Origin of the sequence: Bacillus cereus group sp. MYBK220-1 (assembly GCF_051916445.1) — a bacterium.
Classification (GTDB): domain Bacteria; phylum Bacillota; class Bacilli; order Bacillales; family Bacillaceae_G; genus Bacillus_A; species Bacillus_A cereus.
This window is the reverse complement of the sequence record NZ_JBQAGQ010000003.1, coordinates 1-57,671: the sequence shown is the minus strand read 5'-3', so window position 1 is coordinate 57,671 and position 57,671 is coordinate 1. Positions and strand designations below refer to the sequence as shown.

Below are 57,671 nucleotides of genomic sequence, written 5' to 3'. Positions count from 1 at the left end.
ACGACCAGCTTCACCGAACTCATATTTATCCATGTTACGTGTTACGCTTTCGATTGTTTCGTTTAAGCGAGTTAAGATCCACTTATCCGCAACTGATTTTTCACCAGTTAAATCGATTTCTTCATACTTCATATCATCCATGTTCATTAATACGAAACGTGATGCGTTCCAAATTTTATTAATGAAGTTCCAAGTAGATTCTACTTTTTCCATGCTGAAACGTAAATCTTGACCTGGTGCACTTCCTGTTGATAAGAAGAAACGCATTGCATCTGCACCGTACTTCTCGATAACATCCATTGGGTCAATACCGTTACCAAGAGATTTACTCATTTTACGACCTTGCTCGTCACGAACTAAACCGTGAATTAATACATCTTTAAATGGACGCTCGCCTGTAAACTCTAAACCTTGGAAAATCATACGAGATACCCAGAAGAAGATGATATCATAACCCGTTACTAGTGCATCTGTTGAATAGTAACGTTTGAAGTCTGCTGAATCTTCATTTGGCCAACCAAGTGTTGAGAATGGCCATAACGCTGAACTGAACCATGTATCAAGTACATCGTTATCTTGATTCCAGTTTTCAATATCTGCTGGTGCTTCTGTACCTACGTATACTTCACCAGTTTCTTTATGGTACCAAGCTGGAATACGGTGTCCCCACCATAATTGACGAGAAATACACCAGTCATGAATATTTTCCATCCAACGTAAATATGTGTTTTCAAAACGCTCTGGTACGAACGTTACTTTTTCTTCTTCTTTTTGTTGAAGCGCTACTGCTTTTTCAGCAAGTGGAGCCATTTTTACGAACCACTGTGTTGATAAATAAGGCTCAACAACTGCACCGCTACGCTCACTATGACCTACTGAATGCATATGTGGCTCGATTTCTACTAATACGCCAGCTTCTTGTAAGTCTTTTACTAATTCTTTACGGCATTCGAAACGATCCATACCGTTATACTTACCAGCTTTTTCGTTCATTGTTCCATCTTCGTTCATTACTAAAATGCGTGGTAAGTCATGACGGTTACCTACTTCAAAGTCATTCGGGTCATGAGCTGGTGTAATTTTTACAACGCCCGTTCCGAAATCTTTTTCTACGTACTCATCAGCAATAATCGGAATCTCACGGCCTACGATTGGAAGTGTAACTGTTTTTCCGATTAAATGTTTGTAACGATCGTCTTCTGGATGAACTGCTACTGCTGTATCACCAAGCATCGTTTCTGGACGAGTTGTCGCAAGACGAATATGACCAGAACCATCTGTTAACGGATAGTTCATATGGTAGAATGCACCTTGAACTTCTTTATGAATTACTTCAATATCAGAAAGAGCTGTACGTGTAGCTGGATCCCAGTTGATGATATATTCACCACGGTAAATTAAGCCTTTTTCGTATAATTGAACGAATACTTTATTAACCGCATCTGATAAACCTTTGTCTAATGTGAAACGTTCACGAGAATAGTCTAGTCCTAAACCAACTTTCCCCCATTGTTGACGAATGTGAGAAGCGTACTCTTCTTTCCACTCCCAAGCTTTTTCAAGGAATTTTTCACGACCAAGATCGTAACGTGAAATACCTTCTTCACGAAGTTTTCCTTCTACTTTCGCTTGTGTTGCGATACCAGCATGGTCCATTCCTGGAAGCCATAGTACATCGTATCCTTGCATACGCTTCGTACGAGTTAAAATATCTTGAAGAGTTGTATCCCAAGCATGACCTAAGTGTAACTTACCAGTTACGTTCGGAGGTGGAATTACAATTGTATACGGTTGTTTCTTCTCGTCTCCTGTTGCTTCAAAATATTTGCCTTCAAGCCACCATTGATAAAGGCCTTCTTCAACGGACATATGATCATATTTAGTTGGTAAATTCTTTTCCGTGTTTGACATTATTTTCCCTCCTTAAAATAAAAAATGTCCCTCATCCAAAAAGGACGAGGGACATCGCGGTACCACCTTTATTTACAAACAAATTCATAATTTGCTTATACTCTTAATTTGATAACGGACAAATCCGTCTTTTCCTAATAAGAACTATTCTGTTCAGAAAAGATGCTCCAGGGCTACCTTCTAACATAACTATCTAGAGAATCTCCCAGCTAATGATTCTCCTCTCTGAAGACGTTTCATGTTATACTCTTCCCCTTCAAGGCATTTATATGATTGTTAATTATTATATACAATAGTGTAAAAAACGAAACCTTATTCGTCAAGATAAATTTAAAACTACAGCTTTTCGTGCCAAAAAGAAGATAAGTAGAATCCTCTACTTATCTTCTTTACCACGCTATTTGTGGGCAGTAAGACCTCCACCTCAAAACTCAGCTGAAGCAAAGAAGTTAGATGGGAGCCCTGCTGCCCGTAAACGCCCAATTGGTGAAGGCTAATCATCAGCGGGGAATGTTTACTTTATCCGTTCCCTTGCTGGGCAGCTTGTAATTGTGACAGGAAATATTCTATATTGCTAACGAGCCAATGCGATTGTTGCAAACTCTTTACTCCGCGCAGTTCATTTTCCTCGTTGCGATTATCTCTTCTTTTCTTATAGGACTGGATTTGCCGAATAAATTGCGATGGATACGTCATATACGCAAACATAAGTAGTTGCTCTTCTTTCGTAAAAGGGAAATTTTTTTGATACATTTGAAACCATTCAAACCGATCACTTCTTGCGATTGGATATGTGTTTAAAGACCGTGAATAAAAACCTACTATATCTTGCACAGGCGTTGCAAACTTCGATTTTTCTAAACTAATAAAATAGCCATTCCGCTCATAGTCAAATAAAAAATGATTCAGTGACACATTACCATGCACAAAAGTAATACGCGTTTTCTCTTTTTCTTTCATCGCATCGTTCCACTCATTTAATTGCTTCGTTGCAAATTCACGCGCTCTCATTACATGATGATAGTACGTACAATATTGCAATTCAAACGGGGACATATACCATTTTGATTCAGATTCTACGAGAAACTCTTCTAACATCTCACCATCATTTTCCCAACGATCGGATATACTTGTATAATGTTTTTCTAAATCTTCTTCCGTATACGTTTCTTCCTTCACAGTTTTTTGATGCAACGTTCCAAGTGTCTGAAACATTTTATGGTATTGATCATTGTCCTCACCGTTTCCTTCTGCACGTTCTAACCAAGGCATTAAATAATAATTATACGTCCCGTCACTTAAAATATAACTTCCATCCGTCGCATGATATATAGGTACATAATTTGAAAAACCTTTCTCCTTCAAATATTGAATATGATGCAGAAAGTTATTCCGCTCTAACTTTCTGCCTTCTATTTTCTTGAGTGCATATGGACCTTGATTCGTATAAATTTTCATTACATTTCCGTGCTCTTCCATATGCTGCGTATCCAATCTATATTGCCTCACGATAGGTTCATAGTGATTTCGCAACTCAATATCCATACGAATAACCCTTTCTATTCAAAACATAGCCTCTAAGAAAGGAAGTGAGTGAAAACACTCACTTCCTTATTTCGCCTTTACCCTTGAAACGGGAATATAAATAATTTGCCCCGTATTTAAAAATATATCTTCTGTTTGATTGACACGGTATAAATTTTGTACAGACGTTTCATAACGGTCTGCAATAGATTCAATTGTATCCCCTTCTTGCACGAAATACATTCTTAACTTTGTAAATTCTTCTTCCGGTTCTTTCGTAAATAGTTTTGTTAAATAAAGCGCATTTTCATCTCGCTGTGAGTACTCTTCTTCTTGTTCTTCCTGCTTTTTCGCTTTTTCTTTCTTGAAATCTTTTCGTCCGAACAGTTCAAATTGCGGCGTTGTTTCTTGCTCCTCTTCACGTTCCACAAATTCATGTTCTTCTATTTTCTCTTCTTCTAATTCCTGCTCTTTTCTTTCCTCTAATTGGAACGGTTCAAACGCGTAATCTTCCCACTCATCTGATTCCTTATATGCTGGTTCTTCTACATGCGGCGCCGGTCTATTTTCATCCTCTTGCGCTGAATCTTCTTCTAACTCAGCATACACCGTTTCTTCCTCTTCCTCTTCAACTTCATCCTCGCTTCTCTCTTCATCACACAAACCGGTAATAGATATATCCGCTAATAATTGTAAGCAACCATTTTCCTTTAATTCATAATCAAATTCCTCGATTGATACATATAGCTCTTCAATTACTTTCACTCGATTTCTCGGAATTGATATTTCAAGTGGAAAGGAATGAACAAGTTCATTAACCCCATCTTCTCTTGTTTCTACATAATCAATTGACTTTGCTGGCGATAGTTCTCTTAATGAATACGCGGAATCATCTTTTCGTGCAACATACTCTCCCGTTAAATCTAATTGTCCTCTCACGATTACTTCATGATCAAGCTCTTCTATCTCAACGTCTGGATCTAACGAAATTGACAAAAGTTCTTCGACTTCCTGTCCTTTTTGGAACCACACAGATTCTTTTAATGAAAATCGTAATGAATGATCTGTAGCCACTTCTTTTCCCCCTCCCAAACTATATGTCATTACAGATTTATGTGCGGAAAGCTTACTTTATGAATAAAAAAAATCGCTCCCCTTACGGAGAGCGATTTTCTCTAATACATTACGCTTTTAATTTTGACATTGCAATTTCAGCTGCTGCAATCGTCGCTTCAATATCTGCATCACTATGTGCTGTCGATAAGAATAAACCTTCGAATTGAGATGGTGGTAAGAATACACCTTGTTCTACCATTTCACGATAGTAAGCCGCAAAGAATTCTAAGTTTGAAGATTTTGCTGCATCGTAATTAATAACGGGTTCATCTGTAAAGAAAATACCAATCATAGAGCCTGCACGGTTAATATGATGCGGAATGCCATGTTTTTCAGCTGCTTTACGTAATCCAGCTTCTAACATTTCAGCTTTACGCTCAAATTCTACATATGATTCTGGCGTTAACTGTACTAACGTTTCATAACCTGCCGCCATTGCAAGTGGGTTACCTGATAAAGTACCAGCTTGGTAAATCGGTCCGCTTGGCGCAACTTGGCGCATAATTTCCGCTTTACCACCGTATGCTCCTACCGGTAAACCACCACCGATTACTTTACCTAGGCATGTTAAATCAGGCGTTACGCCATAATAACCTTGGCCACAATTATAAGCTACTCGGAACCCTGTCATTACTTCATCAAAAATAAGCAATGCACCGTTTTCTTCTGTTACTTCACGAAGACCTTCTAAAAATCCAGGCTGCGGAGGAACAACCCCCATATTTCCTGCTACTGGTTCTACAATTACACAAGCAATATCATCACCGAATTGTTCAAACGCGTATTTTACGCTTTCTAAATCGTTATAAGCTACTGTAATCGTATTTTTCGCTACACCTTCTGGTACACCAGGACTATCTGGTAAACCTAAAGTCGCCACACCAGAACCAGCTTTAATTAATAACGAATCACCATGACCGTGGTAACAACCGATAAATTTCAAGATTTTATTACGACCTGTATAACCACGAGCTAAACGTAGTGCACTCATTGTTGCTTCCGTTCCAGAGTTAACCATACGCACAATCTCAATTGATGGCACGCGCTCAATAACAAGTTTTGCTAATTTATTTTCAATTTCTGTTGGTGCACCGAAGCTTGTACCTCTTTCAGCAACAGATTTTAACGCTTCTACAACACGATCATTTGCATGACCATGAATTAAAGGACCCCATGATAATACGTAGTCGATGTATTCATTCCCATCGATATCATATACTTTAGAGCCTTTTCCACGCTCCATAAACAACGGATTCATCCCAACAGACTTAAAGGCACGAACCGGGCTATTTACGCCACCAGGCATTAAGTCTTGCGCCTCTTCAAACGCTGCAATTGACTTATCAAACTTTTTCATTATTTAGCGCCTCCTTCTTGTAACCATCTTGCTGCATCTTTTGCATGATACGTAATAATTAAATCTGCCCCTGCACGTTTCATACTAATTAATTTTTCAAGAACAACTTCTTTTTCATTAATCCAACCATTTTGCGCTGCCGCTTTAATCATCGAATATTCACCACTTACATTATAAGCGACAACTGGTAAATTAAAGTTATTTTTCACATCACGAACGATATCTAAGTAAGAAAGAGCTGGTTTTACGATTAAGAAATCTGCACCTTCCATTACATCTGATTCTGCTTCACGGAATGCTTCCATACGGTTTGCCGGATCCATTTGATATGTTTTACGGTCACCAAATTGCGGTGCACCGTGCGCAGCATCACGGAATGGTCCATAAAATGCTGATGAATATTTCACAGCGTACGACATAACTGGCACGTGTCCAAAACCATTTTCGTCTAATGCATGACGAATTGCTGTTACGAAGCCGTCCATCATGTTTGATGGCGCAATAATATCCGCTCCTGCTTTCGCTTGACTTACAGCTGTTTTCGCAAGAACTGCAAGAGACTCGTCATTTAAAATAATCCCATCTTCAATTACACCGCAATGACCATGGCTTGTAAATTGACATAAACATGTGTCTGCAACTACTACTAGCTCAGGGAAATCACCTTTAATTTGCTGAATAGCACGTTGTACAATTCCATGATCACAATATGCTGATGATCCAACTTCATCCTTTTCAGCAGGTAAACCAAATACAATAACAGAACGAATACCTAAATCAACAACTTCTTGCATTTCAGCTTGCAATAAATCTAAAGACATTTGATATACGCCCGGCATAGAAGGAACTTCATTACGAACATTTTCACCTTCTAATACAAAAATAGGGTAAATAAAATCTTCCGTATGTAAAAACGTTTCACGCACAAGTGCACGCATGCCCCCGCTTTGTCTTAAACGACGATGACGATTAAATTGTAAAGAGTTCATAGATTTCTATCCCCATTCTTTCATTTTATAGATTCACAAACATATTGTAGTAATGCTTCTACAGTGTACTCTTTCGGCACAATAACAGACGGAAAATAAAGACTTGCCTCTTTTTCCGTAATAGGTCCTATACAAGCAATTGTACATTTTTTTGTCCATTCTCTCCAGTTTGTACCCTCAAGTAAACGAACAAAACTAGTAACAGTTGAAGGGCTCGTAAATGTAATAATGTCTACTTTCCCTAACTTCAATGCTGCTATAAGTTCTTGCTTTTTTTCTATATTCACTTTCGTACCGTATACGATTAGCTCATCTAGAGAAATACCAATTTCCCGAAGTGCAACCGGAATTACCTCTCTTGCTAAATTCCCTTTCGGAAATAAAATACGTTCGTTTCCACTTAATTCTTTTAGAAACTCTTCTGCAAATGCTTCTGCAACAAATGAAGTCGGAACAAAATGAACTTGATAGCCCCTTTTTTCTAACTCTAATTTTGTTTTCACACCTACCGCAGCGATTTTAATGGTTAGCGGTAGTTTCTTTTTTAAACTATCTAGAAAAAAAGCTACACCATTTCTGCTCGTAAAAATAACCCAGTCGTATGAATGTAGCTGCTCTTCAATATGTTGAATTTGCCTATGAGACATACCTTCCATACGCAAAAGCGGAATTTCCAATGGAATTCCGCTCTTTTCTTTCACTGCCACACTCATTTGTTTCGCTTGATGCTGGGCACGTGTAATCAATACCGTTTTTCCAGCGAGAGCGTTCATATTTATTGTTGCTCCTTATTTGCAGCAAGAATGAGTTCTTTGGCGCCTTGTTTAATTAAACGGTCCGCGGCCTCTAACCCTACTTCCTCAGGATTAGTACCCACTACTGTCTCTTTTAATAAAACAGAGCCATCCATAGAGCCGACAAGAGCTGTTAATTCGATTGCATCGTTTTCTGTAAGGGTTGCATATCCAGCAATTGGAACTTGGCATCCACCTTCAAGTTTATGAAGAAATACTCGCTCCGCTGCCACTGTTCTTTCTGTTATCGTATCATTAATATGCGCTAACAACTGCAATAAATCCTTATCATCCTCACGACACTCAATCGCTAATGCACCTTGTCCTACAGCAGGTACACATAACGTATCATCTAAATGTTCTGTAATAACATCATTATCCCAGCCCATTCTTTGTAATCCAGCTGTCGCTAAAATAATCGCATCGTAATCTTCTTCTTTTAATTTACGTAAACGTGTATCGATATTCCCGCGAATCCATTTCACTTGTAAATCTGGTCTCGCAGCGAGTAGCTGTGCACTACGTCTTAAACTACTCGTACCTAAAATAGCACCTTCCGCTAACTCTTTAAACGATGCTCCATTTTTTGAGATAAAAGCATCACGAGGGTCAACACGCTTTGGTGTACAGCCAATCATTAAACCTTCTGGAAGTACAGCTGGCATATCTTTCATACTATGTACAGCCATATCGATTTCTTTCGTAAGTAACGCATGCTCAATTTCTTTAACGAACAAGCCTTTTCCGCCTACTTTTGAAAGAGTAACATCTAAAATAACATCACCTTTTGTGACAATTTCTTTCACTTCAAATTCATATGGTAGACCTAGGGCTTTTAACTGATCAATAAACCAGTTTGTTTGCGTTAATGCTAGTTTACTCTTTCGTGATCCTACAATAATTTTGCGCATAATTCTCTCTCCTCATTATAAATACCAAAAGTGGAAATTGGACAAACTGCTTAATAGAAAAATGTTTACTAGCATTACGAGAAACGATCCGATATTCCACTGTACAATTTTCTTACCTTGCAACACATCTGCCGCTCGTAAATATAAACCTGTGCAATACACAAATAGAACGACAAAAGATCCGATTACTTTCGTATCATACCAATGGAAATTATCCAATTTTGTATATCCCCATATACATCCTAATAAAATTGCTAGTAAGAAAAATGGAACAGAAAATAAATTTAATCCGTAAGACATAGATTCTAGCTTCGGTAAATTCCCTAACCTTCTTAATCTCGCATTCCATTTTTTCTTTTTTAATAGGCGATATTGCAATAAATACATAATAGAAAAAATGAACGATACAGTAAACGTTGCGTAAGAAATAATTGCCATACCGACATGCACGTATACAAGTTCTGAAACTAATTGTTCCGCAAGTACTGGCGACATCTTTCCGAGCGGTGTAAAAATAGAAAAAGCGCTTACGCCAAATGCTACAACATTTGTAAAAAAGACTAAAAAGTCAATTCTCATAAATCGATTAATAACTAACGACATCGTAATCAATAACCAAACATAAAAATAAATCCCTGATAATAAAGTTAAAATAGGATTCGTTTCTGAATCTGTAGCTCTAAGCAACATAAAAATAGACTGCAGGACCCATACAATCGCAAGTAACCAAAAAGCAAATCGGTTCGCCTTTCGGTTACTTTGGAAATAATCTATAAAATATAAACTAATGCTACAAGCATATAAAATAATTGCAATATGATAAATAATACTGTTATTTAAAAAACTCATCCGATCATCCTTCCAAATTATAAAGATGGAACGGATGGTGTCCACACTCTTTTATGTTCTACTTCTTCCGCACGACTCTCTACTTCTTCCGTTTCTAAATCAAAAATCTTTGCAAATAACGCTAATTTTTCGCTCGCTCCCTCTTCAGCAGCTATTTCTTTCGCTACTAAAATTGGGTCTTTTAATAATTGATTAATAATACTTTTCGTATGCTTACTAATAACTTTTTTCTCACGATCACTAAGGTTTGGTATTTTTCGCTCTAGGCTTACCATCGTTTCACTTTGGATTGCAAGTGCCTTATCACGAAGAGCTGATATTAATGGAACAACACCAAGTGTACTTAACCACGTTTTAAATAGAACAATTTCCTCTTCAATCATAAATTGAATTTTCTCTGCCTCTTTCAAACGCTCAGCACGGTTTGCCTCCACTACTCCTTGTAAATCATCAATATCATACAAGAAAGAACCTTCTAGCTCATCAATCGCTGGATCAATATCACGCGGCACTGCAATGTCAACCATAAATAATGGACGACCAGAGCGCATTTTCTCCACCTTTGTCATCATCTCTTTCGTAATGACATACTCAGATGCACCAGTTGAACTAATTAAAATATCTGCTTCTAATAATGCACATTGTAATTCGCTTAACGATTTTGCATGTCCCATATATTTCTCAGCCATTACTTCTGCTTTCGAAAGCGTCCTATTCATAACTGTTACTTTACGAGCACCACTTCCATATAAGTTTTGTAGTGCAAGTTCGCCCATTTTACCAGCACCAAGAATAAGCACATGACAATCTGTTAACTCGCCAAATATTTTCTTTCCAAGCTCAACAGCAGCATAACTAACAGACATCGCACTTTCACCAATTGTTGTTTCTGAGTGGGCACGTTTTGCTAATGTAATGACTTGCTTAAACAATTCATTAAAAATTGTGCCTGTTGCTTTAACTTGTTGCGCTTCTAAAAAGCTATCTTTTATTTGACCTAAAATCTGCGTTTCTCCGACTACCATTGAATCTAAACCGCACGTTACGCGGAATAAATGATCTATTGCGCCATCTTGTTCAAAAATAGTTAAATATGGCGCGACTTCTTCTATTTCAAGCTGAAACCAATCAGCTAAAAACTTCTTAATATAATACCGTCCCGTGTGTAATTGATCGACAACAGCATAAATCTCAGTGCGATTACAAGTTGATACAATGACATTCTCTAACACGCTCTTTTGATTTTGTAATGTAGTCATCGCTCGCTCTAGTTCTGCTGCCTGAAATGTGAGTTTCTCACGAAATTCTACAGGGGCTGTTCGATAATTTACACTAACAACAAGAATATGCACGCAGCATGTCCCCCTTCACCCGTTTTATCACTTTATCTACTATCATAATACAACTTTCCTCTTATGAATCTGACAATCGTGTGAACAACCGATTATTTTTTAATTATTCTCCGTATGTAATAAAGGAGATTCAGTAACACTAATAAAAAAATTTCTACTTTATAATGATTATAAATTAATAACTCTATTTGTACGTTACCAAAAAAAGCCCTCATAATCAAGTGATGGAAACTATTCCATATAAATTATAACATCATCTTCCCTATCTTCTTTCATCATGAAGGAAAATATGTATGATTGTTCCAAAATGTAACAAAGACTTTCTCAATACAATGTATTTGACATTGTGTTTCTTTTTCGTTATATTGGTTTTACAAAATTAAATTGTGCACAACTTAATTAGAAGGGAGTTATTTATGACAGAAGACTCTTTGCATCTAGATAACCAACTTTGTTTTTCTATTTACGCCTGTTCTAGAGAGGTTACTCGTTTTTATCGACCTTATTTAGAAGAAATGGGTATTACGTATCCCCAGTACATTACTTTACTCGTACTATGGGAGCAAGATGGACTAACAGTAAAAGAAATTGGAGAACGTCTATTTTTAGATTCTGGTACGTTAACACCTATGTTAAAACGTATGGAATCATTAAAACTTGTAAAACGTGTTCGTTCCAAAGAAGACGAGCGAAAAGTTTGTATTGAATTAACAGAACAGGGCAAAGATTTAAAGGAAAAGGCTTGTTCATTACCGACAACGATGGCTACAAACTTAGGAATTACAGAGCAAGAATATCGCTCTTTATTAATTCAACTAAATAAACTGATTGACACAATGAAAACAATTAATGATGGAAAAGGGGAATAAATATGGATAAATTATATACTGCTTCAGTAACAGCAACAGGTGGAAGAAATGGGAAAGTAGTTTCAGATGATGGCATATTAAATCTTGATGTAAAAATGCCGAAAGCACTAGGTGGTGCAGGCGGAGAAGCAACAAATCCAGAACAACTATTTGCAGCTGGTTATGCAGCTTGTTTCGATAGTGCATTACAACTTGTCATTCGTACAAAACGTGTGAAAGTAGAAAGTACAGAAGTAACTGCTCACGTTTCTATCGGAAAAGATACAGATGGTGGTTTCGGCCTATCTGCTGTACTTGATGTACATGTGGCTGGCGTTTCACATAGCGAAGCACAAGAACTTGTGGAAGCGGCTCACGGTGTATGTCCTTACTCGAAAGCAACACGAGGAAATATTGAAGTTACATTAAACGTACGCTAAAAAATTTAGCAAAACAAAAACGCGCGACATTCGTCACGCGTTTTTTGTTTTTGTAAATTTATGAATTGCTTTCCACGCTTCTTCTTTTCCAAGTCCTGTTTCAGAAGAGAATAGAACAATTTCATCGCCAATTTCAACAGCAAGCGTTTCTTTTACAACTTTTAAATGCTTTTGCCATTTCCCTTTCGGAATTTTATCGGCTTTCGTCGCAATAATAATTGTTGGGATTTCATAATGCTTTAAGAAATCATACATCATCACGTCATCACTTGTTGGTTGGTGACGTAAATCAACTACTAATACAGCTGCGTCTAATTGTTCACGCGTTGTAAAGTACGTTTCAATCATTTTCCCCCATGCAGCGCGCTCCGATTTAGATACTTTCGCATATCCATAACCTGGAACGTCAACAAAGTGCATCATCTCATTGATTAAGAAAAAGTTCAGCGTTTGCGTTTTTCCTGGTTTAGAAGAAATACGTACTAACTTTTTACGATTTAAAATTTTATTAATAAAGGAAGACTTCCCCACATTTGAACGACCTGCTAATGCAATTTCTGGTAAATCACTGTCTGGATATTGTTCTGGTTTAACAGCACTAATTACAATATCTGCTTTTGTTACTTTCATTGTTTCACTCCTACTAATGCGTGCTCCAATACTTCATCTAAATGAGATGCAAGCACAAACGTAAGGTTTTCTTTTACGCTCTCTGGAATATCATCTAAATCTTTCTCGTTTTCTGCTGGCAAAATAATTTTTGTTAAGCCTGCGCGGTGAGCACTTAATGTTTTTTCTTTTAAACCACCAATTGGTAATACACGACCACGAAGTGTAATTTCACCTGTCATACCCACTTCTTTACTTACAGGAATACCTGTTAGCGCAGAAATAAGTGCCGTTGCCATCGTAATACCTGCTGACGGTCCGTCTTTTGGAACCGCTCCTTCTGGAACGTGAATATGAATATCATTTTTCTCATGGAAATTCGGATCGATCTGAAGCTCTTCTGCACGAGAACGTATATAACTAAACGCAGCTTGTGCTGATTCTTTCATAACATCCCCAAGTTTCCCTGTTAAAATTAGTTTCCCTTTTCCTGGCGCTACAGAAACTTCAATGGCAAGTGTATCGCCGCCTGCTGCTGTGTAAGCTAGACCTGTTGCCATACCAACTTGGTCTGTTTTTTCAGCTTGCCCATAACGGAATATGTGTTTACCAAGTAAATCAACAATCTTTTTCTCTGTCACAACGATACGTTTACGTTCTGCTGTAACGATAATCTTCGCTACTTTACGGCAAACTTTTGCAATTTGGCGCTCTAGCGTACGAACACCAGCCTCACGTGTATAATAACGAATAATCTCAAGCAGCGCTTCATCACGCACTTGTAAATTACCTTTTCGTAAGCCATGTTCTTTTAATTGTTTCGGCAATAAATGCTCACGAGCAATGTGTACTTTTTCAAGTTCTGTATAGCCAGCAATCGAAATGATTTCCATACGGTCAAGTAATGGACCTGGAATACTTGAAAGTGTATTAGCAGTTGCTACAAACATAACTTTTGATAGATCATATGGCTCTTCAATGTAATGATCACTGAAGTTATGGTTTTGTTCTGGATCTAATACTTCAAGTAATGCCGCTGATGGATCTCCACGGAAATCGTTAGACATTTTATCAATCTCATCTAATAAGAAGACTGGATTAACTGTTTTCGCCTTTTTCATACCTTGAATAATGCGTCCTGGCATTGCTCCAACATATGTACGGCGGTGACCACGAATTTCAGATTCATCACGCACACCACCAAGAGATACACGGACGAAGTTACGATTCAATGATGTTGCAATTGAACGCGCTAACGAAGTTTTGCCGACCCCAGGAGGGCCTACTAAACAAAGGATAGGTCCTTTTAATGAATTCGTTAACTTCTGTACAGCTAAATATTCAAGTACACGCTCTTTCACTTTTTCAAGACCGTAATGATCGTTATTTAAAATCTCTTCCGAATGAGCAAGATCAATTATATCTTCTGTTGCCTCTGTCCACGGAAGCGCTAATAACCAATCAATATAATTGCGAATAACACCACTCTCCGCAGAACTTGCTGGTAACTTTTCATAACGATCTAATTCTTTCAGCGCAGCCTTCATTGTTTCTTCCGGCATTCCTGACTGTTCAATTTTCTCACGAAGTTCTTCTACTTCTCCGCCCTTGCCTTCTTTGTCGCCAAGTTCAGTTTGAATCGCCTTCATTTGCTCACGTAAGAAATATTCTTTTTGCGTGCGCTCCATGGAACGTTTCACTTTTTGCCCAATTTTCTTTTCTAGGCTAAGTAACTCTTGTTCATCTTGAATAATTGAAATAAGTGTTTGTAATCGTTCTTTTACAGATACAATCTCTAGAATCTCTTGTTTCTGCTTCGTTTTAATCGGCAAGTGAGAAGCAATTAAATCAGCTAATCTCCCTGGTTCTTCCACATCAGCTACCGTTGCAAATGTTTCATTTGAAACTTTTTTCGAGACTTTAATATATTGTTCGAAATGCTCCAGTAACGTACGCATAAAAGCTTTCTCTTCTAAATCATCTTCTACTTCTTCAGTTACCGTTTTAATAGACACTTGTACTACATTTTCTTCTTCGATAAACTCTATTACTTCTGCTCTATGTAAACCTTCCACAAGGACACGAAGCGTACCGTTCGGCAATTTTAACATTTGCTTCACTTTCGCCACCGTACCTACACTATATATGTCATCTTCTTTCGGATCATCGATATTCATTTCTTTTTGCATTGCTAAAAAGATGATATTTTCATCCATTGCCGCCTGCTCTAGTGCTTGTATCGATTTATCACGTCCTACATCAAGATGCAAAACCATCGTTGGATATACGAGAACGCCTCTTAATGGTAGGAGGGGCACGATTCTTTCGTTCGTATTCATACTAGACATAGCACCTCCATAATAAATTAAACTCCTGTTCAACTATTTTATATTACAATACACCTAGATGCAATTGCTGAGATTCCGCGCAATTGTAAATAGCTTGTTTTTCTACCTCACGAAAAGAAAAAAGACTCCGATTAAGCATACAAACTTAAACGAAGTCTGGCAAATTTTATTATTGTTTATTTTTACATAGATTGTGCATCTGTTTCGTCTACGTGAGTATGTACATCTAGCTCTCTATGCATATTTTCTTGCATAAACGTTAACTCAAATACTTCTTTTAACTTACGGACAGGAATAATTTCAATTCCCTTAATCGTATACAAAAATGGTTGCATATTTTCAGCAGGAATAATGACTTTCTTAGCTCCCGCTTTTTTCGCAGCTTTTATTTTTGCGTACACGCCACCAATAGGTTTTACTTCTCCGTGTATACTTATTTCCCCTGTCATCGCTACTTCATTATTTACATACGTGCGGTGCACCGCAGAATATACACCTGTTGCCATAGCGATTCCTGCAGAAGGTCCATCAATTGGGATACCACCTGGAAAATTAATATGTATATCATATCCTTCTGGCAACACATCTAAAGAACGAAGTACTGTTAATACATTATCAACAGAGCCTTTCGCCATACTTTTACGACGAATCGATTTCGTTTGACTACCAATACTTTCTTCTTCCACAATTCCGGTAACATTTACCGATCCTTTATCTTTCGCCTTGATTGCTGTTACTTCAATTTCTAATAACGCACCTGTATTTGGTCCGTATACAGCAAGACCATTTACAAGACCAATCCTTGGAATCGGATAAATGTGCTTTTCATATTTCGGTGTAAGCTGACTTGAGTGAACAACCCACTCTATATCTTCATCCTTAATGAAAGAACGTTCTTCATTTATCGCCATACCAGCAGAGATTTGCACGAGATTAATCGCTTCTCGTCCATTCCTTGCATACATCCCGATCATTTCAATACCATTTTCACCTATTTGCATTTCCACTTTTTCCGCGGCATTTTTCGCTACTTTTTGAATTTCTTCCGTATCTAATTCACGGAAAAATACTTCTAAGCAACGTGACCGAATAGCAGGAGGAATTTCCTCTGGCGAACGTGTCGTTGCTCCAACTAAGCGAAAATCTGCCGGTAAGCCTTTTTGGAAAATATCATGTATATATGTTGGGATCATCGTATTTTCTTCACTATAGTACGCACTTTCTAAAAATACTTTTCGATCTTCTAACACCTTTAACATTTTATTCATTTGAATCGGATGGAGCTCGCCAATCTCATCAATAAACAAAATACCACCATGTGCATCTGTTACAGCACCTTTTTTCGGTTGCGGAATACCTGCTTGCCCCATCGCCCCAGCACCTTGATAAATCGGATCATGCACCGAACCTATTAAAGGGTCTGCGATACCACGTTCATCAAACCGAGCTGTTGTCGCATCAAGTTCAATAAATGTTGCATTCGTACGAAATGGAGATTTAGGATTTCGTTTCGCTTCTTCTAATACAAGACGTGCTGCCGCTGTTTTCCCAACACCTGGCGGGCCATATATGATTACATGTTGCGGATTCGGACCACAAAGAGCCGCTTTTAACGACTTAATTCCGTCCTCTTGCCCTACAATATCTAAAAAGGTTGTAGGACGCACCTTTTCTGCTAGCGGTTCTGTTAAAGAAATCTCACGCATTTTACGAAGCTGTTCTAATTCTTTTTTCGATTCTCGATCAATTGAAACTTTTTGTGTTCGTTGATTTCGAAGTAAATGCCAGAAATACAATCCGACAATTACACCAAAAACAAGTTGAACAACTAAAAATATATTTGTCCAGCTCATTATTTATTTCCTCCCGCAATATTTTATCTCTTAGTATTTCCGCGGAGGAACGTAGCTAAACATAAAGAAAAACAGCAATTATAAAAATTGCTGTTTCCCTTTCTCATTATGCAGATGTTTTTGTATCAAGTACAGTACCGTCTTGTAACACCAATTTTGGCGGCTCATTATCAGCTACTGTTTCTTTTGTAAGAATACACTTCTCGATATCTTTACGAGATGGAAGTTCGAACATTACATCAAGCATTAAGCCTTCAATAATAGAACGAAGTCCACGAGCACCCGTTTTACGTTCAATTGCTTTTTTCGCAATTTCGATTAGTGCACCTTCTTCAAACTCTAACTCAACATCGTCAAGCTCCAATAATTTTTGGAATTGCTTAACAAGTGCATTTTTCGGTTTCGTTAAAATATCAACAAGAGCATCTTCATCAAGTGGCTCTAGGTTCGCAATAACTGGAAGACGACCGATAAACTCTGGAATTAAACCAAATCTTAAAAGATCCTCTGGTAATACGTGAGATAAAACATGCTTCTCATTTACATCAGCATTTTTCTTCTCAGAACCAAATCCAATTACTTTTTCACCAAGGCGACGTTTAATAATCGGCTCAATGCCATCAAACGCCCCACCACAAATGAATAAGATGTTCGTTGTATCAATTTGAATAAACTCTTGGTGCGGATGCTTACGACCACCTTGAGGTGGAACGCTTGCTACAGTACCTTCTAAAATTTTCAGAAGTGCCTGCTGCACACCTTCACCAGATACATCACGTGTAATTGATGGATTTTCGGACTTACGTGCCACTTTATCAATCTCATCAATATAAATAATTCCTTTTTCCGCTTTCTCTACATCATAATCAGCTGCTTGAATTAATTTTAGTAAGATATTTTCTACATCTTCCCCAACATATCCAGCTTCTGTTAAAGATGTTGCGTCCGCGATTGCAAATGGAACATTTAAAATACGCGCTAAAGTTTGTGCCAGTAATGTTTTACCACTACCTGTTGGCCCGATAAGTGCGATATTACTCTTCGCTAATTCTACATCATCAATTTTGCTGTTAGAATTAATGCGTTTGTAATGGTTATATACCGCTACCGCTAGTGCTTTTTTCGCGCTATCTTGCCCGATGACATACTCATCTAAGATTTCACGAATTTCTACCGGTTTCGGTACATCTTTGAATTCTACTTCTTCGTCCTTCGCAAGCTCCTCTTGTACAATTTCAGTACAAAGTTCGATACACTCGTCACAAATGTAAACACCTGGACCTGCCACTAACTTTCGAACTTGCGTTTGTGTTTTACCACAGAAAGAACATTTTAATTGCCCTTTTTCATCATTAAATTTAAACATATTTTCACACCCCTTACAAAGTGCTAACCTCTTGCCTTCGTATGTACACGATAAATGTATCGTATGTAAATACATATTATGTCACTACGTGGCGAGAAATACAAATAATATGACTAGTTATGTACAAATAAAAAATTTTTAAAACTTTTGAAATATGTATATTCGACTTGTAAAGGAACTTTTCCTTCTCCATCGAAAAGTTTTATAAATATATTTCTATATTTATAAAACAAGGCACGATTTTAATCGTGCCTTGTTATTTTATTATGCAGCGTTTTCTACTAAGAAGTCTACAGCTTTACGCACTTTAAGATCTTCAGCTAAAGCGTCTACGCTTCCAAGAGCTTGCTTGATAGCGTCTACTGGCATACCGTACATTTCAGCCATTTTTTCAACTTCTGCAGTTACTTCTTCTTCAGTAACTTCGATGTTTTCAGCTTCAATGATAGCTTCAAGAACAAGATTGATTCTTACACGTTTTTGTGCATCTTCTTTCATTTGCTCTTTTAATTTGTCAGCATCAGTACCTGTGAATTGGTAGTAAAGCTCAAGGTTCATACCTTGTTGGCTTAAACGTTGCTCGAATTCACGAACCATACGATCTAACTCAGTGTTGATCATAGCTTCTGGAATTTCGATTTCAGCGTTAGCAGCAGCTAATTCTACTACTTCGTCACGTACTTTGTGCTCAGCTTCGTGCTTTTTGCCTTCTTCTAAGTTTGTGCGAAGTTTTGCTTTTAATTCATCAAGAGTTGCAACCGCTTCGTCTGCTTCTTTAGCGAACTCGTCGTTTAACTCAGGAAGTTCTTTTGTTTTGATTTCGTGAATTGTTACTTTGAATGTTGCTGGTTTGCCAGCTAATTCAGCAGCATGGTACTCTTCTGGGAATGATACTTCAACGTCTTTAGACTCACCAGATTTAAGACCGATTACTTGCTCTTCGAAACCTGGGATGAATGTACCAGAACCGATTGCTAGAGAGTAGTTTTCGCCTTTTCCGCCTTCAAATGCTTCGCCATCAACGAAACCTTCGAAGTCGATTACAGCTGTATCACCGTTTTCAACAGTTCCTTCTTCTTTAACAACTAGTTCAGCTTGACGTTCTTGTAAAGATTTTAATTCGTTCTCTACATCTTCGTCAGTTACAGTTGTTTCAACTTTTTCTACTGCTAAACCTTTGTACTCACCTAATTTAACTTCAGGTTTCACTGTAACTTTTGCAGTGAAGATAAGGTTAGCATTTTTTTCGAACTTCTCGATGTCGATTTCAGGATGATCAACTGGGAAGATACCAGCTTCTTCAATCGCTTCACCGTATGCTTTTGGTAAAATGATATCTAAAGCATCTTGGTATAAAGATTCAATACCAAAGCGTTGTTCGAATAATGGACGAGGCATTTTTCCTTTACGGAAACCTGGTACGTTAATTGTTTTTACTACTTTTTTGAACGCAGCGTCGATAGAGTTGTTTACTTCTTTAGCATCAACTTCGATTGTTAAAACGCCAACGTTACCTTCTAATTTTTCCCATTTTGTAGACATTTATTCTTTCCCTCCAACTATAATAATGTATGCACATACCTCTATAGATTAAGATCTTCATTATCTCTTTTTTGAAATAACAAATACACAAATAATCCTCTAGCAAAAGCTTTCAGATATAATGTTCCAATCTACTAATTGCCCAGAAGACAACTACGGTATATTTTGTTCGAGAATAATATGAAACATATTAAGTAAGAGAATTACACTTCTCTTCTCTTACAAACAGGCAGTTTTCTGCCTTTTGCAACCCTTACATTATAACATAGAATATGCTCGTTTCAAGAACTGAACGATTCTTTTTCATAATTATACGGGCAAATATCCTTCTCTTTCAACACGTAATAACCATTGATAGGCAATATGAAACTCTTCCAATTCGATATTGTATGCTGCCATAAGCTCTTCTTCATCAATAGCCAATCCGAAACGCTTTCTTCCAATTCTCTCTAAAACAGCTGACCAAATCTCTTCTTTATCCATTAATAGAGCGAATGGGAAAATGCTAATTTGCAATTCTTTCCAATATGTAACCATCGCTTCAAATATATCGGGATAATTTTGCTCTAATCGACTTGATAATTTATGTATAATGTTATTGGATTGCTCCTCATTATGACCTGTAAATGCTGGAATTACCTTAATCGTATTCCCAAACTTTTCTACCTCTATTTCCTCTTCTACCTGACTTTCTATCATTTTATACAAAATAGAAGTTTTCAAATAGGGGTGTTGCTCTTCATCTATTAAAAATTTCTTTAAAACAGGTAATGCAAGATCTAAGTCTTTTAATGAAAGTCGCTGAATCGCTCTTAGCTTCTGTCCAAAGTTTTCTCCAAAAATTTCATTAGTAAACTCATTCAACTCAAAATTTGAATCCACTAGCGATGCGTCTCCCTCATTTAGCATACCTTCTGCAAATAAAGCAAGCTGCGCTAATTTTTCCTTTTGATCAGGCATTATATCTTTCGTTTGTAAAACCTTTTCAACAGTTTCAATAACACCTTCATAATCATTTGTTTGAACTAAAATAGTCACGTACGTTTCAAGAATATCACCAAATAAGACAACTCCTGTTTTAAGCAACTGTTCACATTTGTCTTTCGCTTCTTCCATACGTTTTAATTCGAGTAAACAAATAACTGAAGCTAATTCCGTTTGTTCCGTTTCCGCATTATACTGACGTAATATTTCAAAGCAGCGCAATGCATCTTCGAACTTCCGCTCTTTCAACGCTAAAAAACCTTCATCAATATAGCGCTCTGATAGCTGCGGAAACAATACGACCGTATTTTCTTTTTTATCCATACGTCCGCCTCTTTTTCTTGATTTTAATTATGTTCAAAGTAAATATATCAAATGCGTAATGAGAACACAACATCCCCAAATTATTTGTTTGAAATATGAAAATATTTAATTTTTACATTCCAATACGAATAAATCTCTACTAAAAATTAAAATTGTACAAATAAAAATCCCCAGCAACAAACGCAGAGGATTCATCATTAATGGAAAGCTTTTATAATTGTGGGGTATATTACAAGGGTAATAATTTGGAGAACAATAATTGCCATAACAATCATGCTAAAATAGAAGATTGGTTTACTTCGCTTCATTAAAAACATAATAATAAGCATCGTACAAGCAAACAAACTTAAGAAGAACAAACTTGTTGTCGAACTAAGTATACCACTTGGGACAAAGAACAATAACACTACACTACAAGTACCTATAATTCCAAATAACCATTCCATTCATTCACTCATTCCCTTTCCCTCTCATGGCTGTTTTCTCTAAGCAATCAAATGTTTCACAACATCAACTACATACGTTAATTTCTCATACGCTACAAATCCAAAAGCAACCGTTAAGCCCGTTACAACTAATCCTTTCATCATTTCTGCCTCCTCGTTTTATCGTTGTTATCTTCATTATAAAAGATTAGCAATTTGTTACCATCGAACTACCTTACAGTTACCTTACAGAATTGTAAGATTTCAAAAGAGGATAGAAAAACACCTCACATAGCTTGAGGTGCTTTCACGGAATTTCTCTATAATCACTTGCAAAATTAACTTTTTTCTCTTGGTTATTTTTCGGAGAATCCAATCTTAAACTAATAGATTTACTAAATAATTTAGGATCAAAATAATTATTCATTACTTTTCTTAACTTACCTTCAGATATTTTCGTATTACAAGAAAACAAAGGATGAAAATCATGTTAATATATTTTTGTACAATTAAGAATTTAATTTACAAGGGGGATTATATATGTTTAAAAAAATGGCCGCAGATGTATTAGGACTAAGCGATGTAGGTTCTGTTATTACACCTAAAGACTATGATAAGGTCGATGCCGATGATTATGTAATGCATGAAGATGGGGAGAAAATTTACTTTCTAATTAAATCGAAATCAGATGAATATTGCTTCACAAACAAAGGGTTAATTCACTTAGACGGTACAAGCGCAACAAGTAAAAAACGTACACTACGCCGCTTTAGTTATAGCAAATATCAAATTAAAAACGTAGCACTTGAAACTGCAGGAACGATTGATTTAGATGTAGAAATTAAGTTTCAAATGGGCGATGAACATTACTCAATTGATGTTCATAAAAAACATATTGAAGAATTAAAAGATTTATATAAGGCTTTACTTAAAATCGAAGAAATTTCATACGACAACGATATTACATTACAATATGCACATAAAAGTTTAGATATGGCATCTAATGCCTTTAGCCGCATTTCAAACGCACAAGTAAATTTAGCAGAGCAATTTAAAGAAATGAACGAGATTGCCTTTAACTGGCTTGTTGATACGAAGAAACAATATAATGTGAAAGATTATGGTTTTGTATTTGAGAAGTTTATTAATAACTAAACAGAAAACCTTGTTATCAAAAGATAACAAGGTTTTTGTAGCGTACCAGGAGAGATTCGAACTCCCGCTCCGCCCATTTCCGTACTATTTTATATATTTTGATCGCAGTCTTAATATATCTTCTCCTTCGCGAATGCCTGCCGATCCCTTCCTCACATTTTTTACGACAGTCCAATTCGGGTTAGTTTCATCACCGATGTTCTGTACTGTAAAATTGCCATCACCATATTTTCGGTGGCCTTCTGCCAATTTCTCCGTTAAATCATTCTCATTTGATCTCGCCATCTTTGCGCCATCTCCCTTTTTTATACGACCTTCTTAAACCATCTAACCAATCACAGGTCCAGTCAATTGGAGATTCTCGTTTTCCGCTTCTATTAATTGTAACACACTCACAGGGATAAGTTCCGATAACTGCTGCTCAATCGTACTAGAATGGTAAAGAGTTTTATAATATTGTAAGTAAACAATTAAGAGAATCTGGATATGGATTTGAGTTCCATCATAAACCTATTGATTCTTTAAATTAAATAAGAGGAATAGGGCGCATAAATGGTCCTCTTTTTATTTAAGAAAAAGAAGTACATATGCAACTGCTTAATATCAAAGGAAAGGTCGCAAATATTAAGCATGAACTACACTTATAACCCAAACAAAAAACCTTGTTATCAAAAGATAACAAGGTTTTTTTAGCGTCCCAGGAGAGATTCGAACTCCCGACCGTACGCTTAGAAGGCGTATGCTCTATCCGGCTGAGCTACTGGGACATGGAGCGGGTGAAGAGAATCGAACTCTCGACCAGAGCTTGGAAGGCTCTTGTTTTACCACTAAACTACACCCGCATATGTTATTTTCTTTTCTTCGTTAGCGCCGTTGCCCTATCGACAATATTTATTATATGTATAACCACACATAAAGTCAACACCTTTTTTAAAAGAGGATAAATTTTCTTATCCTCTTTTAAAAACTGCCTGTTCAACTAGTTGTCCGTCTAACGTTTCAAAACGAACTTCCATTTGATTTTCATCCATTTCTAATAAAGCAAATGTCTTTTCTACACGCTGACGTGGTAATAAAATACTGCCTGGATTAATAAATAAAACGCCCTCGATTAATTCCGCACCTAATACGTGAGAATGTCCGAAGCATGCAACTTGTGCTCCCACTTCTTCAGCATGGTACGCTAGCGTTTGTAATGTCATTTTCACATTATGGCGATGTCCATGCACAACTAAGAAGCGAATTCCATCTACATCAGTTACAATTTCATCTTGAAAGTTAGCATAATCACAGTTTCCTTTTACAACATGGAAACCTTGCAGTTCTTCATGAGCAGATGTTAGCTCTGAATCACCGCAATGAATCATGATATCTACTTTCCCTTCATACTTCTCTTTCAACTGCTGTAATTCCTTCACAGAGCTATGACTATCGCTTACGATTAAAGCTTTCATCATTCTCTCTCCCTTATTCTCCTAAAAACCATTCCGGGATTTTTTCTTCTAACTTACGAAGAGCACGTCCGCGGTGACTAATAGCATTTTTTTCATCTGAACTTAATTCCGCCATTGCTTTTTTGTACTCTTCCACATAAAAGATCGGATCGTATCCAAAGCCATTTTCTCCGCGGCGTTGTTCTAAAATAAATCCTTCACATGTCCCGTTTACAATGACAGGCTTTTTATCACCTTCAGGGAAAGCTACTGCTAATGCACAGTAGAAGCGAGCTTTACGCTTATCAAACGGTATTTCATTTAATTCTTGTAAAACTTTATCAATATTCGCTTGATCATCTTTTGGCTCTCCAGCAAAACGAGCTGAATACACGCCTGGTTTCCCGTTTAACGCATCTACAATAAGACCTGAATCATCCGCAATTACAATTGCATTCAACTGTCTACTCAAACTATCCGCTTTTAAGATCGCATTTTCTTCAAATGTTTCACCAGTTTCTTCGACTTCTTCAATATGAGGAAAATCGTGTAATGATTTCACTTCTAAATCAAATCGCTCAAATAACTCAGCAAATTCACGTACTTTCCCCATATTTTTTGTCGCTACAACAACTTGTTTCATACTTTCCACCTCTACTCTATATGAGATACGATGTCACCTAACGCTTCTTTTTGCATATCAATCAGTTGGAAAATGCCTTGTTCTGCTGCATCAAGTAATTCATTTAACTGCGCTCTACTAAACGTCGCTTCTTCTCCAGTTCCTTGCACTTCAACGAACTGACCTTTTCCAGTCATAATTACATTCATATCAACGTCTGCTTTAGAATCTTCTGCATAGTTTAAATCTAAAACAACACCTTGCTCTTCAACAATTCCTACTGATGTTGCTGCTAAATAATCTTTTACTGGAATTTTAGATACTTTTTCTGCTTGTAATAATTTCTCGAAAGCTAATACCATCGCTACATATGCACCTGTAATAGAAGCTGTTCTCGTTCCACCATCTGCTTGGATGACATCACAGTCAATCCAAACTGTTCTCTCGCCAAGCGCTTCTAAATCAACTACCGCACGTAATGCTCGTCCTATTAAGCGCTGGATTTCCATTGTACGTCCTGTTACTTTCCCTTTGCTTGACTCCCTAATTGTACGTTGTTCTGTCGCACGTGGAATCATCGCATATTCAGCTGTTACCCAGCCCTTTCCTTCTCCACGCATAAATGGCGGGACACGCTCTTCAATTGTCGCTGAGCAAATTACCTTTGTATCCCCAACCTCAATTAACACTGATCCTTCTGGATGTTTTAAATAATTCGTATGAATATGTATATGGCGTAATTCTGTTTTCTCTCTACCATCTACTCGCATAAAAATAACCTCCTCATAACTACTTGTTAGTATAGCCAAATTTAAATGTATGATATGTATACAATAAAAGAAGAGGAACCCAAAAAGCAATTCCTCTTTCTTACTTAAGTATATCAAATTATTGACGATTAAAAACTACCTGTATTCACGTTTTCTGGACGATCTACAGGTTTTATTAACTTTCCGCCCTTTTCATCTATAAGATTTGCTTTTCCATTCACTTCAATAGAAATATTTTTCACACCTTTCTTTTCTGTTAAAGATAAAACTAACGACTTCAATACGTAATTTGAGATCATATTTTTATCTGGGTTTACAAATATATTTTCATTAAAGTTTAATGTAAGATTTCCGTCTTGTAATTTCGGATTCGTAATAAGCTTAACGCCTGGATTAAAATCATTCAGGAGCGATTGATGGATCGGACCTTTTACAAGTTCATCTATAATTGTTGCATAGTCATTTTCTTTACCTTCCGCAACGCGGCGTGTGACTGGTACGTAGTATTGCTGTTTATTATTATTTTGCGCCATAAAATACAGTGTGACTGGTTTTGTATTTGTTACATCTGCTACTTGTTCATCATCGAAGTTAATACCATTTGCACGGCTCACTCCTTCACCAAGCGGTGTACCACCAACCGGCATCTTTGCCAATTTCTCACCATTTATTTGGAACTGCACTTGTTTTATCTCTGTAAATTGCGTCAACGTCCAAGCTATAGATTCAACGATTTGACGCTCTTCTTCTTTCGCATAGTTTTTCATTTCTTTAGAGAAATCAATAACTGCCGTTCCGTCCTTTTTCAAATCTAAGGTCATCGTTGTATTCGCCGGAATGACTGCACGAAACCCATTCGGTAATAAATTCGTTACCGGTCCATCTTTCACAAGGTATTCTAACGTTTGCTTCACAGTCTCATTTGCTTTCGGAGTAGGTATAGCTAACGTTTGTGGTACAACATAACCATTTTTATCAACAAGGTATAGTTCTCTATTTACCATTTGCCCTTGCTTATCTTTTTTAGCTACTTCTTTCTTCCCACCCTCTGTATACGTAACTTGTTTTGGCGGATCAATTTGTTCAGTTGCTTTCTCTTGATTTATAAAGCCACACCCTGTTAGTAAAACAGCACTCACAGTAGCACCAACAACCCATTTAAAAGTGGATTTAGGCATGCCATTCCCCCCTAAAATCTAAGTTTGTACTATTATGTATACGAGCTGTTTCACGTTTTAGAACAAGCTGCGCCTCTTATAAATTGAAACTTTAATCAACAGGGGTCTTACTCCCCAGCAAATAGCAAGATAAAACAAAAACTCCTGATTTCTCAGGAGCTCACTTATATAAATTCTACTATTATTCTTTTTCTAAATGAATATGCTTCACATTTTCAATCGGTTGACCGAACCATTTTGATGCAATTTCTTTAAACAAGCCTATTTTTCCTGTTGTTAAGAAGAGATGATCGCTTTGTTCTTCTCCTTCATTCAACATTTTACTATGATATAAGATTGTACTTACTTCACGTGCTGTTTCATCACCAGAACTAATTAGTTGCACTTTATCTCCCATTACTTTTTTAATAACAGGTCCTAAAATCGGATAATGTGTACACCCCAATATAAGTGTATCAATATCGGTACTTTTCAGTGGTTGCAACGTTTCTCTTACAACTTCATACGCCATTTCACTTTCGAAATTCCCACTCTCTACAAGTTCAACGAAAGGTGGACAAGCTAAACTTTCTACCATAACACGGTTATTAATAGACTTTAACGCCTCTTCGTATGCACCACTTTTCACCGTTCCAATCGTTCCAATAATCCCAACGTGATACGTGTTTGTCACTTTTAAAGCTGTACGTGATCCTGGGTGAATAACTCCTACTACTGGAATTGGTAATTGTTTTTGCATCTCTTCTAATACAACTGCAGTTGCTGTATTACACGCAATAACTAACATTTTAATATTTAAATCTAGTAAATGCTCTGTCATTTCCCACGTAAATTGACGTACTTCTTCTCGAGAACGTGGACCATAAGGACAACGTGCTGTATCTCCTAAATATATGATACGCTCTTTCGGCAACTGACGAATTAATTCCTTCGCTACTGTTAAACCGCCAACTCCTGAATCGATAACACCGATTGCTCTATTCAACTTCATCACCCGTTTTCTCATTCATCATCTTTTATGTTTATCATTATATTTTACACACTTTAAGTTCGCTCACTTCAAATGCTTCTGTATGAAAATTTTCATTTTCCCATGTATAGACTAGGACCTTTTTTATTTTGCTCCTTTTTTTCGTAATTTGCAAGATAGAAAAATAACCGACCTTCTATAAGAAAGTCGGTTTCTTCTATATAAAGTGCATATTCATTGCTCCATCTTTTTTTGAAAAGAAGACATTCCCATTAATAAGAAGAAATGAGCAGCAATTAAAATGACGATCAAAATAAAATTCAATCGATAACTATTTGTAGATTCCATAATTTTGCTCGCTACAGCTGGTCCAAATGCCATACCGAAAAAGTTAATTAAATTATATAAACCAAGACCGACTCCAACTTTAGCTGGATTTAATGTTTTCGGGATAAATGTGTTTAATGATACTTGAATTGCCGAATAACTCATAAATGTTAAAATAACCGCAAATAAAATAAAGAGTAAGTTCCCGTCCGGAATAATCCCTAAAATTAAAAAGCCAATGATCATAACTACAGAAGCTACATACATCATCTTCACATTCCCAAACGAAGGAATAATCTTTCCGGTAATAAAACTAGATACAATACCAAAGAGAGATGCAATAAACAATACAATTCCAATAACGAATGGAGACAATCCATGTCCTCTTCCTAACAGTAATGGTAATAATAATAAACTAGCACATAACGCCACATTAATGATAAATCCGACCGCTATTAAACGAAGTAATGGTTTATTTGTAAATAACTCAATATCAATAAACGGCGACTCTGTTCTCTTCATATGAGCCTTAAATAAAAATAGAAAAACAACAGATAACACAAAAAGCCCACTATTAATATTAACTCCTAATAAAATGGTCGTAATCAATACAAATAATAAAACTGCTCCAATGAAATCAAAGCGAAACACTTCATCTGTATGTCGCGCCTCTTCTGGCATAAATTTTACGAGTAAGAAAATACCAATCATTGAAATAACCATAAATAAAAATAAATACGGCCACCCTAACGTATTTGTAATTGCCCCACCTACTAAAGGTCCAATACCAACCGCTAATGCAATAGAAGAACTAATCATTGCTAACGCACCTGGTTTTTTAGCTGGAGCAACTAATTTCGCCACCGCAATCATACTAAGCGCAATAAACGCTGCTCCCCCGCTCGCCTGCACTAACCTTGCGAAAATGATAATTTCATAAGATTGATTCACAAATCCAACAATAGAACCAGCTACAAATATGATAATAGAAATAATTAATAGTCTTTTTACACTGTAACGATCAGCCAGCTTTCCATATATTATCGAACCAATACCGACAACTAAGGAATACCCTACTACAACCCAGCTTACTTTCGATTGACTAATTGATAAATCATTGGCAATATCCTCTAGCGCTACATTAAATAACACAGCGTTCATCGGTCCTAACAAAACAATAAAACATAATGTAAAAACAAACCATTTCGAATGGTTTCTTATATCTTTCCCCATGTGTAACACTCTCCTGATTGCAATTTTAAAACTGTCAAACTATAGATAAAAAAATGAAGTTATTTAAATGTTGTATCACCACTAAACAACTTCATTAAATGTGTAAAAGTTGCTAATTTATCGCGCGATAAAGTGAAACTTTAATCAGTGAGGTTTGTATTCATCCCCCACTGATTATTAGCCCTCACCAATCGGGCTTTTACGGGCAGCCCACCCCCCACCTAACTTCTTTGCTTCCGCTGAATTTTGAGATGGGGGTCTTACTGCCCGTTAATGCGGGGTAAATTGAATTCGAAACGAAACACGTATGTTGTTCGATATTCATGGAACTATCATAGTTTCAGCATTACAGTTTGTCAACGAAAAAATATACAAAGTAAACTAATTAAGCCTTTTTAGTTTACTTTGTTCAAAAGTTATTATACACTAATTTCGAAGCCGATATAAGGAGGACTGGCATGATTATTCAAATTTACATTTTTTAACTTAATAAAACGAAACGCATACAGAACTTTTATATAGAAGAGACATTATAGGAGGATTATGATGAAGAGAAAAATGTTAGTTGTATTAACAAGCGTAGAAAAATATCCAAATTTAAATAGGGCTACCGGACTTTGGCTTGGTGAAGCTGTACATTTCGTAAAAAAAGTAGAAGAAGCGGGTTACGAAGTTGATTACGTCAGTCCACAAGGCGGTTATACACCAATTGATCCACATAGTTTAGCAATGGCGGAGAGCATCGATTGGGAATGGTATCAAAAGAAAGAGTTTATGAATCGCCTCGGTTCTACAATGAAACCAAGTGAAGTGAATCCAGAAGACTACGCTGTTATTTATTACGCAGGTGGCCACGGGGTTATTTGGGACTTCCCAGAAAATAAAGAACTTCAAAATATTAGCCGCAATATTTATGAAAACGGCGGAATTGTTTCTTCCGTTTGTCATGGAGCTGCTGGTTTATTTCATATTACATTAAGCAATGGGGATCGTTTAATTAGCGGTAAGAAGGTAACAGGCTTTTCAAATGAAGAAGAAAAATTAGCTGAATTAGATCAATTCGTTCCATTTTTAACAGAAGATGAACTCATTAAAAATGGAGGACTTTACGAAAAAGCCGCGCAACCGTGGGAAGCTTATGCTCTAGAAGATAATCGTGTTATCACTGGTCAAAACCCAGCTTCAGGTGGTCCAGTAGCCGAATTAGTATTAAAGCAGTTGCAAAAATAATATGTACTAAAAAAGCAGATTCTCCTCTATTAAGGGAGATCTGCTTTTTTACGAAATCATTTGCAAAATAGCAATAACTTCTTTTTCAATTTCAGAATCATCAATTGCTTCTATATACTCTGGTTTAAAAAGTTGATACTTCTTTAATTGATAAAAATCAAGTATCGCTTTCTTTAACGTAATATCGTACTGAATACAAAAAGAATGATCTATAATACGTCTTAACATCACATCATCTTGTACCATAAATAATTGTGCATTCATTTTATTAAAATAACCTTGTTCCATACCCGCTTCAAAAAACATTTGCAAATTATGATTACGATTTTGTTGGGCAGCGACTAATTGATCCGACAAATGCGGATATGCTTCTTTCAAATCTTGCAAAAAAACATCCGAAATATATGTCACACATTTTAAAGAATGGATAAACGTCTTTTGGAAACGTTCTGTAAATGACATACTTTCATCTTGATTATCCGCATCACCTTCGAGTAGATAGTTCATGAAATCCTCTACTACCGCCTCAATAATTTCATCTTTCGAAGAAAAACGTTTATATAAAGTAGCTTTACTAATATCCATATATTTCGCAATTTCATCTATTTTCAATTGGCTAAAACTTGTCTTTCTAATAATGGGCTTTATTTTATTAATATAAGTATTTGCACATGCGACTTTTCTCATTTAAAAGAGCCTCCCCTTTTGTCCATACAAAATAGTATAGCAAATTCACGAATGATTATAAATGAAGTTATTATACTCATTATGCCTTTTTAGTTTATTACATTTTCATATACTATACATAAAAAACTATAATCAATTATTACCAACTGGACGGTTACAAACCAATTTTGAGGCGGGAATTTTAGAATAAAGTGAAACTTTAATCAGTGGGAGTTTTGTTCATCCCCCACTGATTATTAGCCCTCACCAATCGCGGTCCTACTACCTGGAAAATAGAGGGATAAAAATACCCACTACCTTTGTTAGTAGCGGGTACTTTTTCTATAATTTATTTACAGCCCTTTTTATAGCCTTACCTATTTCCACGCTAGACTGTGGATTTTGTCCTGTAATTAAATGACCATCTACTACTACATGCGGCGTAAAATTGGGGGCTACATAAAACAAAGCTCCTTCTTCTTTCAACTTACTTTCTAGCAAAAACGGAACGCGCTTTTCTAAATGTACAGCTCTTTCTTCATCGTTTGTATAACCTGTTATACGCTTACCCGCAACAAAAAACGAGCCATCCTTATTTTTCACACCGACTAAAGAGCTTACTCCGTGACAAACAGCCGCTACAATCCGGTTATTGTTATACATATTCTCAATCAAATTTGCTACATATGGATTACCTGGAAAATCTACAATCGCCCCGTGCCCACCACCAAATAAAACCGCATCATAATCCGAAAAATGAACATTTGAAATCGGCCTCGTATTTTGCAATAAAGAAGCTACATGCTTGAATTCGCGAGGTATACCATTCGGAATAGACACTCTATCTATAGGTACTCTCCCGCCTTTTATTGACACAATATCAACATCAAACTTAGCCTTTTTTAATACATGATAAGGAGCTGCGAGCTCTTCAAGCCACAAACCAGTCGGGTGTCCATTCATATCATGAGCACTTGTTGAAACTAACAGTATCCTTTTCAACATATCCCCTCCTTATTACCTATTTATGTATGAAACGTTTTTATCATTCATATAGCAAGTGAAGCAAACAAAAAAATAGCCGACTTTTATATAAAAGTCGGCTGCTTTCTTATAATTCGAGCTCTCCCATACGAAGAAGCTCCACAACTGCTTGTGAACGTCCTTTAACCCCTAGCTTTTGCATTGCGTTTGAGATGTGGTTGCGAACTGTCTTTTCACTTATAAAAAGTTCACCTGCAATTTCCTTCGTTGTTTTATCTTGAACCAGCAATTCAAATACTTCTCTCTCTCTCTTTGTGAGTAAAGGTTTAGATTGATACGCTTTTTCCTTCAACTGGTATAACCCTCCTTGCTTAAGCCAGAGCTGTGTATGTGTAAGTTGGGTGTTTATTTAGTCAAGATATTGTATGAACGAAATGTGCAGGTGGTGAATGAAAATGGGCTTTATTTCCTATGTTATTTTAGACTTTTATACAGTGCGTACACTCTTTTTATCCACTTAATTTCCAACGCGCCATATTTGTTCTAGCAATATACTTACAACCGTACCTACAAATAAACCATTACCGAATATATATTGCATAACAGACGGCAAGGATTGGAGTGCTCCAGACGGTAAAAACATAACGCCGCTGCCAAATAATACTGCAACGCCTAAAATCGTCACATTCCTTTCACTCATCGGCACTTGTTTTATATTATTAAATCCAATTCCAATTAACTGTACGAACGAAGCCATTAAAACAGCCGATGCGACAGCTGATGGTAAAGATGCTAAGTAACGAATAATACTTGGAAAAAGAGACATTACGACTAGTAACGCACATGCCATTAAGAACGATCGTATATACTTTTGTTTTGTTAAACGTATAAATCCTGCCGTTGCTGGTAACGGAACGACACCTACAGTTGAAAATACAGAAGAGATGATATGCGAAATCCCTCCAACCCATGTTCCATCTTTCAACTGTTTTTGTTCAATAGTCGCTTTATGAATAGTTGCTTGATTAATTGCTATAATAGCTGCCACCGTATTCGAAACTAAAATACATACCATAACAAAACTTGATACAGCCATACCTGTATTCCATTTTGGAAGTCCCCAAGCAAATATATGTGGAAGTTGCACAAAATGAGTTACTTGAGATGGGATTGTCACTTTTCCTGCAATGAGAAAAATAACCCACCCACTAATTAATCCTATTAAAACTGCATAACTTTTGACAAAGCCTTGTCCAAAATTAGATAGTATAATAACGAACAGAAATATACTAAACGCGATCATTGCTGTAAATCCGTCGATTTGAGAAATAGTAGCTGTAATTCCTAACATTCCTTTTAAAAATACACCACTTAATTGTAAACATAATAAAAGTAAAAACGTCCCTGTCACAAGCGGCGTAAATAAAAATAAAATACGTCCTATAAAACCAGTTACTCCTAATCCTATTAGAATAACACCGGAGATTATCATTCCTAATTCTAAAATTTGCAGTGTACTATGTAATTGATCTTGTCCAGCCGTTGCATAAGCAAGTACGGTAAATACACCAACCCAAGATCCAGCCGGCCCATCCGCAATTGGCAGTCTATGCCCAAGCCATCCTTGTAAAAAAGAAGATATACCAACTACCAAAAACGTACGCTGCATTAAATAAAATATTTCTTCCGTCGTAAGATGAAATAATCCGCCAACGACAATTGGTAGTGCGATTGAATTTGCTAATAAAAATATAAACCATTGCAAAGTTCCCATAATATGATTTTGGTTATGTTGATTGTCCAATTTTTTCATCCCTTCTAGCTTTCCTATAAAAATATATTGTAAGAATAAAAAAGAAGAGTTCTATACTCACCATTAGAACCCTCCTCAAAATATTTAAACGATTCTTCTACACAAGATTATTTAATTCCACCTCATTTAAACTTCCAACAACAATATTTCCTTTATACACGACTAAACGTTTTTCTGTTTGACGTGCTACTGCTTCAGCAGCGCATGTCGCATTCGTCAAAACAAAGCTCGCTTCATCCCCTACATTCGGCCATACTCGTTTCCCTTCCTTATTTAACGTTTCTTTTCCTCCTGTAATAAAGCGGAGTGCTTTTCCTAAAGACCTTTCGTCACTCCACCCAAAACGCTCTGCTAATCGATTCGCCTTTTGAAGCATATCACCTGTTCCAAACGGTGACCAATGATCTGTAATGCTATCATTGCCTAATGAAACCTTAACACCTTTTTTATCTAATAACGGAATTGGGATTACTTGTTTACCAATTGGCACCGTTGAAGTAATATCAATATTTACATTTGCGAGTCTTTCTGCCACTTCTTCAGCCTCTTTATCAGTAACACCACCAAGTCCAAGTGCATGACTAATCGTTACACGGCCTTGCCATCCTGCTTCTTCTGTTAAACTTGCCAATCTCTTCATCGTAAACGTTCCAAGATTATTCGCATCGTGCAAATGAATATCAACATCCGCATTAAATTCTACTGCGATATCCATAATTGTATGTAATGACTTTTCAATGTCATTATCTACTGTAGCTGGATCTACTCCTCCGACTAGATGAGCACCCATACGCATCGCATCTTTCACGAGTTGCACAGAATTACTGCGCAATAATCCATGTTGCGGAAACGCAACAATTCTACTAGACACTCGATTTTTATATGTTTCTAATGCCGCTAACGTCGCCTCCAAATTACCAAGCCCAATAATTGGATCAACATTACAATGCGTTCTAATATTCGTTGCACCATTTTGCAGTAGTAACTCTAGCATATTTTCCGCTCTATTTTGGGCAGTCGCTAATTGCTTTGGTAAAATTTTTTCTTCTTCATTAAAACGTGTAAAAATACTTTCTGCTGGCATACAAGCTTTCCATGGGCCACTATAATATGTTTTATCAATGTGAATGTGCATCTCTTTGAAAGCTGGCAACATTAATAAGTTCTTAGCATCAAAAGTTACTATATCTTCCTCTTGAACAATCCCTTTTATAATTTTTTTAATTCGACCATCTTCAATAAGTAAACTGCATAATTCTGTTTCTGTTTGTGAAATTCTCTCTTCTTCATATGTATATCCTGATTCAAGCATTACGTTAGTCAACCAATATACTGTCATCTCTATTTCCCCACCCTTTATTAAAAATCACCTCATAACTACAAGTTTAATATCCACTGAAAATTAAGACAATTAATACGATCACTTCTCACAAAAAAATGTAATACAACCCCATAGTCTTCTCATAAATTTCCATATAGAATAAAAGTATGCAGTTTGATATAAAAAGGAGTTGATTGGAATATGTCAAAAAAGTTATGTAAATCCGAAACTGATAAAATACTATTTGGTATATGTGGTGGTTTAGGAGAATATTTTGATATTAGCTCTACTCTTATTCGTATCATTTGGGTTATTGCTGTTTTATGTTTTGGGACAGGATTTTTAGTTTATTTCATTTGTTTATTACTTATGCCACGTTCGTACTAACGGCATTATTTCACATACTTAAGAAGAGCAAATCACCTATAGAATCCTATAGGTGATTTTTTCATGAAGAATATTTCATCGTTAAATGTAATACCGCCACTTCTTCTTCTTCATTTTTATAAATATGCTTCTTATTCGCTTCAAATTGAATGGAATCAAACTCATTTAATTCGTATACATCATTCTCCACTTGAATAGACACTTTCCCTTTCATTACCGTTACAAGCTCAATCGCACCTTCATGATGAGCTTCTGGCTCATATATACTATTTGATCGTAAACAAGCACGGTGCATTTCCATCCCTGTTTCTTTCGTATAACGGAACATCGTTTCTAAATGCCACGCTTGTCCTTCATCTACTGCAAATCCTTCTCCACAGCGCGCAACAGCTACAGGTTCTCCAACAACCATTAATCTGGATAAAGGAATTGATAACCCTTTCGTTATTTTCCAAATGACAGCTAGTGTCGGATTTGTTTCCCCTCTTTCGATCTTTCCTAATGTTAATTTACTAACTCCTGTTTTATGGGCTAATTCTTCTAAACTTAATTTCTGTTCATTTCGAATTTGTCTCAATAACTGTCCAACTTGTTGAATGACTTCTTTCGTTTGCATATCTTCATTTTCTTTCATATATAAAACCACCTCAAAGTATAAAATAGTTTACTTTTAATAATTAAAAGTATATCATACTATACATAATTATTTATTTTCGAAAGGAGTGCTATACTTCATGCGCGCAATTTTATTAGGTCTTTTATCATCGGCCTTTTTTTCTGCAACCTTTATTATTAATAGAGCAATGAATGTATCTGGAACGAGCTGGGCTTGGACAGCTTCCTTCCGTTTTTTATTTGCTCTTCCTATTTTATTCCTTATCGTTTTATTTCGCAAAAACTTTAGGGAATTATGGGAAGAGTTAAAAAAACATCCATTGGCATGGATCGGATGGGGTTCTGTTGCCGGTATTGGTTTTTATTCTTTATTAAGTTTCGCAGCTGTCTTTTCTCCAGCTTGGCTCGTTGCTGGAACTTGGCAAGTTACGATTTTAGCTGGTTTACTACTATCACCACTATTTTTCGTGAAAATAGAAACAAAATCAGGTACGAAACTTGTACGCGGAAAAATTCCAGTTCGTAGCTTATATGTTGCATTATTTATTTTACTTGGTGTAATTTGTATGCAAGCAACTGCCGCAGGCCATATTACAATGACTCAGTTCATTTCAGGTTTTTTACCTGTCGTATTAGCCGCTTTCTTATATCCGTTCGGTAACCGAAAAATGATGGAGCTTGTTGGTGGACGCCTTGATACGTTCCAACGTGTATTAGGAATGGCAATTGGAAGTCTTCCTATAACAATCTTGCTTGGTATATACGGATTTTCTACTACTGGCATTCCAACATCCAACCAAATGCTTCAAGGATTTTTGTTAGCGTTATGTTCCGGCGTTATTGCAACGATGACATTTTTCTTTGCTACTGACTTAGCAAAAGATAACCTCGCTCTACTTGGAGCTGTTGAAGCAACACAAGCTGGAACGATGGTCTTTACCGTACTTGGAGAAATCATTTTCTTAAATGGTTCACTCCCTGAAGGACTTTCTCTCATCGGAATGATTATTATCATGTTAGGAATGGTTGCAAATAGTATTTTAAACCGTTCTGTTCCAGTCGTTAAACAGAAAAAATCGGCATAAAAAAAGGGTATGGTTCTATAGAGATGAACCATACTCTTTTTTATTGTCCCCCTATTTCGCCTTATCAGAATAGTATTTCATTGGCTGTTTATACTAAAACTTATGTTATAATACGTTTCATGCGCATTAATAGGAGGTAAATTATGTTAAAAAAAGCAATCGCTGAATTTATTGGTACATTTGTACTTGTATTATTCGGAACTGGAGTAGCTGTCACTGGCGGCGGAATTGAAGGAATTGGAACATTAGGAATCGCTATGGCTTTCGGTCTATCTATTGTAGCTATGGCATATAGCATCGGAACAATTTCTGGATGTCACATTAACCCAGCAGTATCAGTAGCTATGTTCATCAACAAACGAATGAACGCTATGGAACTTTGTTATTATGTATTAGCTCAAATTTTAGGTGGTTTATTAGGAACTGCAACGTTAGTAACAATTTTAAAATCTGCTAAAACACCTTTAGATAATTTAGGACAAAATGGTTTCGGAACTCTTGGTTTATCTGGAGCATTTTTAGTTGAGTTCATTTTAACTTTCGTATTTATTTTAGTTATCGTTGCTGTAACAGGTAAAAAAGGAAGTTCTTCTTTAGCTGGACTAGTAATTGGTTTCACATTAGTTTTAATTCACTTATTAGGAATTCCGTTAACTGGAACATCTGTTAACCCAGCTCGTAGTATCGCACCAGCTTTATTTGTTGGTGGAGAAGCACTTTCTCAACTATGGGTATTCATCGTAGCACCAATTCTTGGTGGTATCTTCGCAGCTATCGTAGGTAAATTCATTTTAAATACTGAAAAATAGAATTTTCAATATTTCTGAATAAAAAAATGCGAGCCCTCATTATGAGGAAGCTCGCTTTTTTTATTCTTTCATTTTAGACTTTAAATTTGTAACTAATTGATCTACCGTTACATTTGCAAGTACGTTTTCCATCGCTTCTTGCGCTTGCATTAAAATAATTTCTAATACTGATTGAATATTAGCTCCTACTGGACATTCAATGTTGGGATTTTCATGGAAGGAAAATAGTTGTCCTTCTTCTACAACTTCCACTGCTTTATATACATCAAGTAATGTAATTTCTTCTAAATCTCGAGCAAGTGTCGTACCACCTTTACCAGCTTGTACATCAACAAGCCCTGCTCTCTTCAACATTCCTGTAATGCGACGAATCACAACTGGATTTGTATTCACACTACCGGCAATCCATTCAGAGGTACAGCGAGAGTTTCGATCTATCGCAAGTAATGTCAGCATATGAACACCTACTGTAAAACGACTACTAATCCCCATCTGCACACCCTCCTTTTTATTCATTCTATTAAAAGACGACTCTTATTATTATATACTATTTTTAATTTATACATAAAGAAAAAGCATGATTTCAATAGGAAATCATGCTTTTCTCTCATTATTGACGCTTTATAAATTTCGCTAAATCTTTAAATTTCACTTTATCTGAGTAATTCATTACGCCGTTTACGTAAATGCGGCTTGTAACAGCATTTAATACCGCAATTGTCGCCAATAAGACTGCTAATGTTATCGTAATTTCTAGCATACCTGCTTCACCAGCTACAATACGTGAGAAGGTAACCATCGGTGTAAAAAATGGAACGTAAGAACTTACAACAACGATAGTACTATTCGGATCACTTAATGATTTAATACTAATAAAGAATGCAGCCATAATTAAAATCATTACCGGGAAAGATACAGCTTGTAAATCCTCCGTCTTAGACACGACAGCTCCAGCAGCAGCATACATCATCGCATAAAGTAAATATCCCGTAATGAAATAAACAAGAAACATGCTGATAACCTTTGCATCTAATTTCGTAAAGTCAATTGGAATACCAAATAGTGAGGCACTTTCTAAATCGACCCAGCCTAACAAATATGGAATAAGATAACCACACGCCAATATGACAAGTTGCAATAACGCCGTTGAAACAACCGCTAAAATTTTCGCATACATCATCGTAAGAGGCTTCACTTTCGGAAGCATTACTTCCATTACACGTGACGCCTTTTCAGATGCAATATTCATTGCGATTGTATTTCCGAACGCTACAATAAACATATATAAAGCAAATGTAAAGAAATAGGCAATTCCGAAAGAAGATGTACGATCTTTTATCGCTTCTTGCTTTACTTGAATTTCTGTTTGTAATTGCTGTGCAATTTCTGGTGAAACATTATTTTTGGCAATCGTCACCATCGTATATTGTTGCTTTAAATATCCTGCCATAATTGCAGAAGTTGCTTGGCTTGGAAATCCATTATACATATATGTAATCGATGGAGCCCCACCCTTTTCCGTCACATGGAATAGACCATCTAAATCGCCTTCTTCTACTTGCTTATGCAGTTTATCAAAATCATCCTTTGAACCAATTGTTATTTTTGCTGATGGCAATAGCTTATTTAGCTCATCTTTTTGTACTTTATATGTGGAACTCTCTACTACAACTGCAATTTTATCTTTATCCTTATTTTTATCATCGCCTGAAGTAAAATGATTAAATGCAAAAATCCCAAACACAACTAAAAATAAAATCGCACTCGTAATTAATGATTTCTTAGATAAAAACGCTTCCCTAAAATAAAATGAAAATACGTGAGAAAATTTACGCATCGTTATTTCGCCCTCTCTACAAAGATTTCGTTTAACGTCGGCTCTAACATTTTGAATTGTCGTAAGCTAACACCTTGCTCTTGCAACTGTTGCAAAATCTTGAGAGCTTCCGCATCGTCTTGTACTTTCACATAAAGAAGGCCTTGTTGTTTTTCATACGATACATGTATAGCTTCTAATCCCTTTTCATTCTCTACTGTATCTTCAATCGTTAAATTACGGAAACCGTATTCTTTCTTAATATCACTTAGCTGTCCTTTTACGACTGCTTCACCTTTTTTCAAAATACATACATGTTGGCAAAAAGCCTCTACTTGTTCCATACGATGACTTGATAAAATAATCGTCTTTCCGCTCTGTACTTGTTCTTCAATAATACTAGCTAGCATCCCAGCATTAACTGGATCAAGGCCGCTGAATGGTTCATCTAAAATGAGAAGTTCCGGATTATGAAGAAGAGCAGCAATTAATTGTATTTTTTGCTGATTCCCTTTTGAAAGCTCTCCAGCCGTTTTAAATTTATATTCTGGTATCGCTAAACGCTCTAACCAGTGATCAATAGCGTGATCCACTTCTTTCTTCGACATTCCTTCTAATCTACCAAAATATCGCAGCTGATCTATTACTCTACTTTTTGTATATAAACCTCTTTCTTCTGGTAAATACCCAATTGTTACACCACTATTTCCAAATGCTTTTCCATCCCATGTAATCGAACCTTCATTAGGCGTTAATAATCCGAGAAGCATTTTGATTGTTGTTGTTTTCCCTGCACCATTTCGTCCAAGTAACCCTAGTACTTCACCTTTTGGTAACGAAATTTGCAAACCGTTAACTGCTTTTGATTCCCCAAATTGTTTCGTTAAGTTTTGAATTTGTAAACTCAAGTATAAAGCCTCCCCTTTAGTATCATTCGTACTCTCTTTCAAAGACTATGTTTATTCAAGACAAAATATAGCACCACGCTTCATTCTCTTATATGTAAACATCGTCATGAATCCATCATTTGTTCTATTTAGTTAAAATTGTAAATAAAAAAGTTCTTTTTGTCAATTATAATTGTCATTACGACAATAAAACTTGTCAAAACAACTATTATTATTTTGCTCATCTTTCTAATATAGGACATACTACTATATATACAAAAGACAATATGCAAATATTCATATAAAAATATTATATTTTAATATATAATATAAAATGATTTTCTAACATCAAGGAGGATACATATGAAGATGAAGAGGGGCATTACCACTTTATTATCTGTAGCGGTTCTATCTACATCACTTGTAGCATGTTCAGGAACACCAGAGAAAACAGTGGCGAAAGAAGAGAAAGTAAAATTAACAGAACAACAATTAATGGCTGATTTATGGTATCAAACAGCCGGTGAAACGAAAGCACTTTACTACCAAGGGTACAACATTGGTCAATTAAAGCTTGATGCAATTCTTGCAAAAGGGACAGAGAAAAAACCTGCTATCGTGCTTGATTTAGACGAAACTGTTTTAGATAACAGTCCTCATCAGGCAATGAGCGTAAAAACAGGCAAAGGCTATCCTTACAAATGGGATGATTGGATTAACAAAGCTGAAGCTGAAGCCCTTCCAGGCGCAATTGATTTCTTAAAATATACAGAGTCTAAAGGTGTAGATATTTACTACATCTCAAATCGTAAAACGAATCAACTAGATGCAACAATTAAAAATCTTGAGCGTGTAGGTGCTCCTCAAGCAACGAAAGAACATATATTACTACAAGATCCGAAAGAAAAAGGAAAAGAAAAACGCCGTGAACTCGTTTCTCAAACCCATGATATTGTCTTATTCTTCGGTGATAACTTATCTGATTTCACAGGTTTTGATGGAAAATCTGTAAAAGATCGTAACCAAACAGTAGCAGATTCAAAAGCACAATTTGGTGAGAAATTCATTATTTTCCCGAATCCAATGTATGGCGATTGGGAAGGCGCTTTATATGATTATGATTTCAAAAAATCAGATGCAGAAAAAGATAAAATCCGTCGCGACAACTTAAAATCATTTGATGTAAAATAAAAGAGGATGGCATTCGCCATCCTCTTTTATTTTACTTTCTCTGTTAAAGGCAAGATAAATACTTCCACACGTCTATTCTTTGCCTTTCCTTCTTGTGTATCGTTTGGAACAATTGAACGGTATTCTCCGTATCCAATCGCACTAAATTTTTCTGGTTGTAATTCTTTATTTTGCAGTAATACTTGCATAAAATTAACTGCCCGCTGCGTACTTAATTCCCAATTCGACGCAAACTGCGCATTGGCAATAGGGACATTATCCGTATGACCCGATACTGTAATTTCACGAGGTGACGCTGAAACAAGTAAGCTAGACATCTCTTTTGCAATCCCTAAAGATTCTAATTTCACATCTGCTTTCCCCGAATCAAACAGTATATTTTCTAATATTGTCACCATTAATCCCTTTTCAGTTAATTTAGTTTGAAAAGAAGAAGATAATTGTTTTTCATTAATATATTGATCAATCTTTTTTTGTAATGCTTTCAATTCATCCATCTCTTTTTTTTCTTTAGCTCTAGCTTCTTCTTGTTTTTTTGCTTGTTCTGCCTCAAGGCTACTTGCTGATAATTCTTTTTCATCATTTGGCTTTTGATCACTTAAAAATTCTTTGTTACCTGTTCCCCCAGCTAATTCACTTCGAAAAGCAACTGCCATCTGTTTAAACTTCGCAGCATCTATACTACTCATTGCGAATAAAACGATAAACAATGCAAATAACAACGTTAACATATCAGAATATGGGATTAACCACGTTTCATCGATATGCTCATCATGTTTTTTCTTTTTGCCTCTTCTATTTTTCTTACTCCGCATTTTTTTCTGCTCCTTTTTCTAGCTTTTTACGCTCAGTTGCAGAAAGTGCACCTAAAATGCGGTTCTTCATAATAAACGGATATGTACCTTCTTGTAACATTAATAAACAATCAATGATTAAACGTTTTTTCTCAATTTCAGCTGAAGATTTTTGCTTTAACTTATTTGCAAATGGATGCCATAATACGTAACCTGAAAAAATACCAAAAATCGTTGCAATAAACGCACCAGAAATAGCATGACCTAACTTTTCAATATCAGTTAAGTTACCAAGCGCAGCTACAAGACCGATAACAGCACCTAAAACTCCTAATGTCGGTGCATACGTACCAGCTTGTGAAAAAATAGCAGCTCCCTTTGCATGTCTTTCTTCAATTGCCTCTAATTCAGATTCCAAAATCTGCTCTAAATCTTCTGCGGATACGCCATCAATCACAAATTTCATACCGCGCAAAAGAAATTCATCTTGAATTTTGTCTAATTGTTGCTCTAAAGACAAAATACCGTATTTTCTACTTTCAGATGTCCAATGAACAAATAATTCTAGCAACTGTTCATAACTTAAATCCTTTTTATTTGAACCAAAAAGAACTTTAAATAGTTTTGGAACCCTTTTTAGTTGATTCATCGGAAATGCAATACATACTGCAGCAAATGTACCGATAAAAATAATTAATGCTGCGGCAGGATTTAATAAGGCTGTTATGTCAGCGCCCTTGACGACCATCCCTACTACCACTGCTACAAATCCTAAAATAAGTCCAATAATTGTTGCAAAATCCATTCCCATTCACTCCTAGTCTATACAAGAAGTTCTTTATTCTCGATAATCGCTACATCTTCTTATGTATATATATTACATAAAAAATGCAAATCATGAAAGATAAGAAATGAATTATATAAAAAAATACTACAAATTCACACATTTTCTGACATTTTCTTTGCATTTCTATTACGTTATGACTCTTATATTCCTTTTCCAACAAACTAGATTTATAATAAAAAAACAATACACATTTTATGAAGAAGGGACTGTGATTACAAGGCATCATGAAAAAGATAATAATTATTTCTGCCACTACTATTGTAATCGGGATCACATCTTTCGCTTACTTTGGTTCTAAAACACCACTACATAATGAAGCAAAAGCTGTCGAAAGTCAAAAGCATAATAACCATAAAAAAGAAGAGATTCCTGCTTTTCCAAAAGCTGATCATAATGCAAAGAAAATAGACAATGACTTTTCAGTTGTAACAAATCCAAAATCTAATCTTGTCTTAATTAATAAACATCGAAAACTACCAGATGGATACACTCCTGAAGACTTAACGAGACCAAATGTACCATTTATTAGTCCAAAAGATAAAGAAAAAACATTGCTGCGCAAAGATGCTGCCGAGGCACTTGAAAACATGTTCAAAGCTGCGAAAAAAGAAGGGCTTGATCTTACAGCTGTATCTGGTTATCGTTCATACAAACGCCAAAAATCGTTGCATGATACATACGTTAGACGTCAAGGAAAAGCCGAAGCTAATTCGGTAAGCGCAATTCCTGGTACAAGTGAACACCAAACGGGTTTAGCAATGGATATTAGTTCAAAATCAGCTAAATTTCAATTAGAGCCTATCTTCGGAGAGACAGCAGAAGGAAAATGGGTCGCGGAACATGCTCATGAATTCGGTTTTGTCATTCGTTACTTAGAAGATAAAACAGATACAACAGAATATGCCTATGAACCATGGCACTTACGCTACGTTGGTAATCCATACGCTACATACCTATATAAACATCACTTAACATTAGAAGAAGCGATGGAAGACAAAAAATAAGAGAGCAAATTGCTCTCTTATTTTTCTTTCACTCTATTATTGTAGTAATTTCTTCTTCCATTCTTCAGGCCATGGTTCGCCTCTTCCTGTTTTTTTCGAAGCTTGAACCATCATTCCACGACCTACTAAACAAACCTCTCCTGCTGCATTCTTCACCATATAATGTAAATCTAAAGAAGAATTCCCGACCGATCCTGCCTTTACATACACCTTCAGCTGTTCATCAAAATATATTTGCTTAATAAAATTACATTGTAAATCCGCAACAACGATCATCGTTTCTGATGATGCATGTGTCCACTCTTGCATAAATCCAAGTTCTTTAAACAACGCAATACGAGCTTCTTCAAAATAAGTAAAAGCAACGACATTATTTACATGTCCAAACATATCTACTTCACCAAAACGAACCTTTACAGGGTTGTAAAACGAAAAACCACTTTCCCATTGCTCAAAGTCTTCAATATAAGAAATCCTCTTCATTGTTATCTCTCCTTTTCACCTTGAAATAAACAGAATAAACAGAAAAATGCAGTTATAAATATTGCCTCTTCGATATGAAGAGGCAATATTTATTAATAGTTATTATCGCTACCAAAGAAATCTTTGAACGATTGAATTGTTGTATCACGGTTTAATGCCGCAATTGAAGTTGTTAAAGGAATACCCTTCGGACATGATTGCACACAGTTTTGAGAGTTACCACAGTTTGCTAGTCCTCCATCTCCCATAATTGCACGTAAGCGATCTGCTTTATGCATTTCACCCGTTGGATGTGAGTTGAATAAGCGAGCTTGTGATAACGGTGCTGGTCCAATAAAGTCAGACTTACTGTTTACGTTTGGACATGATTCTAAGCAAACACCACATGTCATACATTTTGAAAGCTCATAAGCCCATTGACGCTTTTTCTCAGGCATTCTTGGTCCTGGACCTAGGTCATACGTACCATCAATTGGAATCCACGCTTTAACGCGTTTTAGAGCATTAAACATGCGACTACGATCAACTTGTAAGTCACGTACAACCGGGAATGTCTTCATCGGTTTTAAGCGAATTGGTTGCTCTAATTGATCAATAAGTGCCGTACATGATTGACGTGGTTTTCCGTTAATCACCATCGAACATGCACCACATACTTCCTCTAAGCAGTTCATATCCCATGCAATCGGAGTTGTTTGGTTCCCTTTTGAATCAACAGGATTACGACGGATTTCCATAAGTGCTGAGATAATATTCATATTCGGACGATATGGAATTTCAAACTCTTGGTCAAACGCTTGCGCATCTGGCCCGTCTTGTCTCGTAATGATGAGGCGGATTGTTTTCTCAGACATGTTGTTTATCCCCCTTCTCTTCACCCTTAGCAGCTACATCGTGTTTTGAAGAATAATCACGTTTACGCGGTTTAATTAACGAAATATCAACGTCCTCGTAATGGAATGCTGGTGCATTTCCTTCTCCCTCAAATTTTGCCATCGTAGTTTTTAAGAAGTTTGCATCATCACGATTTGGGAATTCAGGTTTGTAATGCGCCCCACGGCTCTCATTACGGTTATATGCGCCAATTGTAATAACACGTGCTAACTCAAACATATTTGCAAGTTGGCGTGTAAATGAAGCACCTTGGTTACTCCATCTTGCTGTATCGTTAATGTTAATACGTTTGTAACGAGCCATTAATTCTTCAATTTTCGCATCTGTTTCTAATAATTTTTTATTTTCACGAACTACTGTAACGTTATCTGTCATCCATTCTCCAAGCTCTTTATGAAGAACATACGCATTTTCGTTACCATCCATCGTTAAAATATTGTTAAATTTCTCTGTTTCGATTAATTCATTTTGCTCATATACAGTAGATGAAACAGCATCAGATGATTTAGAAAGACCTTTCATATACTCAATTGCGTTTGGTCCTGCTACCATACCACCATAAATTGCTGATAATAGTGAGTTCGCACCAAGACGGTTACCACCGTGCATAGAATAATCACACTCACCTGCTGCAAATAAACCTGGAATATTTGTCATCTGTTTATAATCAACCCATAGTCCGCCCATTGAATAGTGAACAGCTGGGAAGATTTTCATCGGTAGTTTACGAGGATCATCCCCTGTAAATTTCTCATAGATTTCAATAATTCCACCTAGTTTAATATCTAGTTCTTTTGGATCTTTATGAGAAAGATCTAAGTACACCATGTTTTCACCGTTAATACCTAGTTTTTGCTCTACGCAAACATCAAAGATTTCACGCGTTGCGATGTCACGAGGTACAAGGTTTCCGTAAGCCGGATATTTTTCTTCTAAGAAGTACCATGGTTTACCATCTTTATATGTCCAAACACGTCCACCTTCACCACGTGCAGATTCACTCATAAGACGTAATTTATCGTCTCCAGGAATTGCCGTTGGGTGAATTTGAATGAACTCACCGTTTGCATAATATGCGCCTTGTTGATATACAGCAGAAGCTGCTGTACCTGTATTGATAATGGAGTTTGTTGATTTTCCGAAAATGATACCAGGGCCCCCTGTTGCCATAATCACGGCATCTGCTCCGAAACTTCTAATCTCCATAGTTTGTAAGTCTTGTGCAACGATTCCTCGGCACACACCTTCATCATCAACAACAGCTCGTAAGAAATCCCAACCTTCATATTTCGTTACAAGTCCTGCTACTTCGTGACGACGTACTTGCTCATCTAATGCGTAAAGTAATTGCTGTCCAGTTGTTGCACCAGCAAATGCTGTACGGTGATGTTGCGTTCCACCAAATCGACGGAAATCAAGAAGTCCTTCTTCCGTACGGTTGAACATAACACCCATACGGTCCATTAAATGAATGATACCAGGTGCTGCTTCACACATTGCTTTAACTGGTGGTTGGTTCGCTAAGAAGTCCCCACCATAAATTGTATCGTCAAAGTGGATCCATGGAGAATCCCCTTCACCTTTCGTATTTACGGCACCGTTAATTCCGCCCTGAGCACATACAGAATGTGAACGTTTTACTGGTACTAAAGAAAACAGTTCAACATTTACTCCTGCTTCTGCCGCTTTAATCGTTGCCATTAAGCCAGCCAAGCCACCGCCGACTACTATAAGTTTCCCTTTCATGCTCTCCCACTCCTTACTGGTTTGCTAGCTGTGGATCGATGAACGCTAATAATGCACTCACACCTACATAAGATAAACCTAAGAAAATAGCTAATGTTACATAAGTAGAGATTCTTTGTGAACGTGGAGATACTGTAATTCCCCAGCTGATGCAGAATGTCCATAGTCCATTTGCAAAGTGGAAAATTGTTGAAACAACACCAACTAAGTAGAATGCAAACATAGCTGGATTGTTTAAAATATCTGCCATCATATCATAGTTTACCTCTTTACCTAACATTGCTTGAATACGAGTTTCCCAGACGTGCCAAGAAATGAAGATCAGCGTAACGATACCTGAAATTCTTTGGAAGACGAACATCCAGTTACGGAAATAACCGTAAGAAACCGCATTGTTCTTAGCTGTAAATGCAATATATAAGCCATATATAGCATGGTACAGTATCGGTAAAAAGATGATGAAAATTTCTAGCGCATACCGGAATGGAAGGAGCTCCATAAAGCCTGCAGCTTTGTTAAAAGCCTCTGCTCCTCGTGTTGCAAAGTTGTTTACAATTAAATGTTGCGTCAAAAAGACACCAACCGGGATGACCCCCATTAATGAGTGCCACTTACGAAACGTATACTCGCGGCCTTTCATGTCCCCATTACCCCCCTTGAATGTTTGACTGCTGTTTTCAGATTAGTTTATGACAATAATGTTTTTTCACTATTGGCATAAGAAAAACTGAAAAAATTATTCGAAATATTTCAGCATAATTTGATACCAAGTTCATTTTACTCCTATTTTTGTCGAAGCGTCAAGAAAACGTATACATAATTTGCATATAATTTGCCAATTCTTTTTTTCTTCTTATATATTCAGATTTTCCTAAAGAAAAATCTGTTTTTATAAATGTGAAATGTTATATAATAATCCCTATAGAAAGAGGGGAATATTGTGAGTAAAAATACAATCGATACAACATCTTTAGAAGATGTTTCATTGAACGCCTTCGCTTATGAATTGCTACGTGAAGAATTACTACCTGATTTAATCGGCAACGATTTAGATGGTATTTTATACTGGTCTGGTAGAAACCTTGCAAGAAAATATCCGCTAGAAACAATTGAAGAAGTCATTCAATTCTTTGAAAAGGCTGGCTGGGGCACTTTAAGCATTGTTGAACATAAGCGTCGTGAAATGCAGTTCCAACTTAAAGGCACACTCATCGCAGAACGTCAAAAACAAAAACGACATTCTTCTTATCAACTAGAAGCCGGATTCATCGCTGAACAAATTCAAAAGCAACGGAACGTCGTTGCAGAGTCATACGAAGAAAAGAAAAAACGTTCTGACTCTATTACATTTCTTGTAAAATGGGATATAAAAGATCTCATTGAAGTGTAAGCATTACCTACAGTCAACTAGACATATCAGTTTAGTTGACTTTTTTGTATTTTCATTCAGATGAGTTTATTTTAAATCTTCAGAAATTATACCAAAAAACAGAAGACGTTGTAAACTACAACGTCTTCTTATCTGTTAAATACGTATAAATCGTCTCCGCGACATTTTTCGGCATACCCGCTTCGACAAATTCCTCTATAGAAGCTTCTTTCATCTTCTTTAATGAACCAAAATGTTTTAACAATACCTTTTTCCGTTTATCACCGATTCCTGGAATATCATCCAATGCTGATTGAATGACAGATTTCCCATGTAATTGACGATGGAATGTAATCGCAAATCGATGCACCTCATCTTGAATACGCTGCAATAAATAAAATTCTTGGCTATTTCTCTCAAGCATCACAGGTTCCGGTGGATCCCCAATAATTAAATGGGAGGTTTTATGTTTATCATCTTTTACAAGACCTGCCATCGGAATATATAATCCGAGCTCATTCTCTAAAATATCACTTGCAGCCGCTAGATGGCCTTTTCCTCCATCAATAATAATCAAATCAGGTAAAGGTGAATTTTCTTTAAGTGCCCTTGTATAACGGCGCCTCACAACTTCTCTCATAGACTCATAATCATCTGGCCCTTGAACCGTTTTAATTTTATATTTTCGATACTCTTTCTTCGCCGGTTTCCCATCAATAAAAGCAATCATTGCAGAAACGGGATTTGTTCCTTGAATATTTGAGTTATCAAACGCTTCAATACGATACGGCGTTTCAATCCCAAGCTGCTTCCCTAAATGATCTACCGCTTTAATCGTTCGTTCTTCATCACGTTCAATTAAGTAAAACTTTTCTTCAAGAGCAATCTTCGCATTTTTACTTGCCAATTCTACAAGGTCTTTTTTCTTACCACGTTTCGGCTGCGTCGCTTCCACTTCTAAAAAGCGCTCTACTAATTCCGAGTCTATACTTCCTGGAACGACAATTTCCTTCGGCTTAAAATGACTACTGTTTTCATAAAATTGGCCGATAAACGTTAAAAAACCCTCTTCTGGTTCATCGTAAATTGGAAACATAGAAACATCACGTTCAATTAGCTTTCCTTTTCGAACGAAGAAAACTTGAACACACATCCATCCTTTATCCACTGCATATCCAAACACATCACGATCCACTAAGTCACTCATAATCATCTTTTGTTTTTCCATAATCGCATCAATATGAGCAATTTGATCACGCAACTCTTTTGCACGTTCAAACTCTAGTTTCTCTGAGGCCTCATACATTTTTATTTCTAGTTCTGAACGAACTTCTTTATGTCCACCATTTAAAAACTTAATAATTTCATCTACAATTTCTTTATTTTGTTCTTCGGTCACTTCTTTCACACAAGGCGCTAAACATTGACCCATATGATAATACAAACACACTTTATCTGGCATATTCGTGCATTTCCGAAGTGGATACATACGATCTAGCAGTTTTTTCGTTTCATGAGCAGATTGTGCATTTGGATAAGGACCAAAATATTTCCCTTTATCCTTTTTTACGTTTCGAGTAATGAGTAAGCGCGGTTGCTTCTCCGCCGTAATTTTAATAAAAGGATATGTTTTATCATCTTTTAATTGAATATTATATTTCGGATCATATTTTTTAATTAGATTTAACTCTAAAATAAGTGCTTCTAAATTCGAAGAGGTTACAATATATTCAAAATCAACAATTTCTCCTACAAGCCGCAGTGTTTTCCCATCATGTGAACCAGTAAAGTACGAGCGCACACGATTTTTAAGCACTTTTGCCTTTCCGACATATATAACCGTTCCTTGCTTATCTTTCATCAAATAACAACCAGGTTGATCTGGTAAAATAGCCAACTTCTCTTTCAAATGTTCGTGCACTCGTCTCCCTCCATTTCTACATACTTAGCATTTTTATTTTCCCTTGAAAACATACTATGCCCAAACACCCAACATACGTTCTTTTATTGTAACGGAAAGACTGTAAAAAAGAAAATAAAAAAAGCTACCAAATGGTAGCTTTTTTTATTTTAGAAGTGTTTAGAAACTAATTCTACTAACGCTTCTTTCGGTTTGTAACCTAACGCTTGATCAACTACTTTACCATCTTTTAATACGAAAAGAGCTGGAATGCTCATTACTTCGAATTGACGAGCAGTTTCTTGGTTTTCATCAACGTCTACTTTTACTACTTTTACTTTTTCGCCTAGTTCTGCATCAATTTCCTCTAATACAGGAGCGATCATTTTACAAGGTCCACACCAAGGTGCCCAGAAATCTAATAATACAACACCTTCGCTAGTTTCTGCTGCGAAGCTTTGGTCATTTGCGTTTACAATTGCCATTTTATTTCCTCCTTCAAGTATATTCTACCAAGAGTATATCATTAACTTATATACGTGGCGAATAATATGTATCGTTATGTATTGTAACAAAAAAATGTTCCTTTATACTATATAAAAATACGGATTAAATACTAAAAAGATGAGAGACAGGGGATCTCTCACCTTTTTCTATATATAGGGGTACTTCACTTGGAACTCAAGGGTACTTAAATCATGAATGTACTTTTAACTTTTTAAACTCTTCTGTTAAAAGAGGTACAACTTCGAATAAGTCACCGACAATACCATAGTCAGCTACTTTAAAGATACTTGCTTCTGGATCTTTATTGATCGCAACGATTATTTTTGAGTTAGACATACCTGCTAAATGCTGAATCGCACCAGAAATACCACATGCAATGTATAAGTCTGGCGTAACAACTTTACCAGTTTGACCAATTTGTAATGAGTAATCACAGTATTCAGCGTCACAAGCACCACGAGATGCCCCAACAGCGCCGCCTAGTACGTCTGCTAACTCTTTTAATGGCTTAAAGCCTTCTTCACTCTTCACACCACGTCCACCAGCGATAATAACTTTTGCTTCAGAAAGATCCACACCTTCTGCTGTTTTACGGACAACATCTTGAATGATTGTACGTAAATCTTTCACATCAACTGTAATAGAAGATACGTCACCGCTGCGAGACTCATCTTTTTCCAGAGTTGCAATGTTATTTGGACGCACTGTCGCAAATAAGATGCCGTCTGTTACAATCTTCTTCTCGAATGCTTTACCAGAGTAAATTGGACGAGTGAAGATAACATTTCCACCTTCAACCTCTAAAGCAGTTACGTCAGAAACTAAACCAGCTTCAAGCTTCGCTGCTAATTTTGGTGATAAATCTTTACCAAGTGCTGTATGTCCAAAAACGATACCTTCTGGATTTTCTTCAGCATGTACAGCTAAAAACGCTTGTGCATAACCATCAGATGTATATGATTTTAATTTATCATTTTCAACTGTCACAACGCGATCTGCACCGTAATGAATCAATTCATTTGCAAAAGAGGCAACGCTGTCTCCAATTAGAAGACCTACTACTTCACCGCCTTCTGCAATTGTTTTTGCTGCTGCTACCGCTTCAAAAGAAACGTTACGTAGCGATCCATCACGAACTTCACCCATTACTAATACTTTACGAGCCATAGATTTTCCCTCCTGCATATATAATTTCGTATTTTATTAGATTACTTTCGCTTCTGTATGGAGCAACGATACAAGTTCTTTTACTTGATCTTGCAGCTCGCCTTGTAACACTTTTCCTGCATCTTTCTTAGGAGGCAAATAGATTTCAATTGTTTTTGTCTTTGCTTCCACATCATCTTCTTCTAAATCTAAATCATCTAATTCTAATTCTTCTAGCGGCTTTTTCTTCGCTTTCATAATACCTGGAAGCGATGGATAACGCGGTTCATTTAAACCTTGCTGTGCTGTTACTAAAACTGGTAATGAAGTTGCAATCACTTCTGTATCACCTTCAACATCACGCTCAATCTTCACATTTGTACCGTCAATTTCAAGTTTTGTAATTGTCGTTACATACGGAATATTTAACGCTTCAGCTACGCGTGGTCCTACTTGTCCAGATGCACCATCAATTGCAACGTTTCCGCCTAAAATTAAATCTGCATCTTTATCTTTTAAATATTCAGCAAGCACTTTTGCTGTCGTGAACTGGTCACCATTTTCTACATCATCTTCAATATTAATTAATACAGCTTTATCACAGCCCATTGCTAATGCAGTACGAAGTTCTTTCTCACTATCTTCGCCACCAACTGTTACAACTGTAACTTCTCCACCTTGTGCGTCTCTTACTTGAATTGCTTCTTCAATTGCATATTCATCGTAAGGGTTGATGATGAATTCCGCTTCGCCATCGTAAATTGCACCGTTTTTAATTACGATTTTTTCTTCTGTATCAAATGTTCGTTTCATGAGTACGTAGATGTTCATTCCATTTACCCCCTTGTTTTTCAGAAAGATTCTATCAATTTTAATTTTCTGTTAATTTATATTAAAAAATAATTGAACTACCTGCCACTAAATGAAGGTTTACGCTTTTCTAAAAATGCAGCTACACCTTCTCTTCCATCTTCACTCGTAAATACTTCACCAAAAATCTGTGATTCACGTTGTACACCTTCATAGTAATGAGACGATTTTGTCGTTTGCAATAACTCTAGTACAGCACGAGTTGTTGCTGGACTTTTTCCAGCAATTTGTTTTGCAACTTTAAGCGTATCATCTAAAAGAGATTCTTCAGAGAACAATCCGTTAACAAGTCCCCACTTTAATGCTTCTGCACCAGTAATTGGTGTACTTGTTAACATCATTTCACAAGCTTTCGCTTTCCCAACATAACGTGGTAAGCGCTGTGTACCTGCAAAGCCAGGAATTAATCCAAGTGTTAATTCAGGTAAACCAAGTTTTGCACTTTCAGTTGCAAAGCGCATGTGGCAAGACATAGCAAACTCAAGGCCGCCGCCCAGTGCCGCTCCATGAATTGCCGCAATAACTGGTTTTGAACATTTTTCAACACGCTCAAACGTAACTTGTCCAAGCTGTGCTAATTCTGTTGCTTGCTTCGCTTCAGTAACAGATGTAAATTCTTTAATATCTGCTCCCGCTGAGAAGAAACGTCCTTCACCGTGAATAACAACAACACGAATGTTATCATCCTTTTCCACTTGATCAATTAATTCAGTAACGTCATGCATAACTTGTGAAGACATCGCATTCGCTGGTGCGTGATTTAATGTCGCCACCGCGATATGATCTTCAACTCTTACAGATAGGAATTTCAACATGATCCCTCCCATTATTGACGATAACCACAAGCTGCAATAAGTAGCCCGTGTACCGTTTTTGAAAGTGCGACCAGATCATACTTATGATCGCTCATTACCCAATTGGTCACTACTTCATCTACTGTTCCAAAGATCATTTGTCTTGCCACGCGAACATTTAAATCTGCTTGAAATTCACCTTGTTTTATACCAGTCTCTAAAATCTCATCCATAACTTGTAAGTAGCCTTTTAATACTTCATTTATTTTAAGGCGCAAGTCTTGATTGGACTGCCTCAGCTCTAATTGCGTAACGATAGCAAGAGGATCATTTTGCGACAACAGCAAGAAGTGCGTTTCTACCAACATGAATAACTTCGATACAGCGCTTTCAATTCCTGCTGTTTTTTGACGAATTGTTTCGACAAATTCTCCCATCTTCTCTTGGAATAAGGATATTAATATATCTTCTTTATTTTTAAAATATAAATAAATCGTGCCATCAGCTACCCCAGCTTGCTTTGCGATTTTAGAAACTTGCGCTTGGTGGTACCCATTCTCCGCAATCACAATGACTGCCGCATCAATAATTTGATTGTATTTCGGTCTATTTTTCTTCACTTTACTGTCCCCTTCAAGAAGATGACTGAATGAATAGTCATTCATATTCTTATAATACTGACTATTTAGAAAAGTGTCAATCCTATTTTTTCAAAAAGAAAGGGCCTTAGCCCGTTTGCTCATCCTCATTCTTTCTCTTCTCTTCATCTATTAGAACACGGCGTAAAATTTTCCCTACTGTCGTTTTTGGCAATTCATCTCTAAACTCATATACTTTCGGCACTTTATAAGCCGCTAAATATTTACGTGCAAACTGATTTAATTCTTCCTCAGAGCACTCCGTACCTTCTTTTAACACAACAAATGCTTTAACTGTCTCTCCTCGGTACGGATCTGGAACTCCAATTGTCACTACTTCTTGCACTTTTTCATGCTCATATAATACTTCTTCAACTTCACGAGGATACACATTAAATCCACTCGCGACAATCATATCTTTCTTGCGATCTTTTACATAGAAGAATCCATCTTCATCCATGTAGCCAACATCACCTGTATGGAGCCAGCCATCTTGCAATACAGCCGCTGTTTCCTCTGGCTTATTCCAATATCCTTTCATAATTTGAGGGCCTTTCACTACAATTTCACCTATTTCTCCTGGCGGTAATGCCTCACCAGTTTCAAGCGACATAATGATTGCTTCTGTATCTGGCCACGGAACTCCGATGCTACCTGGCACTCGCTTTTCCCATAAAAAATTACTATGTGTAACCGGAGAGGATTCTGTTAAACCATATCCCTCTACTAGTTTACCACCTGTAACTTTTTCGAACTTTTCCTGTACTTCTACTGGCAGTGGTGCTGATCCACTAATACAAGCACGAATAGAAGAAATATCGTATTCTTTTAAAAGCGGACTATTTAAAAGAGCGATATAAATAGTTGGTGCCCCTGGAAACAATGTCACTTTATGCTTCTTAATCGCTTCAAAAACCATTTTCATATCAAACTTTGGAATAAGGACCATTTTGTATCCTTGCATAATACTTAAATTCATAACAGCTGTCATACCATAAACATGGAAAAATGGAAGAACCCCAAGAACGACTTCTTCTCCTTCTTTGCAATTATATAACCATTGAACTCCCATTAACGTGTTAGAGACGAGGTTTTTATGCGTTAACATAACTCCTTTCGGAAATCCGGTTGTTCCTCCTGTGTACTGTAAAAGAGCTAGATCATTTTCAGGATCACAAGGCACCTCAACATTCGTATTCACTTCTTTTTCTACTGAATTCCAAAGATGAATCGTTTCACTCTCTGATACTTTCACAACTAAATTCGACTGTTTTTTCTGCACAAATGGATACAATAGATTTTTAGGGAATGGTAAAAAGTCTGCAATACGAGTTACGATAATATGCTCAATTTTTGTAGCAGATTGAACATTCGTTACTCTTGGAAACACTAAATCGAGACAAAGAATTACTTTTGCTCCCGAGTCATGAAGCTGATATTCTAATTCTCTTTCTGTATACAGTGGGTTTGTTTGTACTACGATACCTCCCGCAAGTAATGTGCCGTAATAACCAATTACAGCTTGCGGACAATTCGGCAACATAATAGCAACTCGATCACCCTTTTCCACACCGAGCTTTTGAAGATAATTTGCAAACCTCTTCACCTTATCATGGAAGTCCGAAAACGTAATATCCTTCCCTAAAAAGTGAAGCGCTTTCTTTTCTGGGTAGCGAGATGCCATCTGTTCTACATATCTATGAAGCGGCTGAATATCATAAGAAATCGTACTAGGAATTTCCTCTGGATAACTTTTCAACCATGGTTTTTCCACCTTCATTCCCCCTTCAAATACATAAAAAATAAATGAATGTTCATTCATGATGGTTATTTTCATTATATTATAGTCACCATAACGTTACAATCATAATATTCTGACTTTTATATAACTATGCTTTACTTCATTAACTTCTTATTATATGTAGAAACTCTCCTAATCTTAAAAGAGTAAGAGAGTTATGGCTTAGCTCAATCTTATTATCGTTAACACTGCTCCTGGAGTAGTTGTTGATAATGTTGCGACAGCTAACAAACCAAATAATTGCAAGCTAATAGCATCTCCTGCTGCAAGAGTTGTAATGATTGTTGCGCTAAATGATGTGGTCGCTACAGCAGGAGAATTGATTGTTCCGGCAAGTGGTGCTCCATTGATTGTAATCCGTGAACTAACTAATAATGAAGCCGTTATATTAATCGAATATGAAATATAGTAATTTCCAGCATTTGCAACCGTAAATACTGTATTTCCCCCGGAAACCGTAATACCTGGACCAATATTTTGATTATTCGGAAGCGGGACATTCGTTCCACCTAGAAGTACTGATATCGCTGTTCCTGAGGTATTATTTGCAAATGCATATGTCGCCGTGATACTTGTACCTGTAGCCCCGGTTGAGCCTGTTGCTCCTGTTATTCCCGTCGCTCCCGTTGGACCTGTTGAGCCTGTTGCTCCTGTTATTCCTGTCGCTCCCGTTGGACCTGTTGAACCCGTTGCTCCTGTTATTCCTGTCGCTCCCGTTGGACCTGTTGAGCCCGTTGCTCCTGTTATTCCTGTCGCTCCCGTTGGACCTGTTGAACCCGTTGCTCCTGTTATTCCCGTCGCTCCCGTTGGACCTGTTGAACCCGTTGCTCCTGTTATTCCTGTC

The 57,671-nt window shown here is 36.7% G+C and carries 56 protein-coding genes, 2 tRNA genes, 1 pseudogene and 1 other annotated feature (1 of these 60 running past the window's edge); of the genes and pseudogenes, 11 read left to right on the top strand and 48 right to left on the bottom strand.

Features of this window, described 5'->3' with window-relative positions; all coding sequences use genetic code 11:
- The 9 genes from ACTFRU_RS13950 to hemA form a co-directional block, all read right to left on the bottom strand.
- Positions 1-1,911: the 5' portion of a valine--tRNA ligase gene (locus ACTFRU_RS13950; RefSeq protein WP_000072250.1), read on the bottom strand. The gene continues 735 nt to the left of window position 1, outside the view; the window shows 1,911 of its 2,646 coding nt (coding positions 1-1,911); its start codon is at positions 1,909-1,911; its stop codon lies beyond the left edge, outside the window.
- Between the two features lie 37 nt (positions 1,912-1,948).
- Positions 1,949-2,180 (bottom strand) — a binding site (T-box leader).
- Positions 2,181-2,430: 250 nt separating this feature from the next.
- Positions 2,431-3,456, bottom strand: coding sequence for a spore coat protein YsxE (gene ysxE / locus ACTFRU_RS13945; protein WP_000350658.1), 1,026 nt, complete (start codon positions 3,454-3,456; stop codon positions 2,431-2,433).
- A gap of 66 nt (positions 3,457-3,522) precedes the next feature.
- Complete coding sequence (gene spoVID, locus ACTFRU_RS13940; protein WP_140159417.1) at positions 3,523-4,539, bottom strand: stage VI sporulation protein D; 1,017 nt, start codon at positions 4,537-4,539, stop codon at positions 3,523-3,525.
- A 79-nt stretch (positions 4,540-4,618) separates the two neighbouring features.
- Positions 4,619-5,908 (bottom strand): glutamate-1-semialdehyde 2,1-aminomutase, encoded by a 1,290-nt coding sequence (hemL, locus tag ACTFRU_RS13935; protein WP_000712937.1) that lies wholly within the window; start codon positions 5,906-5,908, stop codon positions 4,619-4,621.
- Positions 5,908-6,897: a porphobilinogen synthase gene (hemB, locus tag ACTFRU_RS13930; protein ID WP_001087065.1), complete on the bottom strand. Its 990-nt coding sequence runs from the start codon at positions 6,895-6,897 to the stop codon at positions 5,908-5,910. The genes hemL and hemB overlap by 1 nt, the downstream gene beginning before the upstream one ends.
- Before the next feature lie 20 nt (positions 6,898-6,917).
- Positions 6,918-7,670 carry a uroporphyrinogen-III synthase gene (gene hemD, locus ACTFRU_RS13925; RefSeq protein WP_149149933.1) on the bottom strand — a complete coding sequence of 251 codons (753 nt, stop codon included), beginning with the start codon at positions 7,668-7,670 and terminating at the stop codon, positions 6,918-6,920.
- A 2-nt stretch (positions 7,671-7,672) separates the two neighbouring features.
- Complete coding sequence (hemC, locus tag ACTFRU_RS13920) at positions 7,673-8,602, bottom strand: hydroxymethylbilane synthase (protein ID WP_001226407.1); 930 nt, start codon at positions 8,600-8,602, stop codon at positions 7,673-7,675.
- A gap of 15 nt (positions 8,603-8,617) precedes the next feature.
- A complete protein-coding gene (locus tag ACTFRU_RS13915) occupies positions 8,618-9,451 on the bottom strand; it encodes a cytochrome c biogenesis protein (RefSeq protein ID WP_000008991.1) in 834 nt (277 codons plus the stop codon).
- 17 nt (positions 9,452-9,468) lie between these two features.
- Positions 9,469-10,803 carry a glutamyl-tRNA reductase gene (gene hemA, locus ACTFRU_RS13910; RefSeq protein ID WP_000547868.1) on the bottom strand — a complete coding sequence of 445 codons (1,335 nt, stop codon included), beginning with the start codon at positions 10,801-10,803 and terminating at the stop codon, positions 9,469-9,471.
- A gap of 416 nt (positions 10,804-11,219) precedes the next feature.
- Between hemA and ACTFRU_RS13905 the strand changes: the two genes are divergently transcribed.
- Both ACTFRU_RS13905 and ACTFRU_RS13900 read left to right on the top strand, forming a co-directional pair.
- Positions 11,220-11,672, top strand: coding sequence for a MarR family winged helix-turn-helix transcriptional regulator (locus ACTFRU_RS13905; protein WP_000133916.1), 453 nt, complete (start codon positions 11,220-11,222; stop codon positions 11,670-11,672).
- A gap of 2 nt (positions 11,673-11,674) precedes the next feature.
- Positions 11,675-12,091: an organic hydroperoxide resistance protein gene (locus ACTFRU_RS13900; RefSeq protein ID WP_000359781.1), complete on the top strand. Its 417-nt coding sequence runs from the start codon at positions 11,675-11,677 to the stop codon at positions 12,089-12,091.
- A gap of 33 nt (positions 12,092-12,124) precedes the next feature.
- On the opposite strand, the gene ysxC is transcribed toward ACTFRU_RS13900, so the two are convergent.
- From ysxC to ACTFRU_RS13865, 7 genes are all read right to left on the bottom strand, one after another.
- Entirely contained in the window at positions 12,125-12,721 is a 597-nt protein-coding gene (gene ysxC, locus ACTFRU_RS13895; protein WP_000869116.1) for a ribosome biogenesis GTP-binding protein YsxC, read from the bottom strand.
- Complete coding sequence (gene lon / locus ACTFRU_RS13890; RefSeq protein ID WP_000097285.1) at positions 12,718-15,048, bottom strand: endopeptidase La; 2,331 nt, start codon at positions 15,046-15,048, stop codon at positions 12,718-12,720. The genes ysxC and lon overlap by 4 nt, the downstream gene beginning before the upstream one ends.
- A gap of 182 nt (positions 15,049-15,230) precedes the next feature.
- A complete protein-coding gene (gene lonB, locus ACTFRU_RS13885) occupies positions 15,231-16,901 on the bottom strand; it encodes an ATP-dependent protease LonB (protein ID WP_000119170.1) in 1,671 nt (556 codons plus the stop codon).
- A 106-nt stretch (positions 16,902-17,007) separates the two neighbouring features.
- The gene (gene clpX, locus ACTFRU_RS13880; protein ID WP_000472289.1) at positions 17,008-18,267 is read right to left on the bottom strand and encodes an ATP-dependent protease ATP-binding subunit ClpX; all 1,260 of its coding nucleotides are present in this window, start codon (positions 18,265-18,267) and stop codon (positions 17,008-17,010) included.
- 264 nt (positions 18,268-18,531) lie between these two features.
- Positions 18,532-19,809 carry a trigger factor gene (gene tig, locus ACTFRU_RS13875; protein WP_000105215.1) on the bottom strand — a complete coding sequence of 426 codons (1,278 nt, stop codon included), beginning with the start codon at positions 19,807-19,809 and terminating at the stop codon, positions 18,532-18,534.
- Between the two features lie 309 nt (positions 19,810-20,118).
- Positions 20,119-21,117: a hypothetical protein gene (locus ACTFRU_RS13870; protein WP_000358279.1), complete on the bottom strand. Its 999-nt coding sequence runs from the start codon at positions 21,115-21,117 to the stop codon at positions 20,119-20,121.
- A gap of 197 nt (positions 21,118-21,314) precedes the next feature.
- Positions 21,315-21,563, bottom strand: coding sequence for a hypothetical protein (locus tag ACTFRU_RS13865; RefSeq protein WP_001983650.1), 249 nt, complete (start codon positions 21,561-21,563; stop codon positions 21,315-21,317).
- Positions 21,564-22,082: 519 nt separating this feature from the next.
- On the opposite strand from ACTFRU_RS13865, the gene ACTFRU_RS13860 reads away from it, so the two are divergent.
- Positions 22,083-22,697 (top strand): PH domain-containing protein, encoded by a 615-nt coding sequence (locus ACTFRU_RS13860; protein WP_000473869.1) that lies wholly within the window; start codon positions 22,083-22,085, stop codon positions 22,695-22,697.
- A gap of 84 nt (positions 22,698-22,781) precedes the next feature.
- Here ACTFRU_RS13860 and ACTFRU_RS13855 read toward each other — a convergent pair whose 3' ends face one another.
- Complete coding sequence (locus tag ACTFRU_RS13855) at positions 22,782-22,982, bottom strand: hypothetical protein (RefSeq protein ID WP_000124460.1); 201 nt, start codon at positions 22,980-22,982, stop codon at positions 22,782-22,784.
- 152 nt (positions 22,983-23,134) lie between these two features.
- Between ACTFRU_RS13855 and ACTFRU_RS13850 the strand changes: the two are divergent.
- Positions 23,135-23,227: pseudogene (locus tag ACTFRU_RS13850) on the top strand (DUF6572 domain-containing protein); the annotation flags it as partial.
- Between the two features lie 163 nt (positions 23,228-23,390).
- Here ACTFRU_RS13850 and ACTFRU_RS13845 read toward each other — a convergent pair.
- From ACTFRU_RS13845 to ACTFRU_RS13810, 8 genes are all read right to left on the bottom strand, one after another.
- Positions 23,391-23,464 (bottom strand) — tRNA-Arg (locus ACTFRU_RS13845).
- 1 nt (position 23,465) lies between these two features.
- Positions 23,466-23,539 (bottom strand) — tRNA-Gly (locus ACTFRU_RS13840).
- A gap of 108 nt (positions 23,540-23,647) precedes the next feature.
- Positions 23,648-24,151 carry a metallophosphoesterase gene (locus ACTFRU_RS13835; protein ID WP_000645511.1) on the bottom strand — a complete coding sequence of 168 codons (504 nt, stop codon included), beginning with the start codon at positions 24,149-24,151 and terminating at the stop codon, positions 23,648-23,650.
- A 13-nt stretch (positions 24,152-24,164) separates the two neighbouring features.
- Positions 24,165-24,773: an XTP/dITP diphosphatase gene (locus ACTFRU_RS13830; protein ID WP_000815939.1), complete on the bottom strand. Its 609-nt coding sequence runs from the start codon at positions 24,771-24,773 to the stop codon at positions 24,165-24,167.
- An 11-nt stretch (positions 24,774-24,784) separates the two neighbouring features.
- The gene (gene rph / locus ACTFRU_RS13825) at positions 24,785-25,522 is read right to left on the bottom strand and encodes a ribonuclease PH (protein WP_001261765.1); all 738 of its coding nucleotides are present in this window, start codon (positions 25,520-25,522) and stop codon (positions 24,785-24,787) included.
- A 128-nt stretch (positions 25,523-25,650) separates the two neighbouring features.
- Positions 25,651-26,700 (bottom strand): spore germination protein GerM, encoded by a 1,050-nt coding sequence (gerM, locus tag ACTFRU_RS13820; protein ID WP_001126748.1) that lies wholly within the window; start codon positions 26,698-26,700, stop codon positions 25,651-25,653.
- A gap of 181 nt (positions 26,701-26,881) precedes the next feature.
- Positions 26,882-27,691 (bottom strand): glutamate racemase, encoded by an 810-nt coding sequence (gene racE, locus ACTFRU_RS13815; protein WP_000774005.1) that lies wholly within the window; start codon positions 27,689-27,691, stop codon positions 26,882-26,884.
- A gap of 213 nt (positions 27,692-27,904) precedes the next feature.
- A complete protein-coding gene (locus ACTFRU_RS13810) occupies positions 27,905-29,230 on the bottom strand; it encodes an MFS transporter (protein WP_006921220.1) in 1,326 nt (441 codons plus the stop codon).
- Positions 29,231-29,776: 546 nt separating this feature from the next.
- Between ACTFRU_RS13810 and ACTFRU_RS13805 the strand changes: the two genes are divergently transcribed.
- Complete coding sequence (locus tag ACTFRU_RS13805; protein WP_000823848.1) at positions 29,777-30,460, top strand: type 1 glutamine amidotransferase domain-containing protein; 684 nt, start codon at positions 29,777-29,779, stop codon at positions 30,458-30,460.
- Positions 30,461-30,508: 48 nt separating this feature from the next.
- Here ACTFRU_RS13805 and ACTFRU_RS13800 read toward each other — a convergent pair whose 3' ends face one another.
- The 5 genes from ACTFRU_RS13800 to ACTFRU_RS13780 form a co-directional block, all read right to left on the bottom strand.
- Positions 30,509-31,147 carry a TetR/AcrR family transcriptional regulator gene (locus tag ACTFRU_RS13800; protein WP_001233006.1) on the bottom strand — a complete coding sequence of 213 codons (639 nt, stop codon included), beginning with the start codon at positions 31,145-31,147 and terminating at the stop codon, positions 30,509-30,511.
- A gap of 321 nt (positions 31,148-31,468) precedes the next feature.
- Positions 31,469-32,131: a type 1 glutamine amidotransferase domain-containing protein gene (locus tag ACTFRU_RS13795; protein WP_000919610.1), complete on the bottom strand. Its 663-nt coding sequence runs from the start codon at positions 32,129-32,131 to the stop codon at positions 31,469-31,471.
- 106 nt (positions 32,132-32,237) lie between these two features.
- Positions 32,238-32,462: a spore germination transcription factor GerE gene (gerE, locus tag ACTFRU_RS13790; RefSeq protein WP_000659484.1), complete on the bottom strand. Its 225-nt coding sequence runs from the start codon at positions 32,460-32,462 to the stop codon at positions 32,238-32,240.
- Positions 32,463-32,627: 165 nt separating this feature from the next.
- Positions 32,628-33,923, bottom strand: coding sequence for a purine/pyrimidine permease (locus ACTFRU_RS13785; RefSeq protein ID WP_002024861.1), 1,296 nt, complete (start codon positions 33,921-33,923; stop codon positions 32,628-32,630).
- A gap of 97 nt (positions 33,924-34,020) precedes the next feature.
- Positions 34,021-35,262, bottom strand: coding sequence for an amidohydrolase family protein (locus ACTFRU_RS13780; protein WP_000219564.1), 1,242 nt, complete (start codon positions 35,260-35,262; stop codon positions 34,021-34,023).
- A 183-nt stretch (positions 35,263-35,445) separates the two neighbouring features.
- Here ACTFRU_RS13780 and ACTFRU_RS13775 point away from each other — a divergent pair, with 183 nt between their 5' ends.
- Positions 35,446-35,631, top strand: a complete 186-nt coding sequence (locus ACTFRU_RS13775) for a PspC domain-containing protein (RefSeq protein ID WP_098569727.1) — start codon at positions 35,446-35,448, stop codon at positions 35,629-35,631.
- A 61-nt stretch (positions 35,632-35,692) separates the two neighbouring features.
- Here the strand turns inward: ACTFRU_RS13775 and ACTFRU_RS13770 are convergent, their stop codons facing one another.
- Positions 35,693-36,265, bottom strand: a complete 573-nt coding sequence (locus ACTFRU_RS13770) for a helix-turn-helix domain-containing protein (protein WP_000661924.1) — start codon at positions 36,263-36,265, stop codon at positions 35,693-35,695.
- Between the two features lie 100 nt (positions 36,266-36,365).
- Here ACTFRU_RS13770 and ACTFRU_RS13765 point away from each other — a divergent pair, with 100 nt between their 5' ends.
- Complete coding sequence (locus ACTFRU_RS13765; protein ID WP_440037698.1) at positions 36,366-37,331, top strand: DMT family transporter; 966 nt, start codon at positions 36,366-36,368, stop codon at positions 37,329-37,331.
- Between the two features lie 143 nt (positions 37,332-37,474).
- Positions 37,475-38,140, top strand: coding sequence for an aquaporin (locus tag ACTFRU_RS13760; protein ID WP_000913213.1), 666 nt, complete (start codon positions 37,475-37,477; stop codon positions 38,138-38,140).
- 60 nt (positions 38,141-38,200) lie between these two features.
- Here ACTFRU_RS13760 and ACTFRU_RS13755 read toward each other — a convergent pair whose 3' ends face one another.
- From ACTFRU_RS13755 to ACTFRU_RS13745, 3 genes are all read right to left on the bottom strand, one after another.
- Positions 38,201-38,632: an Rrf2 family transcriptional regulator gene (locus tag ACTFRU_RS13755; RefSeq protein WP_000512998.1), complete on the bottom strand. Its 432-nt coding sequence runs from the start codon at positions 38,630-38,632 to the stop codon at positions 38,201-38,203.
- 118 nt (positions 38,633-38,750) lie between these two features.
- A complete protein-coding gene (locus tag ACTFRU_RS13750; RefSeq protein ID WP_001224980.1) occupies positions 38,751-39,977 on the bottom strand; it encodes an ABC transporter permease in 1,227 nt (408 codons plus the stop codon).
- Positions 39,978-39,979: 2 nt separating this feature from the next.
- Positions 39,980-40,864 carry an ABC transporter ATP-binding protein gene (locus ACTFRU_RS13745; RefSeq protein WP_000058117.1) on the bottom strand — a complete coding sequence of 295 codons (885 nt, stop codon included), beginning with the start codon at positions 40,862-40,864 and terminating at the stop codon, positions 39,980-39,982.
- A 342-nt stretch (positions 40,865-41,206) separates the two neighbouring features.
- Between ACTFRU_RS13745 and ACTFRU_RS13740 the strand changes: the two genes are divergently transcribed.
- Positions 41,207-42,034, top strand: a complete 828-nt coding sequence (locus ACTFRU_RS13740) for a 5'-nucleotidase, lipoprotein e(P4) family (protein ID WP_000782767.1) — start codon at positions 41,207-41,209, stop codon at positions 42,032-42,034.
- A 26-nt stretch (positions 42,035-42,060) separates the two neighbouring features.
- Here ACTFRU_RS13740 and motB read toward each other — a convergent pair whose 3' ends face one another.
- Positions 42,061-42,849, bottom strand: a complete 789-nt coding sequence (motB, locus tag ACTFRU_RS13735) for a flagellar motor protein MotB (protein ID WP_440037697.1) — start codon at positions 42,847-42,849, stop codon at positions 42,061-42,063.
- Entirely contained in the window at positions 42,839-43,633 is a 795-nt protein-coding gene (motA, locus tag ACTFRU_RS13730) for a flagellar motor stator protein MotA (protein WP_000344853.1), read from the bottom strand. Before motA ends, motB begins: the two co-directional genes overlap by 11 nt.
- 266 nt (positions 43,634-43,899) lie before the next feature.
- Between motA and ACTFRU_RS13725 the strand changes: the two genes are divergently transcribed.
- Positions 43,900-44,679, top strand: coding sequence for a M15 family metallopeptidase (locus ACTFRU_RS13725; protein WP_440037696.1), 780 nt, complete (start codon positions 43,900-43,902; stop codon positions 44,677-44,679).
- Positions 44,680-44,715: 36 nt separating this feature from the next.
- On the opposite strand, the gene ACTFRU_RS13720 is transcribed toward ACTFRU_RS13725, so the two are convergent.
- The 4 genes from ACTFRU_RS13720 to sdhC all read right to left on the bottom strand — a co-directional run bounded on the left by ACTFRU_RS13720 (position 44,716) and on the right by sdhC (position 48,442).
- On the bottom strand, positions 44,716-45,162 hold the full coding sequence (locus ACTFRU_RS13720; RefSeq protein ID WP_000822734.1) for an acyl-CoA thioesterase: 447 nt from the start codon (positions 45,160-45,162) through the stop codon (positions 44,716-44,718).
- A 92-nt stretch (positions 45,163-45,254) separates the two neighbouring features.
- Positions 45,255-46,016 (bottom strand): succinate dehydrogenase iron-sulfur subunit, encoded by a 762-nt coding sequence (gene sdhB, locus ACTFRU_RS13715; RefSeq protein WP_001291827.1) that lies wholly within the window; start codon positions 46,014-46,016, stop codon positions 45,255-45,257.
- The gene (gene sdhA / locus ACTFRU_RS13710; protein ID WP_000676750.1) at positions 46,009-47,802 is read right to left on the bottom strand and encodes a succinate dehydrogenase flavoprotein subunit; all 1,794 of its coding nucleotides are present in this window, start codon (positions 47,800-47,802) and stop codon (positions 46,009-46,011) included. The genes sdhB and sdhA overlap by 8 nt, the downstream gene beginning before the upstream one ends.
- 13 nt (positions 47,803-47,815) lie before the next feature.
- The gene (sdhC, locus tag ACTFRU_RS13705) at positions 47,816-48,442 is read right to left on the bottom strand and encodes a succinate dehydrogenase cytochrome B558 (RefSeq protein WP_000678354.1); all 627 of its coding nucleotides are present in this window, start codon (positions 48,440-48,442) and stop codon (positions 47,816-47,818) included.
- A 300-nt stretch (positions 48,443-48,742) separates the two neighbouring features.
- On the opposite strand from sdhC, the gene ACTFRU_RS13700 reads away from it, so the two are divergent.
- Complete coding sequence (locus ACTFRU_RS13700; protein ID WP_000042226.1) at positions 48,743-49,192, top strand: YslB family protein; 450 nt, start codon at positions 48,743-48,745, stop codon at positions 49,190-49,192.
- A gap of 115 nt (positions 49,193-49,307) precedes the next feature.
- Here ACTFRU_RS13700 and uvrC read toward each other — a convergent pair whose 3' ends face one another.
- From uvrC to ACTFRU_RS13660, 8 genes are all read right to left on the bottom strand, one after another.
- The gene (gene uvrC / locus ACTFRU_RS13695; protein WP_025690695.1) at positions 49,308-51,092 is read right to left on the bottom strand and encodes an excinuclease ABC subunit C; all 1,785 of its coding nucleotides are present in this window, start codon (positions 51,090-51,092) and stop codon (positions 49,308-49,310) included.
- A 149-nt stretch (positions 51,093-51,241) separates the two neighbouring features.
- Positions 51,242-51,556, bottom strand: coding sequence for a thioredoxin (gene trxA / locus ACTFRU_RS13690; protein WP_001018943.1), 315 nt, complete (start codon positions 51,554-51,556; stop codon positions 51,242-51,244).
- 211 nt (positions 51,557-51,767) lie between these two features.
- The gene (gene etfA, locus ACTFRU_RS13685) at positions 51,768-52,745 is read right to left on the bottom strand and encodes an electron transfer flavoprotein subunit alpha (RefSeq protein WP_000101945.1); all 978 of its coding nucleotides are present in this window, start codon (positions 52,743-52,745) and stop codon (positions 51,768-51,770) included.
- 36 nt (positions 52,746-52,781) lie between these two features.
- Positions 52,782-53,555 carry an electron transfer flavoprotein subunit beta gene (gene etfB, locus ACTFRU_RS13680; RefSeq protein ID WP_001029028.1) on the bottom strand — a complete coding sequence of 258 codons (774 nt, stop codon included), beginning with the start codon at positions 53,553-53,555 and terminating at the stop codon, positions 52,782-52,784.
- 77 nt (positions 53,556-53,632) lie between these two features.
- A complete protein-coding gene (locus tag ACTFRU_RS13675) occupies positions 53,633-54,409 on the bottom strand; it encodes an enoyl-CoA hydratase (protein WP_000911292.1) in 777 nt (258 codons plus the stop codon).
- An 11-nt stretch (positions 54,410-54,420) separates the two neighbouring features.
- Entirely contained in the window at positions 54,421-55,008 is a 588-nt protein-coding gene (locus ACTFRU_RS13670) for a TetR/AcrR family transcriptional regulator (RefSeq protein ID WP_000742223.1), read from the bottom strand.
- Between the two features lie 106 nt (positions 55,009-55,114).
- Positions 55,115-56,800 (bottom strand): long-chain-fatty-acid--CoA ligase, encoded by a 1,686-nt coding sequence (locus tag ACTFRU_RS13665; protein ID WP_000414744.1) that lies wholly within the window; start codon positions 56,798-56,800, stop codon positions 55,115-55,117.
- Positions 56,801-56,989: 189 nt separating this feature from the next.
- On the bottom strand, positions 56,990-57,671 hold a 682-nt coding region (locus tag ACTFRU_RS13660; RefSeq protein WP_440037695.1), incomplete at its 5' end, for a BclA C-terminal domain-containing protein.

Bases quoted from the DNA above. Each gene is read 5' to 3' on its own strand.
- ysxE (WP_000350658.1), bottom strand. From the start codon at position 3,456: ATGGATATTGAGTTGCGAAATCACTATGAACCTATCGTGAGGCAATAT.
- spoVID (WP_140159417.1), bottom strand. From the start codon at position 4,539: ATGACATATAGTTTGGGAGGGGGAAAAGAAGTGGCTACAGATCATTCA.
- hemL (WP_000712937.1), bottom strand. From the start codon at position 5,908: ATGAAAAAGTTTGATAAGTCAATTGCAGCGTTTGAAGAGGCGCAAGAC.
- hemB (WP_001087065.1), bottom strand. From the start codon at position 6,897: ATGAACTCTTTACAATTTAATCGTCATCGTCGTTTAAGACAAAGCGGG.
- hemD (WP_149149933.1), bottom strand. From the start codon at position 7,670: ATGAACGCTCTCGCTGGAAAAACGGTATTGATTACACGTGCCCAGCAT.
- hemC (WP_001226407.1), bottom strand. From the start codon at position 8,602: ATGCGCAAAATTATTGTAGGATCACGAAAGAGTAAACTAGCATTAACG.
- ACTFRU_RS13915 (WP_000008991.1), bottom strand. From the start codon at position 9,451: ATGAGTTTTTTAAATAACAGTATTATTTATCATATTGCAATTATTTTA.
- ACTFRU_RS13905 (WP_000133916.1), top strand. From the start codon at position 11,220: ATGACAGAAGACTCTTTGCATCTAGATAACCAACTTTGTTTTTCTATT.
- ACTFRU_RS13900 (WP_000359781.1), top strand. From the start codon at position 11,675: ATGGATAAATTATATACTGCTTCAGTAACAGCAACAGGTGGAAGAAAT.
- ysxC (WP_000869116.1), bottom strand. From the start codon at position 12,721: ATGAAAGTAACAAAAGCAGATATTGTAATTAGTGCTGTTAAACCAGAA.
- lon (WP_000097285.1), bottom strand. From the start codon at position 15,048: ATGTCTAGTATGAATACGAACGAAAGAATCGTGCCCCTCCTACCATTA.
- lonB (WP_000119170.1), bottom strand. From the start codon at position 16,901: ATGAGCTGGACAAATATATTTTTAGTTGTTCAACTTGTTTTTGGTGTA.
- clpX (WP_000472289.1), bottom strand. From the start codon at position 18,267: ATGTTTAAATTTAATGATGAAAAAGGGCAATTAAAATGTTCTTTCTGT.
- tig (WP_000105215.1), bottom strand. From the start codon at position 19,809: ATGTCTACAAAATGGGAAAAATTAGAAGGTAACGTTGGCGTTTTAACA.
- ACTFRU_RS13870 (WP_000358279.1), bottom strand. From the start codon at position 21,117: ATGGATAAAAAAGAAAATACGGTCGTATTGTTTCCGCAGCTATCAGAG.
- ACTFRU_RS13865 (WP_001983650.1), bottom strand. From the start codon at position 21,563: ATGGAATGGTTATTTGGAATTATAGGTACTTGTAGTGTAGTGTTATTG.
- ACTFRU_RS13860 (WP_000473869.1), top strand. From the start codon at position 22,083: ATGTTTAAAAAAATGGCCGCAGATGTATTAGGACTAAGCGATGTAGGT.
- ACTFRU_RS13855 (WP_000124460.1), bottom strand. From the start codon at position 22,982: ATGGCGAGATCAAATGAGAATGATTTAACGGAGAAATTGGCAGAAGGC.
- ACTFRU_RS13835 (WP_000645511.1), bottom strand. From the start codon at position 24,151: ATGAAAGCTTTAATCGTAAGCGATAGTCATAGCTCTGTGAAGGAATTA.
- ACTFRU_RS13830 (WP_000815939.1), bottom strand. From the start codon at position 24,773: ATGAAACAAGTTGTTGTAGCGACAAAAAATATGGGGAAAGTACGTGAA.
- rph (WP_001261765.1), bottom strand. From the start codon at position 25,522: ATGCGAGTAGATGGTAGAGAGAAAACAGAATTACGCCATATACATATT.
- gerM (WP_001126748.1), bottom strand. From the start codon at position 26,700: ATGCCTAAATCCACTTTTAAATGGGTTGTTGGTGCTACTGTGAGTGCT.
- racE (WP_000774005.1), bottom strand. From the start codon at position 27,691: ATGAAGTTGAATAGAGCAATCGGTGTTATCGATTCAGGAGTTGGCGGT.
- ACTFRU_RS13810 (WP_006921220.1), bottom strand. From the start codon at position 29,230: ATGGGGAAAGATATAAGAAACCATTCGAAATGGTTTGTTTTTACATTA.
- ACTFRU_RS13805 (WP_000823848.1), top strand. From the start codon at position 29,777: ATGAAGAGAAAAATGTTAGTTGTATTAACAAGCGTAGAAAAATATCCA.
- ACTFRU_RS13800 (WP_001233006.1), bottom strand. From the start codon at position 31,147: ATGAGAAAAGTCGCATGTGCAAATACTTATATTAATAAAATAAAGCCC.
- ACTFRU_RS13795 (WP_000919610.1), bottom strand. From the start codon at position 32,131: ATGTTGAAAAGGATACTGTTAGTTTCAACAAGTGCTCATGATATGAAT.
- ACTFRU_RS13785 (WP_002024861.1), bottom strand. From the start codon at position 33,923: ATGAAAAAATTGGACAATCAACATAACCAAAATCATATTATGGGAACT.
- ACTFRU_RS13780 (WP_000219564.1), bottom strand. From the start codon at position 35,262: ATGACAGTATATTGGTTGACTAACGTAATGCTTGAATCAGGATATACA.
- ACTFRU_RS13775 (WP_098569727.1), top strand. From the start codon at position 35,446: ATGTCAAAAAAGTTATGTAAATCCGAAACTGATAAAATACTATTTGGT.
- ACTFRU_RS13770 (WP_000661924.1), bottom strand. From the start codon at position 36,265: ATGAAAGAAAATGAAGATATGCAAACGAAAGAAGTCATTCAACAAGTT.
- ACTFRU_RS13765 (WP_440037698.1), top strand. From the start codon at position 36,366: ATGCGCGCAATTTTATTAGGTCTTTTATCATCGGCCTTTTTTTCTGCA.
- ACTFRU_RS13760 (WP_000913213.1), top strand. From the start codon at position 37,475: ATGTTAAAAAAAGCAATCGCTGAATTTATTGGTACATTTGTACTTGTA.
- ACTFRU_RS13755 (WP_000512998.1), bottom strand. From the start codon at position 38,632: ATGGGGATTAGTAGTCGTTTTACAGTAGGTGTTCATATGCTGACATTA.
- ACTFRU_RS13750 (WP_001224980.1), bottom strand. From the start codon at position 39,977: ATGCGTAAATTTTCTCACGTATTTTCATTTTATTTTAGGGAAGCGTTT.
- ACTFRU_RS13740 (WP_000782767.1), top strand. From the start codon at position 41,207: ATGAAGATGAAGAGGGGCATTACCACTTTATTATCTGTAGCGGTTCTA.
- motB (WP_440037697.1), bottom strand. From the start codon at position 42,849: ATGCGGAGTAAGAAAAATAGAAGAGGCAAAAAGAAAAAACATGATGAG.
- motA (WP_000344853.1), bottom strand. From the start codon at position 43,633: ATGGATTTTGCAACAATTATTGGACTTATTTTAGGATTTGTAGCAGTG.
- ACTFRU_RS13725 (WP_440037696.1), top strand. From the start codon at position 43,900: ATGAAAAAGATAATAATTATTTCTGCCACTACTATTGTAATCGGGATC.
- ACTFRU_RS13720 (WP_000822734.1), bottom strand. From the start codon at position 45,162: ATGAAGAGGATTTCTTATATTGAAGACTTTGAGCAATGGGAAAGTGGT.
- sdhB (WP_001291827.1), bottom strand. From the start codon at position 46,016: ATGTCTGAGAAAACAATCCGCCTCATCATTACGAGACAAGACGGGCCA.
- sdhA (WP_000676750.1), bottom strand. From the start codon at position 47,802: ATGAAAGGGAAACTTATAGTAGTCGGCGGTGGCTTGGCTGGCTTAATG.
- sdhC (WP_000678354.1), bottom strand. From the start codon at position 48,442: ATGAAAGGCCGCGAGTATACGTTTCGTAAGTGGCACTCATTAATGGGG.
- trxA (WP_001018943.1), bottom strand. From the start codon at position 51,556: ATGGCAATTGTAAACGCAAATGACCAAAGCTTCGCAGCAGAAACTAGC.
- etfA (WP_000101945.1), bottom strand. From the start codon at position 52,745: ATGGCTCGTAAAGTATTAGTAATGGGTGAAGTTCGTGATGGATCGCTA.
- etfB (WP_001029028.1), bottom strand. From the start codon at position 53,555: ATGAACATCTACGTACTCATGAAACGAACATTTGATACAGAAGAAAAA.
- ACTFRU_RS13675 (WP_000911292.1), bottom strand. From the start codon at position 54,409: ATGTTGAAATTCCTATCTGTAAGAGTTGAAGATCATATCGCGGTGGCG.